This is a genomic window from Streptomyces purpurogeneiscleroticus, assembly GCF_020024005.1.
GTDB classification, from domain to species: Bacteria; Actinomycetota; Actinomycetes; order Streptomycetales; family Streptomycetaceae; genus Streptomyces; species Streptomyces purpurogeneiscleroticus.
The window spans coordinates 1-40,654 of record NZ_NHSG01000338.1; the positions used below are offsets into that span (position 1 = coordinate 1).

Consider the following 40,654-nt stretch of genomic DNA (forward strand, 5'->3'; position numbering starts at 1 on the left):
GGGGCCCGCCCCCGCCTCCGCCTCCCCCCGCGTCGGCCGGCGGCTGGGGCGCCGACTGGCAGCGGAAGAAGGGGCGCTGACGATGGCATTGGCCTCCCAGGTCCTCACCTCGGAATGGACCAAGATCAGGTCGGTGCGCTCCACGGTGTGGACGCTGGGCATCGCCGTGGTCGTCACGGTCGTCATGGGCGCGGCGCTCTGTCTGCTCGTCAAGAACGACTTCGAGTCCATGCCGGTCCGCGAGCGGATCACCTTCGACGCCACCAGCACGGCCTTCGCCGGGATGGGCCTGGGCCAGCTCGCGATGATCGTCTTCGGGGTGCTGGTGGTCTCCAACGAGTACAGCACCGGCATGATCCGCACTTCGCTGGCCGCCGTGCCGCAGCGCGGCGCCTTCCTCTTCAGCAAGATCGCGGTGGCCACCCTGCTCGCGTTCGTCGTGTCCCTGGTGACCAGCTTCGTCGCCTTCTCCGTCGGCCAGGCCATGCTGGGCCCCGACCTCCGCGTGGGGCTGGGCGACCCGGGCGTGCTGCGCGCGGTCTTCGGCGGCGCGCTCTACATGACGCTGATCGCGCTGTTCTCCATGGGCGTGGCCGCGGCGCTGCGCAGTCCGATGCTCTCGCTGGGCATCCTGATGCCGTTCTTCTTCCTGATCTCCAACATCCTCGGCGCCGTCTCGGCCACCCGGAAGCTCGGCCGGTACCTCCCCGACCAGGCGGGCCAGAAGGTCATGAAGGTGGTGACCACCGGCGACGACGTCCCGTACGGCCCGTGGGGGGGGCTCGGCATCATGGCTCTGTGGGTCATCGCCGCGCTGATCGCCGGGTATCTCTTCCTGAAGAAGCGGGACGCGTAGTGCTGCCCGCGGGAGCGCCGGGGCTCGGGCCCGTCCCGGCCCTGGAGCCGCTGACGTATCCGGGGCGGCCGGTGACGGCGCCCGCGCTGCTGGACGGCGGGACGCTGCTGCCGCTCACCGCGGTCCCCGGCCCGCACCGGGTCGGCGGCTGGCGGCTCGGCCCGGACCCGGACCGCACCCTCGACGACGTACTGCGCGCCCGCGGCCTGCCGCCCGCCGGGCAGCGCCACCCCGTCCTCGCCGTCGGCTCCAACGCCTGCCCCGCGCAGGTCTCGTACAAGCTCACCCGGCGCGAAGTCCCCGCTGCCGTTCCGATGGTCCCGGTACGCCTGCGCGGCATCGGTGTGGGCAGCTCGGCGCACATCGGTACGCCGGGTTACGTGGCCGCCGCGCCGTTCACCGACCCGCACTCCGAAGTGACGCTCGTGGCGGGGTGGCTGGACGCCGCGCAACTGGCGGTCGTGGACGCCACGGAGGCCAACTACCACCGCGTCCTGCTGCCCGGCGACCGGTTCCCCATGACGCTGCCGTCCGGGGAGCGGCTGAGCGGCGCGTACCTGTACGTCAGCCGGCACGGCGTACTGGCGGGGCCGGACGGCGGGCCGCGCCCCGCCGGGCCGCAGCCGGCGCTGCTCGCCGCGCTGCTGGCCGGGTCGGCCGCGCTGCGGCGGATCCTCGGGCCCGACCCGGAGGCGTGGGTGGCGCGGGCCTCCGCGGACGGCGCGGTGCGGTCGGAGGCGCGGCAGATCTTCCGCGCGGAGGGCCGGGTGCTGCCGCAGGAGGAGTTCGCCCCGTATATGGACGAGGCGGCGGAGGTCCGGACGTACGACGACCTGCCGCCCATCGGGGGCGAAGCAGGTCTTCGCCGGTCACCGACACGCGGGGATTGAGCGGAACCGTCAATGGCTCGATAGCCTCCTAACCCTCACGGGGGCATGAGGTGATTTCGGCATGCCGTGCCCCGACACCATCTCGCGAGGGGCGGAGAATGATCGAGGCAGTCGGCCTGACGAAGCGCTACGGCGCCAAGACGGCCGTGCACAACCTGTCGTTCCAAGTACGGCCGGGGACCGTCACCGGCTTCCTGGGACCCAACGGGTCCGGGAAGTCCACCACGATGCGGATGATCCTGGGGCTGGACACCCCGACCTCGGGGCATGTGACGATCGGCGGCCACCCCTTCCGCAAGCTCCCGAACGCGCCGCGCCAGGTGGGCGCGCTGCTCGACGCGAAGGCCGTGCACGGCGGCCGCAGCGCCCGCCAGCACCTGCTGTCGCTGGCGCAGCTCTCCGGGATCCCGGCGAGCCGGGTGGACGAGGTGCTGGGCCTGGTCGGCCTGCAGGACGTGGCGAGAAAGCGGTCCAAGGGCTTCTCGCTGGGCATGGGACAGCGGCTCGGCATCGCCGCCGCGATGCTCGGCGACCCGCAGGTGCTGCTCTTCGACGAGCCGGTCAACGGCCTGGACCCGGAGGGCATCCTGTGGGTCCGCAACCTCATGAAGCAGCTCGCTTCGGAGGGCCGTACGGTCTTCGTCTCCTCGCACCTGATGAGCGAGATGGCGCTGACGGCCGAGCACCTGATCGTGATCGGCCGCGGGCAGCTGCTCGCCGACATGAACGTCAAGGACTTCATCGCCGCCAACTCGGCCGGCTTCGCGCGTGTCCGCACGCCCGACACCGAGCCCGCGCAGGGCGAGAAGCTGACCTCCGCGCTGAGCGAGGCGGGCGGCCAGGTCACGCCGGAGCCGGACGGGGCGCTGCGCGTCACCGGGCTGGCGCTGCCGCGGATCAGCGACCTGGCGCACGAGGCCGGGGTCCGGCTGTGGGAGCTGTCGCCGCACCAGGCGTCCCTGGAAGAGGCGTACATGCAGCTGACGCAGGGCGCGGTGGACTACCGCTCGGCGGTCCCGCCGCAGGCGGTGCCGGGCGTCGTGCCCGGTGGGGTACCTGGCGTCGTGCCTGGTGGGGTGCCCGGTGGGCTGCCGCCGCAGGGGTACGCGGGTGATCCGTACGCGGGCGCGTACGGGCCGCAGGGCGGGGCGCCCGGTCCGTACGCCGGACAGCCCGGCCCGTACGGAGCGCAGCCGCAGGGCGCGCCGGTCCCCGGTCCGTACGGAGCGCCCCCGGCGCCGCCCCAGCAGCCGCAGACACAGCCCCAGCAGCACGCCGCCCCCGCCGACCCGACCCAGCAGCACAGCGAGGACGCCCGATGACCAGCCCCGACCAGCCGCAGCAGCCACAGCAGCCGCAGCCGCCCCGCCAGGACGAGGGCACGATGATGCTGAACGCCGTCGGACCGCGGGCCGGCGGGCCGCAGCCGGGCGCACAGCCGCAGCAGCAGGCACAGCCCCAGTCGCAGCAGGCGCCCGCTCAGCAGCCCCAGCAGCAGCCCGCGTACGCCACCGCTCCCCCGCAGGCGCAGTACTCCGGGGGCGGTTATGTCTCGCCCATACCGGTGCGGCGGACGCACCTGGGGCATGCGCTGGCCTCGGAGTGGACGAAGATCAAGTCGGTCCGCTCCACCGTGTGGACGCTCGGCGTGATGATCGTCCTCGTGCTCGGCGTCGGCACGCTCACCGGCTTCGGCATCTCCGCGAGCGGCACCGACCTGCGCGGCGCCTCACCGCTGGGCTTCGGCATGTTCGGCATGCTGCTCGGCCTGATGTGCGTGATCACGCTGGGCGTGCTGTGCGTCTCCTCCGAGTACGGCACCGGCATGATCCGTACGACGCTGACCGCCTGCCCCAGCCGGGCGCGGGTGCTCGCCGCGAAGGCGATCGTCTTCTTCGTGCTGTCCTTCGTGGTCACCGCGGTCACCACGACGCTGGTCGCGCTGATCGAGACCGGCCTGCTCAGCGGCCAGGGCGGCGCCACACCGAGCGGCTCGGAGTGGTTCAAGGCGACGGTCGGCGTGAGCCTCTACGTCGCGATGCTCGGCCTGCTCGCGCTGTCCGTCGGCGCGCTGCTCCGGCACTCGGCGGGCGCCATCACGATCATGATCGGCCTGGTGCTGCTGCCGCTGGTGCTGGCGCTGTTCATGATGGCGGAGAGCCTGCAGGATCTGCGGGACTTCCTGTTCGAGTATTCCATCCCGAGCCAGCTCGGTGTGATGTACAGCAATGCCGTCGCCGCGTCCGGACCCTCGGGCTGGGACCCGCTGTGGATCGTGACGGGGCTGACGGCCGTCGTCCTCGGCGGCGCCTTCGTGGCGCTGCACCAGCGGGACGTCTAGTAGCCGCAGGGAGTCCGAAAAGCGCGCGTCCCGGGGTCAGTATCGGGGCGCGTTCCGGGACCGCTGGAGCCGGGCGCTCCGGCGGTCCCGTGCGTTCCAGCACGCCTTGTGCCAGTGCCGCCGGTCGTCGCCGTCGCTGTGCTGCGGCCAGGCCACCACGTGCGGCACGCCGGGCGGGATCTCCTGGTCACAGCCCGGGCAGCGGTAGTGCTTGGCCGCCGCGCCGCCGCCGATCTGCCGTACGTACCACTCCTCGCCGCGCCACTCCTCCGTACGCTCCAGTCCGTAGCGCGGGCCACCCACGCGATCCGAAGGGTTCTCACCGCCGCGCGGACGGTTTCGACGGGGGGACACTGGGCACCTCGGGACTTCTCGGGGGGAGTAACGGGCTGTCACCAGACTACGACGACCGGCCGGAGTCCCGGACCCTCCGTCGCAATGCTGCGATCATCAGGAAACTTCGGCGGGAGCCGTGCCCTTGGCACGTGTCAGCCGTTGTTGCCTGTAAGGGGGATGTCGCGTCGGCTGCGAGGAGGCAGAAGAGCGATGCGCGTTGGGGCTTTTATCCTGGCCGCCCAGTTTCCGGGCCAGGGCGAGGGGGAGACACTGCACCGGGCCGTCCGGTCGGCCGAGGTGGCCGAGGAGGCCGGTCTCGACGACGTCTGGGTGGCCGAGCACCATTTCGTGCCGTACGGCATCTGCCCGTCGGCCGTGACCCTGGCAGCACAGCTGCTGGGGCGTACGCACCGCATCGGAGTCGGCACGGCCGTGACCGTCCTGCCGTCCGCGCATCCGGTCGCGGTCGGTGAGCAGGCGGCGCTGCTGCATCTGACGTCCGGCGGGCGGTTCACGCTCGGCGTCGGGCGGGGCGGGCCCTGGGTGGACCTGGAGGTCTTCGGGTGCGGCCTCGCGGCGTTCGAGGAAGGGTTTCCGGAGTCCCTGGACCTGCTGCTGCGCTGGCTGCGCGAGCCGCGCGTCGGGGCGTCCGGTGCGCGGTACGCCTTCCGGGACGTGGCGGTGGTGCCACGGCCCGCCGAGGAGCCGGCCGGGCGGGACGGCCCACCGGTGGTGGTGGCCTGCACTTCCACCCGCTCCGTGCGGCTGGCGGCCGAGCGCGGCCTGCCCATGCTGCTCGGGATGCACTCGGGGGACGAGGAAAAGGCCGAGATGGTCGCCTGCTGGCGGCGCACGGCGCTGGCCGCGGGGCGGGATCCGGACGAGGTCGCGGCGGTCGGCCATGTCTCGGCGGGCGTGCTGCAGATCGCCGACGCCCGGCAGGACGCCAGAGAGACGCTGCTGAAGTCGATGCCCGGCTGGCTGCGCCAGGGGCTCGCGGCCCATGTCACGGTCGACGGCCGGCGCCGTGCCATGCGGGACCCGCTGGCCTATACCGAGCTGCTCTGCGGGCTGCACCCGGTCGGGACGCCGGAGGACTGCGCGGACCGGATCGCCGCGACGGCGGAAAAGACAGGCATCAGGCGCCACGCGCTGTTGGTGGAGGGGTCCGGCGACCTCGCCACGACGGAGGAGAACATCCGCCGGCTGGGCAAAGAGGTACTGCCGATGCTGCTCTGAAAGCCGCTGTCATGAGTGCGGCGAGTACGACTGCCCTTGAGTGCCGCTGTCCCGATGCCGCTGGGCCGATGGCCCGGGCGAGAGGACCCCGGGGGCCGGGGGGTCCGGAGAGAACCTTCATGTGCCCGACGGGCGGTCCGTCCGCCGACGGGGCCCGAGAGCCCCGCCGGCGGACCGTTGCCGATGCCGCCGCTCGCGTGCTGACGCCGCTCCGGCATCACATCCCGAGCACGTCGGCGGCGGCAACTCCGATCAGCAGTCGCGCAGTTCGGGCGACTGGTTCAGCAGCTGGCCGCGCACGGAGGTGAAGCGGGCCAGGCGATCGTCCGCCGACGGGTCGAGCGGGAAGACCGCGACCCGGTGACAGTTCTGGAACGCCAGCCGCACACCGAAGTACCGTTCGAGCGACCCGCGTATCGCGTCACTCGCCAGTGCTCGCAGCAGCTGGCCGCGCGCCTGCTCATCGGGCGGCGGGGTCAGGTTGTCGGCGAACTCCCCGCCGTCCACCTTCAGGCGGGCCACCAGCGAGCTGATCATCTCCCATGCATAGGGCAGAGAGGTCCGGACGCAGTCGACAAATGCGGCTTCGTCGACCTCGCCTCGCTCGGCCTGTTCGAGGAGGGCCGGTGAGACGTCGAGCGACATGAGGTTCTCCTCTCGCGGCTCCATAAGGGGCGGAGCCTCAGGGACAGTACGAGGGATCGCCACGCAGCGTGTCCGCGTCACGACCCCCCGCGTCAACGGTATTCCGCCTTTCTTGCCCGCACCAGGAGATTGCGCACACAACCGGCCACGCGAACCCGCCGGAGCTGCGGGGGTTTCCCCCGCAACGTCGCCCCGCCCCGGATCCGGCGTTCGTACGAGTACACCGCGTACGCCCATGGGCGAATCGCGTGGACCACCCGGCGTCGAGTAGCGTGGCGCACCATGCGTCTCGTCATCGCCCGCTGCTCCGTGGACTACGCCGGCCGGCTCACCGCCCACCTGCCCTCCGCTCCCCGTCTGATCCTGGTCAAGGCAGACGGCAGCGTCTCCATCCACGCTGACGACAGGGCCTACAAACCGCTCAACTGGATGTCCCCGCCGTGCACCCTCAAGGGCGGCGACGGCGACGTGTGGACCGTGGAGAACAAGGGCGGCGAGAAGCTCATCATCACGATGGAGGAGATCATGCACGACTCCTCCCACGAGCTCGGCGTGGACCCGGGTCTCATCAAGGACGGCGTGGAGGCGCACCTCCAGGAGCTGCTCGCCGACCGGATCGACACGCTCGGTGAGGGGTACTCCCTGATTCGGCGTGAATACCCCACCGCGATCGGCCCGGTGGACATCCTGTGCCGGGATGCGGACGGTGCGACGGTCGCCGTGGAGATCAAGCGGCGCGGTGAGATCGACGGCGTCGAGCAGCTCACCCGTTACCTCGAACTCCTCAACCGTGACCCGCACTTGGCCCCGGTGAAGGGCGTGTTCGCGGCCCAGGACATCAAGCCGCAGGCCCGGGTGCTGGCCACCGACCGCGGCATCGGCTGTGTCGTCCTGGACTACGACGCGCTGCGCGGCATCGAGGACGACAAGCTGCGGCTGTTCTGAGGCGCCCCACCGCCCGTGCGTAGGCACCGGCCCGCCCGCGAGACGTTCCGCGGGCGGGCCGGTGCTACATGTACGGCGGTACGGGCCGGTCAGGCGGTCGGCTCAGACGGGTCGGACGCGGTCCCGCTGCCCGTTCCGTCGCTCATCGGGCTGCTCGCGGACGGGTCGCCCTCGGACTGCGACGGGGAGTCCGAGGTACCGGGCGTCGGCTCGGACGTGGTCGGGTCCGGGTCCTGGGTCGGCGTGCTCGGCTCGTCCGTCGGCTCGGGCGGTGTCGTCGGCGTCGTGGGCCTGCTCGTCGGCGGCTTGGTCGAGCCGGTCGGCTTGCCGGACGGCGTCGTCGGATTGCCCGAGTCCGTCGGCCGGCCGGTCGGCTGCGTGGAGCCGGGGCTGCCGGGCTGCGGACCGGTGGCCGGATCGTCGGGGCGTGCGCTGCCGGACGTGGCGGGCACGCCGGTCCGCGCGCCCGTACTGCTGTCCCAGGCCCCCGGGCCGGTCGCGTCCTGGGTCGGCTCGTCGGCGGTCAGGCCGTCGCTGTCCTTGCTCTCCTCGGCGGACTGGCCGGACTTGACCTTGTCCGCCGGGGCGTCGCCGCCGGAGGTGGCGCCGAGCGTGACGATCGTGCCGAGAACGGCGGCCAGCAGCGCGCCCGCGCCGGCCGCGGCCATCTTGCGGCGCGCGCCGGTGAGCCCCGCGGCGCGCTTCTTCTTCGCGCCCGCCGGGCCCGCCGCGGTGCTCACCACGGGGGTCACCACGGTCGCCGCGCTCTCGTCCACCTGCGGCATCGGCGTGGTGATCGCGGTCGGCGACCCGGGCGGCGAGGCGGACTCGTCGGTCCCCGTGTGCGGGATCTCCTCGCCCGCGGCCGTCACCCCGGCCCCGGTGATCTCCGGGGACACGGGGACGCCGGTGCGGTCGGCGACCAGGGCGAGGGCGCGCCGCCCCGCGACGGCGCCGCGCCGGTCGGCGAGCGCGCCGCGCAGCCCTATGGACGCCTCCAGCTCGGCGCGCGCCTTGTCCAGGTGGCCCAGGCAGAGCGCGAGGACGCCCAACTCGTGGTGGAAGTACGCCTCTTCGCCGACCTCGCCGGCGACCCTGGCGGCCTCCTGGCCGTACCGCAGGCTGCGCTCCCAGGCGTTCCACTGCAGGGCAGCGGCGAACGCGGGGGCGGCCGTACGGGCGAGCAGCACGGCGGCGCTGGCGTGCCCGGACTCCCGGCTCGCGGTGAGCCGGGCCATCACGGCGAGCAGCGCGTCGGCCTCGGCCGCGGCCCGCTCGGGAGTGACCGAGTGGTGCCCGGCCCACCAGGAGTAGTGCTGGGCCGCCGCGTGCGCGTGGCCGGCCCCGCCCTCGGCGTACCCGGCGGCGGTGAGCTGGTCCAGGACGGTCGCCGCGAGGCGGTAGTGGGTACCGGCCGGGCTGATCAGCCCGCAGGCCAGCAGATCGCCGAGGGCGGCGTCCGCGCGGGCGTCCTTGAAGAGCGCGGGCAGGTGGGTGGGGTGCGGGAGGTCGCCGCCGAGGGCGACGGCCAGCCGCAGCGCGTCCTGCGCGGCCGGCGAGAGCCGCTCCGCGATCATCGCGGCGAAGGAGGCGGCCTGGGGGATGCCGGGGAGCGGCGGCTGAGTCCCGGCCGCGTCATCGGCACCGTCCGTGCCTTCGGACGCGGCGCCGCCCTCGGACGCGGCGCCATCCTCGGAAGCGGCGCCGTCCGGAGTGCCGTCACCCGCCGCGCCGTCCCCCGCGGCCTCGGCGGCCGCCGCGTCGGCGGCCGCGTCCGCGCTGCTCCGGTCGCGCTGCCGCAGGACCGCGCCGGCCTGCAGGAAGCGCAGCGGCAGCCCCTCGGACTCGAACCACAGGTCGCCCGCCCAGGCGGCCTCCTCGTCGGTCAGCGGCCGGCCCGCAGCGCGCTCCAGCAGCTCCTGGCAGGCGGCGCGGCCGAGGCCCGCGACGAAGACCTCTTCGATGTGCGAGGCGGCCGAGGGCGCGGGCACGTCGGGGGTGGCCGAGAGCAGGAAGGCGCACTCGGGGGTGGCGGCCAGCAGCTCCTCCAGCGCGTCGCCGCCGAACTCCAGGTCGTCCACGACCACCACGGCGCCGACGCCGGCCAGCGCGGCGAGCAGCTCGGGGCGGCCGGGGCGGTAGTGCGGCGCGCGGTACACGGCGCCGAACAGGTCGTACATCAGGTCGGTGGCCGTGCGGCGGTATCCGGAGAGCCGGACGACGCCGTCGGGCGCGAGACCGGCGCAGCCTGCGGCGACGGCGTCCAGGAGCCGGGAGCGGCCCGCGCCGGAGGGGCCGGTGAGGCGTACGGAGCGGCCGCGGGTGAGCAGCCGGGTCAGCCGCTCGGTCTCCTCCTGGCGCTCCAGCAGCGGGAGCCGGTCCACGGGGTGGCCGAGGCCGCCGGGCGGCACCGGCGGGGCGCTCAGCGCGCGGGCCCGCTCGGCGCGCTCCTTGGGCGAGTGCTTCTGCGGCGTGCCCGGCTCCTCGCCCGGCGGCGTCGGCTCGATCTCGCTGCCGTCGACGGGATTGACGGTGAGCAGATAGTCGCCGGTGACCAGCCGCGCGGTACGGACCGGGCCGTCCGGCACGAACTGCGGGCTGTCGGCGCCGGACGGCAGCGGGTCGGCAGGATGGTCCTGCGCGCTGTGCTCCTCCGGCCGCCGGCCGTTGTGCGGATCCATGGACTCAAGCCCCCCAGATGCGTGGCGTGCCGACTGCTCCTCCGGCCGTCCGCACTCCCCGACCGGGCCGGGGCGGGGGCCCCGGCCGCCGCTTCTGGTCCGGTGTCCACCGCCGCCGCTCGGGGCGCGACGAGAACCGAACATTAAGCCTTCCGACAGTATCTACGATGCGCCGGGGCCCTGCCCTGCCCGGTACGTCACGGATTCGCGAGGATCAGCGCCATATGTACCGCTTGCGCCTCTCAGTTACCGGCGGCCGCGCGGTCCCCCGCAGGTCACGCGGGCCTCAGACGCGGGGCAGCGACTCCGCTTCAAGGCCGCCCTCAATGGCCAGAATACGGTGCAACCGTGTGGCCACCAGCAGGCGCTGCATCTGGGGCGGCACTCCGCGCAGCACGAGCCGGCGGTTCACCCGGCCCGCGCGGCGGTGCGCTCCCATGATCACGCCGAGCCCGGTGGCGTCCCAGGAATCCAGCTCGGTCAGGTCCAGCACGAGATCGCCGCAACCGGAGTCGACGGCGACGTGCAGGGCCGTACGGGCGTCCGCCGCGCTGCGGACGTCGAGGCGGCCCCCGACGACCAGCTCGGCGTGGTCGCCCTTGATGTGCATATGCGCTCCCCGTGGTGATGCGAGAAATGTTTTTGCGTCTACAGAACTGACTGCCCCTCACGCGACGAAGTTGCCGCCTGTAAGCGAACCGATACCGAAATCACTCCCGGGAGTGACGCCTGAACGGGTGTGCCGCGAACCGGTTCCTCAGTGCTCGTAGAATCCCTGCCCGCTCTTGCGGCCGATATCGCCGGCGTCCACCATGCGGCGCATGAGCTCCGGCGGCGCGAACTTCTCGTCCTGCGATTCGGTGTAGATGTTCTCGGTGGCGTGCAGGAGGATGTCGACGCCGGTGAGGTCGGCGGTGGCCAGGGGGCCCATCGCGTGACCGAAGCCCAGCTTGCAGGCGGTGTCGATGTCCTCGGCGGTGGCCACGCCCGACTCGTACAGCTTCGCGGCCTCGACGACCAGCGCGGAGATCAGGCGCGTGGTGACAAAACCGGCCACATCGCGATTGACGACGATGCAGGTCTTACCGACCGATTCGGCGAACTCCCGCGCGGCGGCGAGCGTTTCGTCGCTGGTCTTGTAACCGCGCACCAGCTCGCACAGCTGCATCATCGGCACCGGCGAGAAGAAATGCGTGCCCACGACCCGCTCGGGGCGGGCGGTGGCCGCCGCGATCTTGGTGATCGGGATGGCGGAGGTGTTGGAGGCCAGTACCGCGTCCTCGCCGACCAGCTTGTCCAGCGTCTGGAAGATCTCCCGCTTGACCTCGATCTTCTCGAAGACGGCCTCGACGACGATGTCGGCGTCGGCCGCCGCCTCCAGATCGGTGGTGGTGATGATGCGGGCCAGCGCCTGCTCGGCGGCGGCCGCGTCCAGCTTGCCCTTGGCGACGAACTTCTCGTACGACGCCTCGATACCGGCCTTGCCGCGGGCCAGCGCGCCGTCGGTGACGTCCCGGAGGGTCACGTCCCAGCCCGCCTGGGCGGAGACCTGCGCGATACCGGACCCCATGAGTCCGGCCCCGATGACGGCGAGCTTCTTTGCCACTGAATGACCCCTCACACCTGTGCACTTCACGGCTTCTTCCGAGCGACGTTAGCGCTCGTTCGCCGCCTTTTGGAGACTTGGAGATGCGCGTCACGTCTCACATGACGGACATCACACGAGCCCAGCCCCCAAGGGCCTCATTCGGCGCTTCATACCGAGTAATTGAGGACCCGTCCGCTCACCGGGTCCTCGGTCCATTACTTGCATCGTAGGGGGCTCGCCGTGACGGTCGGCACACGTGGCTCCCGCGAGGCCGGGGCATAACTACGCTGACGGAATGGTCAATCTGACGCGCATCTACACCCGCACCGGCGACCAGGGCACCACCGCCCTGGGCGACATGAGCCGGACCGCCAAGACCGATCTGCGGATCGCGGCCTACGCCGACGCCAACGAGGCCAACGCCGTCATCGGCAGCGCCATCGCCCTCGGCGACCTCTCCGAGGAGGTCGTCAAGGTCCTCGTCCGCGTCCAGAACGACCTCTTCGACGTGGGCGCCGACCTCTCGACGCCGGTCGTGGAGAACCCGGAGTTCCCGCCGCTGCGGGTCGAGCAGAGCTACATCGACAAGCTGGAGGAGGACTGCGACCGCTTCCTGGAGCCGCTGGAGAAGCTGCGCAGCTTCATCCTGCCCGGCGGCACGCCCGGCGCGGCCCTGCTCCACCAGGCGTGCACGGTCGTACGCCGCGCCGAGCGGTCCACGTGGGCGGCCCTGGAGGCGCACGGCGAGACCATGAACCCCCTCACCGCCACCTACCTGAACCGCCTCTCCGACCTGCTCTTCATCCTCGCGCGAACGGCGAACAAGGAGCTCGGCGACGTGCTGTGGGTACCGGGCGGCGAGCGCTGAGCGTCGGGGATCGGCGCTGATCAGGGCTTGGTCAGGGTCCGGGGCCGCTCCCCCGTGACGGTCCCGGACGGGTCCTGCCCGGTCTTCTTCGGCTGCTTGGGCCAGATCGTGTACGTGAGCGCGATCAGCCCGTGGATCCCCACGGCGCGGGCCACGCCGGTCTGCCACATCCGCAGGGACGCGGTGTCGCCGTCCCCCACGTACCAGACCGCGGCCTGCAGCAGTCCGGCCGCCACCGCCGCCGCCACGACCGTACGCAGCCACAGCTTCCACTCATGGACCGCGCGCGCCCGGCCGTAGCCGGGCCCCGGCGGCTTCGGCCCGCCCGCGAAGCGGTACGCGAACTGCCCGTCCGCCCACCGGATCGTGTAATGGCCGTAGGCCACCGTGAAGCCGATGTAGACCGCGGCCAGCCCGTGTTTCCAGTCCGCCTGCGCACCGTTGCGCAGGTCGAGCACCGTCACGACGAGCAGGACCAGCTCCAGCAGCGGCTCCATCAGCAGTACGGCCGCCCCGGTGCGCGGCAGCCGCGCCAGATAGCGCAGCGCCAGCCCCACGGCCAGCAGCACCCAGAACCCGACCTCGCACAGCACGACCAGCGTCACGATCACGGCGCGCTCCCTTCGCTCCCCTCCAGCCTCACCGCCGCGTACGTCCCTTTCGTCGTCGCGCATGACGATCCCGTACTGCATCCTTCGATGTACCCGGCGCCCGCGGCGGATCGTCGCCGATGGGGAGGTCCGGGGCGCGGCGGCGTTGTTGGATGGCCTGGTGAGCCCCTTCAGCGCCCCCGGCCGCCCGCACCGCGACGACGTCCTCATCGCGGCCTCCGGCCTGCTCGGCGGCGTCCTGCTGTGGTTCCTCGGACTGCACGGCGGCCCGCCGCTGTTCGGCCTGTCCGCGCGGCTCGCGTTGCTCGCCCTCGCCGCGATGGCCGGCGCCGAGCTGCTGCGCCGCACCGCGCCCGGTACCGCACTGGCCGTCGCCGTCGCCGCGCTCACCCTCGACGTGCTCACCGGCACGGTGATCGCCACCGTCCTGATGTTCACCGACGTGGTCTACGCGGCCGTCATGTACGGCTCCCCCGCCGCGGCCCGCCGCATCCCGCGCGCCTGCGTGCTGGCCACCGTCCTCGCCACGCTGCTGCCCGTCGCCCTGCTCCGCGATCCGCAGGCGCTGCTCATCGGCGTCGCCGTGGGCGTCGGCACGATCGGCCCGGCCTGGACCGCGGTCATCATCCGCAACCACCGCGAGGCCGCCCGGGCCGCCCGGCTGCGCGCCGAACAGACCGCGCTGCTGGCCGAGCTGGACCGCCGCGAGGCGGTACTCGCCGAACGCGCCCGGATGGCCCGCGAGCTGCACGACATGGTCGCGAACCACCTCTCCGCCATCGCCCTGCACGCCACCGCCGCGCAGGCTCTCGACGAGCCCGCCGCCACCCGCGAGGCGCTCGGCGTCATCCGCGAGAACAGCGTGCAGGGCCTGGCGGAGATGCGCCGCCTCATCGGCCTGCTGCGGAACGCCGGCGGCCAGGAGACCTCCGCCGCCACGCCCCGTCTCGACGCCCTGGACGCCCTCCTGGAGCGGGCCCGGGCCCACGGCGCCGGCAGCGGCCTCACGTTCGCCCTCACGGACAACCGGCCGCCCGGCGGGCCGCCGCTCGCCGCGCCGGTGGAGCTCGCCGCGTACCGCATCGTCCAGGAGTCCGTGACCAACGCGCTCAAGCACGCGGTGCCCGGTGAGGTGACCGTACGCCTGAGCCGGACCGACGGCGCCCTGTCGCTCGCCGTCACCAGCCCCTACGGCCGCCGCCCCGGCCCGCGCGCGCCCGGCTCCGGCTCCGGACTGGTCGGGATGGGCGAACGGGCGGCGCTGCTGGGCGGCACGTTCGAGGCGGCACCCGACGGAGACGTATGGCGCGTACGGGCAACGCTGCCCGCCGACGAGAAGGAGGACACTTCATGACCGACCGCACCCGCCGCCCCGTCCGGGTCCTGGTCGCCGAGGATCAGTCGGCCGTCCGCGCCGGCCTGGTGCTCATCCTGCGCTCGGCGCCCGACATCGAGGTGGCGGGCGAGGCGGCCGACGGCGAGGAGGCGGTACGGCTGGCCGCCGCGCTCCGCCCCGACCTGGTCCTCATGGACGTACAGATGCCCCGGCTCGACGGCGTCTCGGCCACCCGGGAGATCACCGGGCAGGGGCTGGCCGACGTGCTGGTGCTGACCACCTTCGACCTGGACGAGTACGTCTTCGGGGCGCTGCGCGCGGGCGCCGCCGGGTTCCTGCTCAAGACCAGCGACGCGGCGACGCTGCTGGCGGCGATCCGTACGGTCGCGGCCGGGGAGGGAATCATCGCGCCCGCCGTCACCCGGCGGCTGATCGCGGAGTTCGCGGCGCCGCGTACCGCCGGCCCGGCCCCGGACACCGCCGCGCTCGACGTGCTCACGCCCCGGGAGCGCGAGGTGCTGGGCTGCCTCGGGGAAGGGCTGTCCAACGCGGACATCGCGGGGCGCCTGGAGATGGCGGAGGCCACGGTGAAGACACACGTCAGCCGGCTGCTGAACAAGCTGGAGCTGCGCAGCCGGGTGCAGGCCGCCGTGCTCGCCCAGGAGCTGGGCCTCGGCGCGGCCCGCCGCGGCACCCACTGAAGCGCGCCGGACCCCGCTCCTGAAAAGCCCTCCGAAAGCTCTCCGGAAACACAAAACCCGGACAGTCGTCAGGCCACGTTGACCCTCTGTCCGGGCGGTGCCGCCTCCAGCCACGCGAGGAAGCCGGTGAGCGCATCCTCGCTCATCGCCAGCTCCAGGCGCGTTCCGCGATGCCGGCAGGCGAGGACGAGGGAGTCGGAGAGCAGGGCGAGCTCTTCCTCGCCCTCCGGGCTGCGCCGCTCCAGTACCTCGATGGAGGCCCGCTCCAGGACGCGCCGCGGGCGTGGCGCATAGGAGAAGACCCGGAACCACTCGATACGGTCGCCGCTGTACCGGGCCACACCGTAGATCCAGCCTTTGCCACTGGGCTCGCCGTCCGCCGCCGTGACGGCCGCCGCGGCGGGCACGTCCCAGCGCAGGCTGCAGTCGAACGTGCCGCCGGACCGCTGGATCAGCCGCCGCCGCAGTCCGAACACGAAGAGCCCCAGTAGTACCAGGACGACGACCGCGGCGCTCACACACAGAGCGAGGACCATCTCCACCGACCTCCTCGCCTCGAATACGGGAAACGCACCTGCATCGGCTCAGCCGCGGACCGCTCTGGAGAATTCCAGCGCAGCCCGCGGCTGAGGGTAAAGCTCGTCTGTGACAGGGTTCAGTGAACGCCTGCCACCGCACGCAGCCGGACATCGGCGCGGCGCTCGGCGGCCGCGTCGGCCTCCGACTTCGCCCGCTCCAAGGCCCGCTCCGCGCGCTGGACATCAATCTCGTCCGACAGCTCGGCGATCTCCGCGAGCAGAGAAAGCTTGTTGTCGGCGAACGAGATGAAGCCGCCGTGCACCGCGGCGACGACCGTGCCGTCCCCGCCTTCGCCGGTCGTACGAATCGTCACCGGACCGGACTCCAGCACGCCGAGCAGCGGCTGGTGACCGGGCATGACGCCGATGTCGCCCGACGAGGTGCGCGCGACGACCAGGCTGGCCTCGCCGGACCAGACCTGACGGTCCGCGGCGACCAACTCGACGTGCAGCTCAGCCACGATGGCTCCTCGGGTCTTCACCTGCCGGTTACAGCAGATGTCGGGTCAAATACTAGTGGGCGTCGGGCCCGGGGGCGGCCACGGCCGCCCCCGGATCCGGAAGCCGGGGTCAGGAGACGCCCAGCTCCTTGGCGTTGGCCTTGAGGTCCTCCAGGCCACCGCACATGAAGAACGCCTGCTCGGGGAAGTGGTCGTACTCACCGTCGGCGATGGCGTTGAACGCGGCGATGGACTCGTCCAGCGACACGTCGGAGCCGTCGACACCGGTGAACTGCTTCGCCACGTGGGTGTTCTGCGACAGGAAGCGCTCGATACGACGGGCACGGTGGACGGTGAGCTTGTCCTCCTCGCCCAGCTCGTCGATACCGAGAATCGCGATGATGTCCTGCAGGTCCTTGTACTTCTGCAGGATCGTCTTCACACGCGACGCGCAGTCGTAGTGCTCCTGCGTGATGTAGCGCGGGTCCAGGATGCGGGACGTCGAGTCCAGCGGGTCCACCGCCGGGTAGATGCCCTTCTCCGAGATCGGACGCGACAGAACGGTCGTGGCGTCCAGGTGCGCGAAGGTGGTGGCCGGCGCCGGGTCGGTCAGGTCGTCCGCGGGGACGTAGATCGCCTGCATCGAGGTGATCGAGTGACCACGGGTCGAGGTGATGCGCTCCTGGAGGAGGCCCATCTCGTCCGCCAGGTTCGGCTGGTAACCCACCGCGGAGGGCATGCGGCCCAGCAGGGTGGACACCTCGGAACCCGCCTGGGTGTACCGGAAGATGTTGTCGATGAAGAAGAGGACGTCCTGCTTCTGGACGTCACGGAAGTACTCCGCCATCGTCAGACCGGCCAGCGCGACCCGCAGACGGGTGCCCGGGGGCTCGTCCATCTGACCGAAGACCAGCGCGGTCTTGTCGATGACGCCGGACTCCGTCATCTCCTCGATGAGGTCGTTGCCCTCACGGGTACGCTCACCGACGCCCGCGAACACCGACACACCGTCGTGGTTGTTGGCGACGCGGTAGATCATTTCCTGGATCAGAACGGTCTTGCCGACACCGGCACCACCGAACAGACCGATCTTGCCGCCCTTGACGTACGGGGTCAGCAGGTCGATGACCTTGACGCCGGTCTCGAACATCTCGGTCTTGGACTCGAGCTGGTCGAAGCCGGGGGCCTTGCGGTGGATGGGCCAGCGCTCGGTGACCTCGGCAGCCGCCTCGGGCTTGTTGAGGATCTCGCCGAGGGTGTTGAAGACCTTGCCCTTGGTGACCTCACCGACGGGGACGGTGATGCCCTCGCCCGTGTTGGTCACCGCGGCCTGGCGGACCAGACCGTCGGTGGGCTGCATCGAGATCGCGCGGACCAGGCCGTCACCCAGGTGCTGGGCGACCTCGAGGGTCAGCGTCTTCTTGGCGCCGGCCTCGGCCGGGTCGGCGACCTCGACGGTCAGCGCGTTGTAGATGTCCGGCATCGCGTCGACGGGGAACTCCACGTCGACGACCGGGCCGATCACCCGGGCGACGCGGCCCGTGGCGGCGGCCGTCTCAACAGTGGTCGTCATTACTTGTCACTCCCCGCGGTCGCGTCGGCCAGGGCGCTGGCGCCACCGACGATCTCGCTGATTTCCTGGGTGATTTCGGCCTGTCGGGCCGCGTTGGCAAGCCGCGAGAGCGACTTGATGAGCTCTTCCGCGTTGTCGGTCGCCGACTTCATCGCACGCCGGGTGGCGGCGTGCTTGGAGGCGGCGGCCTGCAGCAGCGCGTTGTAGATGCGCGACTCGACGTACCGCGGCAGCAGGGCGTCCAGGACGTCCTCCGCCGACGGCTCGAAGTCGAACAGCGGCAGCAGCTCGGTCTTGGACGACGCAGCGTCCTCGGCGTCTTCGCCGCTCTTCGCGTCGAGGCTGAGCGGCAGCAGCCGGTCGTCGACCGGCGTCTGCGTCATCATCGACACGAACTCGGTGAAGACGATGTGGAGCTCGTCCACGCCGCCCTCGGCCGTGTCCTTCTGTACGGCCTCGATCAGCGGCCCCGCGACCGCCTTGGCGTCCGCGTACGTCGGGCTGTCGGTGAAGCCGGTCCACGAATCCACGACCTTGCGCTCGCGGAAGGCGTAGTACGACACACCCTTGCGGCCGACGATGTAGGCGTCGACCTCCTTGCCCTCGGCCTTGAGCCGCTCGGTGAGCTGCTCGGCGGCCTTGATGGCGTTGGAGGAGTAGCCGCCCGCGAGGCCGCGGTCGCTCGTGATGAGCAGGATCGCGGCCCGGGTCGGGTTCTCCACCTCGGTCGTCAGGGCGTGGTTGGTGTTCGAGCCGGTCGCAACCGCCGTCACCGCGCGGGTCAGTTCACTCGCGTACGGCGTCGATGCCGCCACCTGGCGCTGCGCCTTGACGATGCGCGAGGCGGCGATCATCTCCATCGCCTTGGTGATCTTCTTGGTCGCGGTGACGGAGCGGATGCGACGCTTGTAGACCCGGAGCTTGGCTCCCATGGATCAGGTCCCTTCCGTCGTCACTTGCCGGCGCCCGGAGCGTCCTCACCGAGCAGCTTGCCGTCCGAGGTCTCGAACTGCTGCTTGAAGGTGGCGACCGAGTCGGTGAGGGCCTGGATGGTGTCGTCGGACATCTTCCCGCCCTCGACGATGCCGGTGAGCAGTTCCTTCTTCTCGCGGCCCATCCAGTCGAGCAGCTCGCGCTCGAAGCGGCGGATGTCCTCCACCGGGACGTCGTCCATCTTGCCGGTGGTACCGGCCCAGATGGAGACGACCTGCTCCTCGACGGGCATCGGCTGGTACTGACCCTGCTTGAGCAGCTCGGTCATGCGCTGACCGCGGGCCAGCTGCGCCTTGGAGGCCGCGTCCAGGTCGGAACCGAAGGCGGCGAACGCCTCCAGCTCACGGAACTGGGCGAGGTCCACACGCAGTCGGCCGGAGACCTGCTTCATGGCCTTGTGCTGGGCGGAGCCACCGACTCGGGAGACCGAGATACCGACGTTCAGCGCCGGGCGCTGGCCCGCGTTGAACAGGTCGGACTCCAGGAAGCACTGGCCGTCGGTGATGGAGATGACGTTGGTCGGAATGAACGCCGACACGTCGTTCGCCTTGGTCTCGACGATCGGCAGACCGGTCATCGAGCCGGCGCCCATGTCGTCCGACAGCTTCGCGCAGCGCTCGAGCAGACGCGAGTGCAGGTAGAAGACGTCGCCCGGGTAGGCCTCACGGCCCGGCGGACGGCGCAGCAGCAGCGACACGGCACGGTAGGCGTCGGCCTGCTTCGACAGGTCGTCGAAGATGATCAGGACGTGCTTGCCCTGGTACATCCAGTGCTGGCCGATGGCCGAGCCGGTGTACGGGGCGAGGTACTTGAAGCCGGCCGGGTCGGACGCCGGAGCCGCGACGATCGTCGTGTACTCCAGGGCGCCGGCCTCCTCCAGGGCGCCGCGCACGGACGCGATGGTGGAGCCCTTCTGGCCGACCGCGACGTAGATGCAGCGGACCTGCTTCTTCGGGTCGCCCGAGCGCCAGTTGTCGCGCTGGTTGATGATGGTGTCGACGGCCAGCGCGGTCTTACCGGTCTGGCGGTCGCCGATGATCAGCTGACGCTGACCGCGGCCGATCGGCACCATCGAGTCGACGGCCTTGTAGCCGGTCTGCATCGGCTCGTGCACCGACTTACGGACCATGACGCCCGGAGCCTGCAGCTCCAGGGCGCGGCGGCCCTCGGACTCGATCTCGCCGAGGCCGTCGATCGGGTTGCCCAGCGGGTCGACGACGCGGCCGAGGTAGCCCTCGCCCACGGCGACCGAGAGCACCTCACCGGTGCGCTGCACCGGCTGGCCCTCCTCGATACCGCTGAACTCACCGAGGACAACCGCACCGATCTCGCGCTCTTCGAGGTTCAGCGCGAGGCCGAGGGTGCCGTCCTCGAACTTCAGCAGTTCGTTCGCCATCGCCGAGGGAAGTCCCTCGACCTTCGCGATGCCGTCACCGGCCTCGCTGACCGTCCCGACCTCCTCGCGCGAGGCCGCGTCCGGCTTGTACGCCTGGACAAAGTTCTCCAGCGCGTCCCGGATCTCCTCCGGCCGGATCGTGAGCTCCGCCATCTGGGTTCCCTGCTCTCCTTGTTGGGCCCGAAGTCTTGTTGCGGGGCATGGGCTCCCCCGCCGCAGGCAGAGGGCGGGTTCGCCCCCTGTTGCTGTTCCCTGCGTTACGGCCCAACTCGGGCCGCTGCTCATGCTGTTGAGTTGGTTGGCTGCCTCAGCCGGCCATCCGCCGCGACGCCTCGTCCAGGCGCTCGGAGATGGTCCCGTTGATGACCTCGTCACCGATGCGTACCTGCACGCCGCCGAGGACCTCGGGGTCCACGTCGAGGTTGAGGTGGACCCGCCGGCCGTACAGCGAGGTGAGCGCAGCGCCCAGGCGCTGCTTCTGCGTCTCGCTGATCGGCACCGCGGAGGTGACCACCGCGACCAGCCGGTCCCGGCGGTGCGCGGCGAGCTTGGACAGGGCGTCGAGCCCTGCTTCCAGGCTACGGCCCCGCGGCTGTGCGACGAGTCGGACGACCAGCCGCTCGGTGACCGCGTTGGCGCGGCCGCCCAGCAGCGAGCGGATCAGCTCGGCCTTGGCCGCGTTGTCCGCCCGGCGGTCGACCAGTGCGGAGCGCAGCTCGGGCGAGGAGGACACGATCCGGCCGAACCGGAACAGCTCGTCCTCCACGTCGTCGAGCGCACCGGACCGCTGCGCGGCGACGAGGTCGGCGCTGTACGCCAGCTCCTCGATGCCGTCCACCAGGTCACGCGACTGCGACCAGCGGGAGCGGACCATGCCGGAGACCAGATCGACGGTCTCGCCGCCGACCTGGCTGCCCAGCAGGCGCCCGGCCAGCTCGGCCTTGGCCTCGCCGGACTGCGCCGGGTCGGTGAGGACCCGACGCAGCGACACCTCGCGGTCGAGCAGCGCGGTAACGGCAGCCAGCTCCTCGGCGAGCTTCGCCGCGTCGACGGTCGCGTTGTCCGTCAGCGCGTCGAGACGCTCGCGTGCGGAGGCCAGTGCCTCGCGGCTCGCTCCATTCATCGGCCGGCCTCGGCCTTCGCCGTGTCGGTCGCCGCCTTCGTCTCGAGCTCGTCGAGGAAGCGGTCGATCGTGCGGCTCTGCCGGGCGTGGTCCTCGAGGGACTCACCGACGAGCTTGCCGGCCAGGTCGGTGGCGAGCTTGCCCACGTCCTGACGCAGCGCCTGCGCGGCCTGCTTCCGGTCCGCCTCGATCTGGGCGTGACCGGCGGCGATGATCTCCTCACGCTGCCGCTGGCCTTCCGCGCGCATCTCGGCGATGAGCGCGGCACCCTGCTCCTGCGCCTCCTGGCGCAGACGCGCGGCCTCGTGGCGGGCGTCGGCGAGCTGGGCCCGGTAGTCCTCCAGGACCTGCTGGGCCTCGGCCTGCGCGGCCTCCGCCTTCTCCATCCCGCCTTCGATCGCCGCGCGGCGCTCGTCCAGAACCTTGTTGATGTTCGGGAGGAGCTTCTTGGCGAGGAAGCCGAAGACGATGAAGAAGGCGACCAGGCCGATGACGAGCTCTGGGATCGGCGGAATGAGGGGGTTCTGGGGAACCTCCACCTCACTCGCCAGGGTGACCAGGGCGTTCACATCAATGCCTTCCGTCTAAGGGGTTCGTCGATGTGGCTCGGTTTACTTGTAAACGAAGCCCATGACGATGCCGATCAGGGCGAGCGCCTCACAGAAGGCGAAACCCATGATCTGGTTGGTGCGGATCAGGCCGGCGGCCTCGGGCTGACGGGCCAGCGCCTGGGTGCCGTTACCGAAGATGATGCCGACGCCGACGCCGGGGCCGATGGCGGCCAGGCCGTAACCGATCGCGCTGGCGCTGCCGGTGAACGCTTCGGCGGAGGCGAGGGTCTGGAGAGCGGACATGCCGGTTCTTCCTTCTCTTTCAAGGACCGGTGGGGGTTGGCCACCGGACGTCTGGTGTATCGGGGGAAGCGGGGTGCTCAGTGGTGCTCGGCGAGCGCGCCCTGGACGTAGTTGCAGGCCAGCAGCACGAAGACGTACGCCTGGACGGCCTGGATGAACAGCTCGAAGGCGGTCATCACGATGGTCATCACGAAGGAGGCGCCCGCGTAGACGAAGCCGACGCCGTTCGCCAGGTAGAAGCTGGCGATGGTGAACATCACGATCAGCATGTGGCCCGCGAACATGTTCGCGAAGAGCCGGACCGCGTGGGTGAAGGGCCGGATGATCAGGTTCGAGAAGAACTCGATGATCATCAGCAGCGGCAGCACCGCACCGAGCGACTTGTCGTAGCCGGTGATGTTCTTCCAGCCGCCAACGAAGCCCTGCTTCTTGAAGGTGAGGTACACCCACAGGACCCAGACCATGATGGCGAGTCCGGCGGGGAAGGCGATGACCGATGTCACCGGGAACTGGGCGAGCGGAATGATCGACCAGATGTTCATGACCCACACGAAGAAGAAGAGCGACACCATGAAGGGGACGTACTTCTCGCCCTCCTTCTTGCCGAGCGCGTCGTACACGAGCCCGCGGCGCACGAAGTCGTAACCCGCTTCGGCGATCATCTGCATCTTGCCCGGCACGACCTTCGCCCGGCCGAAAGCAGCCCAGAAGAACCACACCACGACGACGGTGCTGACCAGGGCCAGCAGCATCGGCTTGTTGAAGTTGAAGCTGCCGATCGAGAAGAGCGGCTCGAAGACGAACGAGTGCAGGCCGGGAGCCTCGAAGCCACACCCTGGAATGAAGAGGTGACACTCGGTGTTAAAGGCGAGCGTATTCATGTCAGCACTCACCGCGAGCTCCTTCAGCGTGGCGCATAGGTACGGCAACCTCGTTGTGTCGGCGCGGCGTTGATCCGCGGAACGGCACTGGACTGGTCTTACGGATTTGGGGGCGGCACTTCGGCACTGGGCCGGTTCGCGTCACAGGCGGGGGCCGCAGGAGAGGGTCGTCCTGCCCCGGGGGACTCGGGAGCCGCGCCGCCTGCGCCAACTGTGCCGCAGATGGCACCGGACGATAGCAGGCTTGCGTGACTGCGTTTATCCCGGCCCTACGTCTCACGTCGCGGACCCCACCGTTTCCGCGCGCTTCGCTTCGGCGGAGTCGGGGTCGACGTAGAGAATCTTCGCCTTCATGTACGCACGGGCCTGTGCGGCAATCCACACAAGGGTCGACGCGAGCAGCGTGAACGCGAATGCCTTGGTGTCGAAAAGGGAGGTGTCCTTGAACGCCATCAGGAAGACCGCGACGAACAGGATCTGCACGGCGTACAGCATGAGCCCCATCATCTGGAACAGCCCGGGGTACTTCCTGGCGGTCTGCTGCAGGACGACGAGGCTGACACCCATCACGAAGAGCACCAGCACCACACCGACCACGGCACCGATAGCGCCCTTTCCGCCGGCGACCAGCGCACTGACGACGACAGCGAGGGCGCCGACGACAAGCGTAGGGACGAGGGCACGAAGAAACAGGCGAGCGTCATGTGACTGCATGGCGGCGCTCCGGCGGGGTGGGGGCAGGTGTGCTCGCGGACGAGCGTAGACCCGGCACGACGGCGAGCTGACGAGCCGACTGGTCTGTCCGACTCGGGACTTACGGCTCTATCACCGGGTCTCGTGAACGGTATCACAAACTATTTGATGAGGCCTTTACCTACTTCGTGTGCTACCTGTCACACGTGAGCAGTACCCCGCGCGTTGGTGCACTGACAGCAGTGGTTTTGTGTGCTATGCGGCCGGAATAGTCCGATTTTCGGTGTGGCGAACATAATCTCGAAAAAAGATGTGGCAATTATCCGGAAGCAGTGCTTCAGTGCCGGCTGCCGACCCCGCGCCAGTCGCTGAACCGGGACCGGTCCCCGATCGCGGTGGCCCCGTGGATCCCCGCCGGCACCGGCTCCCGCTGCTCCTCCTCCGACGCGGCCGCCGCACCGGACGGACCGGCTTCCGGAGCCGTGCCCTCCGCCGCGGCCGGACCGGCCTGCCGCCGGTAGCGCGGCGGCACCATCCACTGCGCCCAGCGCGGCGCCCGCGGCCGGAACCGCGGAAGCAGCAGGAGGCCGAGGCCCACCGCGCTCAGCACGACGATGCCCAGGACGATCCAGACGCTGGCGTTGTTCACCGAGTACGCGACCGCGCCGAACGCGATCAGCGCCGACCAGAAGTACATGATCAGCACAGCGCGGCTGTGCGAGTGGCCGATCTCCAGGAGCCGGTGGTGCAGGTGGCCGCGGTCGGCCGTGAACGGCGACTGGCCGTTCCAGGTCCGCCGCACGATCGCGAGGACCAGGTCGGCGAAGGGCACCGCGATGATCGTCAGCGGCAGCAGCAGCGGGATGTAGACCGGCACCATCGTGTGCACCGCGAGCCGCTCGGAGCCGGCGAACAGCTGCATCGCGTCCGGGTCCACCTGGCCGGTGACCGAGATCGCGCCCGCGGCCAGCACCAGCCCGATCAGCATCGAGCCCGAGTCGCCCATGAAGATCCGCGCCGGGTGCATGTTGTGCGGCAGGAAGCCCAGGCACATGCCCATCAGGATCGCCGCGAAGAGCGAGGCGGGGGCGGCGGCCTCCAGGCCGTAGCCGTACCAGATGCGGTACGCGTACATGAAGAACGCGGCGGCCGCGATGCACACCATGCCGGAGGCGAGGCCGTCCAGGCCGTCGACGAAGTTCACCGCGTTGATGGTGATGACGACCAGCGCGACGGTGAGCAGGGTGCCCTGCATCGGGGTCAGCGAGACCGTGCCGACGCCGGGCACCGGGATCCACAGGATCGTCAGACCCTGCAGGACCATGACGCCCGCGGCGATCATCTGGCCGCCGAGCTTGATGAGCGCGTCCACGCCCCACTTGTCGTCCAGGACGCCGAGGATCCAGATGAGCGCGGCGCCCGAGAGCAGCGCGCGCGGCTCGTTGGAGAACTCGAAGACGCTCTTGATGTTCGTCAGGTGCGCCGAGACCAGCAGACCCGCGCACAGACCGCCGAACATCGCGATGCCGCCGAGGCGCGGCGTCGGTTCACGGTGCACGTCGCGGGCGCGGATCTCCGGCATCGCGCCGGCCGCGATCGCGAATTTCCGTACCGGCCCGGTCAGCAGGTAAGTGACCGCGGCCGTGACGCACAGCGTCAGCAGGTATTCACGCACGGGCTGCCCCATTGGTATCGCTGGCCATCACAGCCACACACCATATGCGTGTCCGACCCCCAGCCGTGAATGTAGGTATGGACGTTCCTCGCGCGCGAGTGGTTCCCGGATTCAGGCGTGCGGGGGATATGGCGGGAAGTGCCGGACCAGTTCCGTGGTCGCGGCACGGACCGCGCCGTCCTCCCGGAGCGCCGCTCCGATCAGCGCACCGACACGTGCCATCTCGGCTTCCCCCATTCCTTGCGTGGAAACGGCCGCGGTACCCAGGCGGATGCCGGTCCTGCGTACCGAGGCGTCCGCCGGGCAGGGCAGGGCACAGGTGTCCAGGACGATGCCGGCCGCGGCCAGCCGGCCGCGCGCCGTCCGCGCGTCCAGGCCCACCGGCGTGGTGTCGGCGGTGATCAGGTGGGTGTCGGTGCCCCCGGTCGTGACCGTCAGGCCCTCGCCCTCCAGCGCCTCGGCGAGCGCAGTCGCATTGGCCGTGACGCGGTGCGCGTACGCCGTGAACGCGGGCGTCGCGGCCTCCCCGAACGCCACCGCCTTCGCCGCCACCGTGTGCATCTGCGCGCCGCCCTGGGTGAACGGGAACACCGCCCGGTCGATCCGCTCGGCGAGGTCCGCGCCGCACAGGATCATGCCGCCGCGCGGGCCGCGCAGGACCTTGTGGGTGGTCGCGCACACCACGTCCGCGTACGGGACCGGGTTCGGCGCCGCTCCCCCGGCCACCAGCCCGATGGGGTGCGCGGCGTCCGCGATGAGGTACGCGCCCACCTCGTCGGCGATCTCCCGGAAGGCCGCGTAGTCGATGTGGCGCGGATACGAGATCGAGCCGCAGACGATGGCCTTGGGGCGGCGCCGGATCGCCAGCTCCCGGATGCGGTCGTAGTCCAGCAGGCCGGTGTCCGGGTCCACGCCGTACCCGGCGAAGTCGAACCACCGCCCGGAGAAGTTCGCCGGCGAGCCGTGCGTGAGGTGGCCGCCGTGCGGCAGCGACATCGCCAGCACGCTGTCCCCGGGGCGCAGCAGGGCCGCGTAGGCGGCCAGTACGGCCGAAGAGCCGCTGTGGGACTGGACGTTGGCGTGTTCGGCGCCGAAGAGGGCCTTGGCGCGCTCCACGGCCGTCCGCTCGGCGAAGTCCACCATTTCGCAGCCGCCGTGGTGGCGGGCGCCGGGGTACCCCTCGGCGTACTTGTTGGCCAGCGGGGAGCCCAGCGCCGCGAGGACGGCCGGGGACGTGAAGTTCTCCGCGGCGATCAGCTGGAGGCCCGCCGCCTGCCGGGCGCTCTCGCCGAGCAGCGCCTCGGCGATCTGCGGGTCCTGGGCGCGCAGCTGCTCGAAGCCGGGACCGCTCCAGGCGCCCGGCGTGCCGGCCTGCGGCGGCCCGTCGCTCTGCTGCCGGGCCGGCCGGGAGTGCGGGGTGGCGCTGCGGGTGGACGCGGGAGTCGCTGGCATCGCTCGCTCCGGGCCTCGTACGGGGGACGTACGTCCAATGTAGGCGCGGAACGGCGTCCGGGCGCGGTGTACGGCGTGACGGAGCGGCCGGGCGGGTGTCGGGGGCGGCTTACGGCCACGGGGCGGCCACACGGGCCGTGAGGCGGTTCGGGCGCCGTGCGGCGGGTGAGGCGGTTCAGGCGCGCGCGGGGACCCCGGTGAGGGCCGTGACGACCGGATCGAGGGCCTGGTTGATCTCGTCGCCGATGGAGCGGAAGAACGTGATGGGCGCGCCGTAGGGGTCGTGCACCTCGTCGGCCTCGGCGTTCGGCGCGAGCAGCCAGCCGCGCAGCGCGGCGGCCGCGCCGACCAGGGCGCGGGCACGGGTCACCAGGCCACCGTCCGGCAGCGCCGGGTCCGGCCCGGGCAGAGTGGCCGGGTCTATGGCCTTCACCAGCCGGTTGAACTCCTTGAGCGTGAAGGTGCGCAGGCCCGCCGAGTGGCCCATGGAGATGACCTGGGCGCGGTGGTCACGGGTGGCGGTCAGGACCAGGTCGGCTCTGATGACGTGCTCGTCCAGCAGCTCGCGGCCGATGAACCCGTCCGGGTCGGCGCCGTAGTCGGCCAGGACGGTCGCGGCGTGGGTCTCCATCGGGGCGCCCTCGTGGCCCCAGGTGCCGGCGCTCTCCACCACGATCCCGCTGGTCAGCTCGGTACCGAGTCTGCGTTGCAGGCCATGGCGGTGCAGCCGCTCGGTGATCGGCGAGCGGCAGACGTTGCCGGTGCTGACGTGGAGGATGCGGAAGGTGTAGCCGTCCTGCGTTCCCGCTATGCCACGCCCCTGCGGGGCCATCAATTGGCCACCTCGAGCTCGGGTACGACCTTGCGGAGCTCGTCGGCGTCGAGGGCGCCGGCCCGCAGCAGGCGCGGGGTCTTGCCCGTGACGTCGACGATGGAGGACGGCACGGCGGCGGGGGTGGGTCCGCCGTCCAGGTACACGGAGACGGAGTCGCCCAGCATGTCCTGGGCCGCGTCGCAGTCCTGCGGGGACGGGTGTCCCGTGAGGTTGGCGCTGGAGACGGCCATCGGGCCGAACTCGGTCAGCAGCTCGATGGCCACGGGGTGCAGCGGCATCCGCACGGCCACCGTGCCGCCGGTCTCGCCGAGGTCCCAGGTGAGCGAGGGCTGGTGCCGCGCGACCAGGGTCAGCGCACCCGGCCAGAAGGCGTCGACCAGCTCCCACGCCTGCTCGGAGAAGTCCGTGACCAGGCCGTGCAGGGTGTTCGGCGAACCGACCAGGACCGGCGAGGGCATGTTCCGGCCGCGGCCCTTGGCCTCCAGCAGGTCGCCGACGGCCTCGGAGTTGAAGGCGTCGGCGCCGATCCCGTAGACGGTGTCGGTCGGCAGCACGACCAGCTCCCCGCGCCGGACCGCCGAGGCGGCCTCGCGCAGGCCGGTCGCGCGGTCGGTCGCGTCGCTGCAGTCGTATCGCCGTGCCATTAGCGGGCCTCCTGGTGCGGAACGGTGTTGGGGGTGGAACGGCGCCCGGCGGCGGCCGGGGCCCGGTCGGGTACTGCGGTCACGGTCACGGCGTCGCCCTGCGGGCGGTCGCGAACCGCGGCCGGTTGTTCAGGTCGGGGTGGTCGGCCGCGTCCGCCCAGCCGCGCTCCTCGGTGAAGATCCACGGCACCTGGCCGCCCTGGGTGTCGGCGTGCTCGATCACGACGACGCCGCCGGGCCGCAGCAGGCGGTGCGCGGTGCGTTCGATGCCCCGGATCGTGTCCAGGCCGTCCTCGCCGGAGAAGAGCGCGAGCTCGGGGTCGTGGTCGCGGGCCTCCGGTGCGACGTGCTCCCACTCGGTCAGCGGGATGTACGGCGGGTTCGAGACGACCAGGTCGACCTGGCCGTCCAGCTCGGGCAGCGCGGTCAGCGCGTCTCCCTGGTGGAGAACGACGCGGGACCCCTCGACGTTCTTGCGTGTCCACACCAGGGCGTCCTCGGACAGCTCCACGGCGTGCACCCGCGAGCGGGGCACCTCCTGGGCGAGCGCGAGCGCGATGGCGCCGGAGCCCGTGCACAGGTCGACGATGAGCGGCTCGACGACGTCCATCGCGCGTACCGCATCTATTGCCCAGCCCACCACGGACTCGGTCTCCGGCCGCGGCACGAACACCCCGGGGCCGACGTGCAGTTCGAGGTACCGGAAGAAGGCGCGCCCGGTGATGTGCTGGAGCGGCTCGCGGGCCTCGCGGCGGGCGATCGCCTCCCAGTACCGGGCGTCGAAGTCCGCGTCCGCCACCATGTGCAGCTGGGACCGCTTGACGCCGTGCACGTGGGCCGCGAGCTCCTCGGCGTCGAAGCGCGGCGAGGGCACGCCCGCGTCGGCCAGCCGCTGGGTCGCCTGGGCCACCTCGGCGAGCAGCACGGACCGGGCCTTGGGCCCGCGGCCGGGCCGCTGAGGGGTGCCGTGTCCCCCGGGAGACTGCTGCACTGGTCCTCCAGCCGGTACGTACTTCGGTCGTGCGGTGTGTCGGGGCGGGCAGGGCCGCCCGCCGCGGGGCTTACTGGGCGGCGGCGAGCTTGGCCGCCGAGTCGGCGTCCACACACGCCTGGATGACCGGGTCGAGCTCGCCGTCGAGCACCTGGTCCAAGTTGTACGCCTTGAAGCCCACCCGGTGGTCGGAGATCCGGTTTTCCGGGAAGTTGTACGTCCGGATGCGCTCGGAGCGGTCGACCGTACGGACCTGGCTGCGACGCGCGTCCGATGCCTCCCGCTCGGCCTCCTCCTGCGCCGCCGCGAGCAGCCGGGAGCGCAGGATGCGGAGCGCCTGCTCCTTGTTCTGCAGCTGGCTCTTCTCGTTCTGGCAGGAGACGACGATGCCGGTGGGCAGGTGGGTGATGCGCACGGCGGAGTCGGTGGTGTTGACCGACTGGCCGCCGGGGCCCGAGGAGCGGTAGACGTCGATCCGCAGGTCGTTCGGGCCGATCTCGACCTCGACCTCCTCGGCCTCGGGCGTGACGAGCACGCCGGCGGCGGAGGTGTGGATGCGGCCCTGCGACTCGGTCGCGGGCACGCGCTGCACGCGGTGCACGCCGCCCTCGTACTTCAGGCGGGCCCACACGCCCTGGCCCGGCTCGGTCTGCCCCTTGGTCTTCACGGCGACCTGGACGTCCTTGTAGCCGCCGAGGTCGGACTCGTTGGCGTCGAGGATCTCGGTCTTCCAGCCGATCCGCTCGGCGTAGCGCAGGTACATCCGCAGCAGGTCGCCGGCGAACAGCGCGGACTCCTCGCCGCCCTCACCGGCCTTGACCTCAAGGATCACGTCCTTGTCGTCGCTGGGGTCGCGCGGCACGAGCAGCAGCCGGAGCTTGTCCGTGAGCTCCTCGCGGCGGACCTCGCCCTCCTTCACCTCGTCGGCGAAGTCGGGGTCATCGGCGGCCAGTTCCCGGGCCGTCTCGATGTCGTCGCCGGTCTGCTTCCAGGCGCGGTACGTGGCGATGATCGGGGTCAGTTCGGCGTAACGCTTGTTGAGCCGCATCGCCTCGCGCTGGTCTGCGTGGACCGCGGGGTCGGCGAGCCGCTTCTCGAGGTCGGCATGCTCGCCGATCAGTTCCTCGACCGCCTCGAACATCGTGGTGTTCCTCTGCTGGCTTGGGTGTACCGGGGGTGCCCGCGGCCGGCGGACCGGCGGGCCAAGGACGGCAAAACGCCGGTCCGGTCGCCCCTGCGCAGGGGCGACCGAGAACCGGCGCCTTGTGGGTCGCTACTTCTTGCCGGACCCGGCGGCCTTGCCGAAGCGGGCCTCGAAGCGGGCCACGCGGCCACCGGTGTCGAGGATCTTCTGCTTGCCCGTGTAGAACGGGTGGCACTCGGAGCAGACGTCGGCGCGGATGGCGCCGCCGGCAACGGTGCTACGGGTGGTGAACGAGGCGCCACAGGTGCAGCTGACCTGGGTCTCGACGTACTCCGGGTGGATGTCGCGCTTCAAGGGATTCTCCTATGTATCGGGAGGGCACCGGGTCGTGCTCGCGGGATGCGTCACGTGAACCGGGGCCGACGGTCCAGTTTGCCAGTACTGGCCGCATCTCCCCAAACCGGGGGGCGGCTCCCGATATTCCCGGCCCTCGCGCGGGCCGGGCTCCGGAGCCGCCTCCTTCACCGTACGTAGTTGCTCGTGCCGCCCTTGTCGCCGGCCGAGTCCTTCAGGGCCGACTTCGGGATGGCCCTGTCCTGCCGCAGCGCCTTCCAGACCTGCTTGTTCGCGGCCTCCAGCGGCAGTACCCGGTTCGGGTCCTGCGGGTCGTACGTCACCGGCAGCGTGGCCATGTTGATGTGGTCCGAGCCGATGCCGCCCACGCTCTTGGCCAGGCCGACCAGCGCGTTCACCGAGTTCAGCTTGGTATCGGTGGTGATCGCCCGGGTGGCGGTGTTCCCGATGTCGTAGAGCTTCGCCGGGTTCGACAGCACCCCGAGCTGCTTGAACTGGTCCATCAGTGCCTTGATGAAGGTCTGCTGCAGCTGGATGCGGCCCAGGTCGCTGCCGTCGCCGCCGGGCACGCCGTGCCGGGTGCGGACCAGGCCGAGGGCCTGCTCGCCGTCCAGCTTGTGCGTACCGGGTTCCAGGTCGAGGTGGCTGTCCGGGTCATGGATGGGCTTCGTCGTGGTGATGTCGACGCCGCCGAGGGCGGTGATCAGCTTCTTGAAGCCGCTGAAGTCGACCTCGACGAAATGGTCCATACGGATGCCGCTCATGGACTCGACCGTCTTGACGGCACAGGCCGGGCCGCCGACCTCGTACGCGGTGTTGAACATGACGTGCTGCGCCGGCGGGGTCTGCTGCCCGCCCTTGGTGCACGAGGGCCGCGAGATCAGGGTGTCCCGCGGGATGCTCACCACGCTGGCCTTCTTGTGGCCCTTGTAGACGTGCACCACCATCGCGGTGTCGGAGCGGGCGCCGCCGCCGTCCGAGCCGTACTTGGCGTTGTCCCCGGCCCGGGAGTCCGAGCCGAGCACCAGGATGTCCATCGAGCCGTTGTCGACGTCGTCCGGACGGTCGGCGCCCAGCGCCGCGTCGATGTCGACGCCCTTGAGGTTGCCGTTGAGCTGGTAGTAGACGAATCCGAGCCCCGCGCCGGCCAGCAGCACACAGCTCACCAGTGCGCACAGCGTGATCGTCAGCGCCCTGCGGCGCCTCGTGGGTCCCTTGCGCCGGCGGCCGGTGGCGCGTATGCCGTGGGAACGGCTCGCGGCCGTCCGCGCGGCCCTGCTGCTGTCCGCCATCTGCTCCTCAGTCCTCTTGCTCGGCCGGCCTCGCCGTCCCCGGCTGTCACGTCCTCTCACCGGTGGTGGTCTCGCACCCCTTCAGACGGGAGGCATCCGGGAAGGGTTGCACAGACGGCGGGGCGGGGACGGCTGCGCCGGCCGGGCGTGCCGGAGGCGCCGTACGGCCGTTCGCACCTCGCTCACCAGGGCTTTTGTCCGGCTCGTCGGTCGCGCAACGGGACGTTTACGGACTTTATGTCTGTGCGGAAGGTCTCAAGAGGGCGCCTTCGAGTGCCTCCATGGCGCGGAATGCGTCACACCATTTTCACGGGCCGCCCGCACGGCCCCGGTACGACGAAGCCCTCCCCGTCACCGGAGTGACAGGGAGGGCTCGCGGACGTGCCGGCGGGCGTCAGTCGTTGCCGTTGCCCGGGGTCGGCGTCGTCTTCTGGATCTGCAGCAGGAACTCCGCGTTGGACTTCGTCTGCTTCATCTTGTCCAGCAGCAGCTCGATGGCCTGCTGCTGGTCCAGGGCGTGCAGCACCCGGCGCAGCTTCCACACGACCGCCAGCTCGTCGCCGGACATCAGGATCTCTTCCTTACGAGTGCTGGACGCGTCCACGTCCACCGCCGGGAAGATGCGCTTGTCCGAGAGCTTCCGGTCGAGCTTGAGCTCCATGTTGCCGGTGCCCTTGAACTCCTCGAAGATCACCTCGTCCATCCGCGAGCCGGTCTCGACCAGCGCGGTGGCCAGGATGGTCAGCGAGCCGCCGTCCTCGATGTTGCGCGCGGCGCCGAAGAACTTCTTCGGCGGGTACAGCGCGGTCGAGTCGACACCACCGGACAGAATGCGGCCGGAGGCGGGCGCCGCGAGGTTGTACGCGCGGCCCAGACGGGTGATGGAGTCCAGCAGGACGACGACGTCGTGGCCCAGCTCCACCAGGCGCTTCGCGCGCTCGATGGCGAGCTCGGCGACGGTGGTGTGGTCCTCGGCCGGGCGGTCGAAGGTCGAGGAGATGACCTCGCCCTTGACCGACCGCTGCATGTCGGTGACCTCTTCCGGACGCTCGTCGACGAGGACGACCATCAGGTGGCACTCGGGGTTGTTGCGGGTGATCGAGTTGGCGATCGCCTGCATGATCATGGTCTTACCGGTCTTCGGCGGGGCCACGATCAGACCGCGCTGGCCCTTGCCGATCGGCGACACGAGGTCGATGATCCGCGTGGTCAGCTGGCCGGCCTCGCCCTCCAGGCGCAGCCGCTCCTGCGGGTACAGGGGCGTCAGCTTGCCGAACTCCGGGCGGCCGCGGCCCTGTTCGGGGGCGACGGAGTTGACGGAGTCCAGGCGCACCAGCGCGTTGAACTTCTCGCGGCGCTCGCCCTCGCGGGGCTGGCGGACCGCGCCGGTGACGTGGTCGCCCTTGCGGAGGCCGTTCTTGCGGACCTGGGCGAGCGAGACGTACACATCGTTCGGACCGGGCAGGTAGCCGGAGGTCCGGATGAACGCGTAGTTGTCCAGGATGTCCAGGATGCCGGCGACGGGGATCAGGACGTCGTCCTCGGCGACCTGCGGCTCGGCACCGAAGTCGTCGCGGCCGCGACGGCCACGGCGGTCCCGGTAACGGCCCCGGCGGCCGCGACGGCCGCCGCTCTCGTCGTCGAAGTCGTCCTGACGGCCGCCCTGCTGGCGGTTGCCGCCGCCCTGCTGGCCCTGGCCCTGGCCCTGCTGGCCACCGTCGTTGCCGTCGTTGCCCTTGCGGCGGTCGCGGCCGCCGCGGCGGTCACCCTTCTGGCCACGGTCCTGACGGTCGCCGCGGTCCTGCCGGTCACCGCGGTCCTGGCGGCCCTCGCCGCCCTTGCGGCCCTCGCCCTCCTGCCCGGGCCCGTCCTTCTGACCGTCCTTGACCTCGGCCTTCGGCTCGCCCTTGGCCTCGCCGGCGGCGGACTCGGGGCTCCCGGCGGCGGCGGTGGCGCGGCGCCGGCGGCGCTCGCCGGCCGGCTGCTCGTCGCCGGCGCCCTGGCCGGGGATCTCGATCTGCTGCTGGCCGGCGGTGTCCGCGGCCTGCCCCGCCTTGTCGGTCTTGTCGGCCTTGGCGGGCTTCTCGGCGGTCTTCTCGGCCGCCGCGTCGCCGGTGCGGGCCTTGGAGGTGGCCCGGCGCTTGGGCTTGGTGGTCTCTGCGGGCGCGTCGGCAGGGGCCTCGGCGGTCTTGGCCGCACCGGCTCCGCCGGCGGCCTGCTTCTCCTTGATGACCTCGATGAGCTGGCTCTTGCGCATCCGCGCGGTGCCCTTGATGCCGAGGCCGGAGGCTACCTGCTGCAGCTCGGCCAGGACCATGCCCTCGAGGCCGGTGCCGGAACGGCGTCGCCGCGAGGCACCAGTGGCGGCCCCGGTGGCAGGCGCGGCGGGAGCGTCCGTGGCGGGCGCTGCGGCACTGCCATCGGTGCGTACGCCCATCAGATCGGTGGTGTCGCTCACGAAGGGTCCTTCCCTGGAGCGGGCGTCGGCCTGTCTGGCTCGGCGACCGGTTGTGCTGTCCGACCGCGGTCCCTCGACGTTCACGGACCGGGCCGGGGCGGTGGTCCCGCCGAATTCGGCGGAGAGATCAGTTCATGATTCCGACGCGAAAGATGCTGCGCATTCATGCAGGTCACGCTTCATGCACATCACGCCGATTTCCGGAGCGTGCTCGCTTCTGCTTTAGGTCGTAACTCCAAGCAGGTTGGGAGGCTCCCGGAAGAAAAGTGGTCCCGACTGGGGACACGAAGCACCACGCCGCTGCGGCGTCGGGTACTCACTTGAGGTTAACACTACCGGATCCAACAAACATTCCCCCTCTCTCAGACCGGCAATCCGTCGGTCACCCCGCGAGCGGCAGGACGCTCGTCCCCGCCGCGTCGAGGGACAGCCGGTTGGCCGCCCATCCCTCGCCCGCCAGGCGCGCGACCTTGTCGGCCGCTCCCTCCTCGACCAGCGCGAGCACCGTCGGGCCCGCACCGGAGACGACCGCGGGGACACCGTCCGCACGCAGTCGGTTCACCAGGGCGAGGCTCTCCGGCATGGCCGGCGCGCGGTACTCCTGGTGAAGTCGGTCCTCGGTCGCCGCCAGCAGCAGCTCGGGGCGCCTGGTCAGGGCCTCGACGAGCAGCGCTGCGCGACCGGCGTTCGCCGCCGCGTCCCCGTGCGGCACGGTGCGCGGCAGCAGGCCGCGCGCGGTCTCGGTGAGCACCGGCTTGCCGGGCACGAAAACCACCGGAACGACGGAACGGGCGGGCTCCATCCTGATGGCACGCGCCGCACCGGCGTCCATCCAGGAAAGCGTGAATCCGCCGAGCAGACAGGCGGCGACGTTGTCGGGGTGGCCCTCGATCTCGGTGGCCAGTTCCAGCAGCGCGGCGTCGTCGAGCCTCTGCTCGCCGCCTATCGTCACCGCCCGGGCGGCGACGATGCCGGCGCAGATGGCCGCCGAGGAGGAGCCGAGGCCCCGGCCGTGCGGGATGCGGTTGGCGCACACGACCTCGAGGCCGCGCGGCTGCCCGCCCAGCAGGTCGAACGCGGTACGCAGGGACCGTACGAGCAGGTGGCTCTCGTCGCGCGGCAGGGTGTCGGCCCCCTCACCCGCGATGTCGACGTGCAGTCCGGAGTCGGCGACGCGTACTACGACGTCGTCGTACAGACCCAGGGACAGGCCGAGGGCGTCGAAGCCGGGACCGAGATTGGCGCTGGTGGCGGGGGTGCGCACCCGGACGGCGGCGGCGCGGAACGCTGGACCGGCCATCGCTCGATGACTCTCCTTGATGTGAAACTGCGGTACTGCCCCTGAGCGCCGCGGTACCGAGGCACCTGATCGGCTCATGGGGTCCGTTCTGACCTGCCCTGCACACCACTGCACTATGCCGCGGGGAGGGGAGTTGGCTGCCAGCCTATCGAAGGAAGGTTCAGTGGCGACATAGGGCGCACGGGAGGCGCACGATGCGTGTCGCGCGCCCTCTCATGCCACACCACTCACTTTGCAGCCTTTGCAGGGTTTGCCCTGTGGGGCGGAACGGGACCGGTGCGACAGTCGCGCCGGTCCCGCGGAACCCCTTCCGACCGGCTCTTTCCGGCCGAATTTTTGTCCTGGACCCGGTGGGCCCGGACGCCCGGCCTACGCCAGGCCGAGGCGCTCCGCCGCGGCGTCCGCGTCGACCGGAACCGTCACCGGCTGCGGCGCGCCGGCCACCGCCCAGTCCGGGTCCTTCAGGCCGTTGCCGGTCACCGTGCAGACGATCTTCTGGCCCGGGTCGACCTTGCCCTCCTCGGCGGCCTTGAGCAGACCGGCCACCGAAGCGGCCGAGGCCGGCTCCACGAAGACGCCCTCCTGCGAGGCCAGCAGGCGGTAGGCGGCGAGGATCTGACGGTCGGTCACCTCGTCGATGGCGCCGCCCGACTCGTCCCGCGCGGCCTCCGCGAAGGACCAGGAGGCCGGGTTGCCGATCCGGATCGCGGTGGCGATCGTGCTCGGGTCCTTGACCACCTCGCCGCGCACGATCGGCGCACTGCCGGACGCCTGGAAGCCCCACATCCGCGGGGTACGCGAGGCGATGCTGTCCGCCGCGTACTCCTTGTAGCCCTTCCAGTAAGCGGTGATGTTGCCGGCGTTGCCGACCGGCAGCACGTGGATGTCGGGCGCGTCGCCCAGCATGTCCACGATCTCGAACGCCGCGGTCTTCTGGCCCTCGATGCGCACCGGGTTCACGGAGTTCACAAGTGCGACCGGGTACTTCTCCGAGAGCCCGCGGGCGAGCGTCAGACAGTCGTCGAAATTCCCGTCGACCTGGAGAATCTTCGCCCCGTGCACCAGGGCCTGGCCCATCTTGCCCAGCGCGATCTTGCCCTGCGGGACGAGAACGGCGCTGACCATCTGGGCCCGTACGGCATACGCGGCGGCGGAGGCCGAAGTGTTGCCCGTGGAAGCGCAGATGACCGCCTTGGCACCCTCTTCCTTGGCCCGCGTGATGGCCATCGTCATGCCGCGGTCCTTGAAGGAACCGGTGGGGTTGGCACCCTCGACCTTGAGGTGCACCTCACAGCCGGTGCGCTCGGAGAGCACCTGCGCCGGCACGAGAGGCGTACCGCCCTCGCGCAGGGTGACGACCTCGGTCGTGTCCTTGACCGGCAGGCGGTCGCGGTACTCCTCGATGATGCCGCGCCACTGATGAGTGGTACCGGCGCTCGTATTGGCAGACATGGGTTCCTTTACTCCCCTTCGACCCGCATGATGCTGGCGACGCCCCGGACGGTGTCCAGCTTGCGCAGCGCCTCGACGGTCGAGGACAGCGCGGCGTCGGCGGCGCGGTGGGTGACGACGACGAGGGACGCCTCGCCGTCCTTGCCCTGCTGGCGCACCGTATCGATCGATACGCCATGCTCAGCGAAGACCATGGCGACCTGGGCCAGGACGCCGGGTTTGTCGGCCACATCGAGGCTGATGTGGTAGCGGGTGACGACCTCGCCCATGGGGCTGACCGGCAGCTGCGTGTACGCGGACTCGCCGGGCCCGGTGGCCTCGGCCAGCTTGTTGCGGCACACGGCGACCAGGTCGCCCAGGACGGCCGAGGCGGTCGGCGAGCCGCCCGCGCCGGGCCCGTAGAACATGAGCTGCCCCGCCGCGTCCGACTCCACGAAGACCGCGTTGTACGCCTCACGCACGGACGCCAGCGGATGCGTGAGCGGGATCATCGCCGGGTGGACCCGCGCGGTGACCGACTCGCCGTCCGCGGCGCGCTCGCAGATCGCGAGCAGCTTGACCGTGCAGCCCATGCGCTTGGCGGAGGCGATGTCGGCGGCGGTGACCTCGGTGATGCCCTCGCGGTGCACGTCGTCGATGGTCACCCGGGTGTGGAAGGCGATACCGGCGAGGATCGCGGCCTTGGCGGCGGCGTCAAAACCCTCGACGTCGGCGGTCGGGTCGGCCTCGGCGTACCCGAGGGCCGTGGCCTCATCGAGCGCCTCGCTGTACCCGGCCCCACTCGTGTCCATCTTGTCGAGGATGAAGTTCGTCGTGCCGTTGACGATGCCGAGCACCCGGTTGACCTTGTCGCCGGCCATCGACTCACGCAGCGGCCTGACCAGCGGAATCGCGCCGGCCACCGCGGCCTCGTAGTACAGGTCGGCGCCGTGCTCCTCGGCGGCCGCGTGCAGCGCGGCGCCGTCCGCGGCGACCAGCGCCTTGTTCGCGGAGACGACGCTCGCGCCGTGCTCGAAGGCGGTCGTGATCAGCTTCCGGGCGGGCTCGATCCCACCGATGACCTCGATGACGACATCAATGTCACCGCGCTTGACCAGCGCGGTCGCGTCGGTGGTGATCAGCTCGGCCGGCACGCCCTCGCGCACCTTGTCGGGACGGCGCACCGCGATGCCCGCGAGCTCCACGGGCGCGCCGATGCGCGCGGCGAGGTCGTCCGCGTGCGTCGTCATGATGCGCGTCACCTCTGAGCCGACCACACCACAGCCCAGGAGCGCCACCTTCAGCGGACGCGTACGCATCATTCGACCTCTGCTCTTCCTCGATATGGCCACGTCGGCCATTTCCGTGTTCGCAATGGACCAGTCTCATGCACCGGACGGGAATTCCTATCCCTCGTCCAGATGCCGAGACATCTATTTCACTTATCCGACATCGAGCCGCAGGAGATCTTCCTCCGTCTCACGGCGGACGATCACCCGGGCCTCGCCCTGGCTCACCGCCACGACCGGCGGCCGCAGCGCGTGGTTGTAATTGCTGGCCATCGACCGGCAGTACGCACCGGTCGCGGGCACCGCCAGCAGGTCACCCGGCGCGACGTCCGACGGCAGGAACGCGTCCCGCACGACGATGTCGCCGCTCTCGCAGTGCTTGCCGACCACCCGCGAGAGCATCGGCGCGGCGTCCGAAGCCCGCGAGACCAGCGCCACGCTGTACTCCGCGTCGTACAGCGCCGTACGGATATTGTCCGACATCCCGCCGTCGACGCTCACATAGGTCCGCAGGCCCTCCAGCTCCTTGACCGTGCCGACCTCGTACAGCGTGAACGCCGTCGGCCCCACGATGGCGCGCCCGGGCTCGACGGACAGCCGCGGCACGCGCAGCCCCGCGGCCTCGCACTCATGGCGGACGATCTCGCCCAGCGCCTTGGCGATCTCGTGCGGCTCCCGCGGGTCGTCGTCCGGCGTGTACGCGATGCCGAGCCCGCCGCCCAGGTCGATCTCCGGCAGCTCGACCCCGTGCTCCTCACGCACGTCGGCCAGCAACTGCACGACACGCCGCGCGGAGACCTCGAACCCGGCCATGTCGAAGATCTGCGACCCGATGTGCGAGTGGATCCCAATGAGCTCCAGCCCGTCGAGCTTCAGCGCCCGGCGCACGGCCTCGGCGGCCTGCCCGTCGGCCAGCGCGATCCCGAACTTCTGGTCCTCGTGCGCGGTCGCGATGAACTCGTGGGTGTGCGCCTCCACGCCCACGGTCACCCGGATCTGCACCGGCTGCCGCTTGCCGAGCTCATCGGCGATGTGCGCAACCCGCGCGATCTCCTGGAACGAATCCAGCACGATCCGCCCGACCCCGGCCTCCACGGCCCGCCGGATCTCCGCCTCGCTCTTGTTGTTCCCGTGCAGCGCGATCCGCTCGGCGGGCATCCCGGCCGCCAGCGCGGTGGCCAGCTCGCCCCCGGAACAGACGTCGAGGTTCAGCCCCTCCTCGTACAGCCACCGCACGATGGCCCGCGACAGGAACGCCTTCCCGGCATAGAAGACATCGGCCTCGTCCCCGAACGCGTCCTTCCAGGCCCGGCACCGAGCCCGGAAGTCATCCTCATCGAGGAAGTAAGCAGGAGTACCGAACTCCTCCTTCAGATCAGCGACGGAGATGCCGCCGACGGAGACGACACCGTCTTCGCCGCGGCGCACCGTACGGGACCAGACCCGGGGGTCGAGGCTGTTCAGGTCGGCGGGCGGTGCGGTGTAGTGGCCCTCGGGCAGCACGTCGGCGTGACGGGGCCCTGCGGGGTGCGCGGAACGGCTCATGGCGGTGGGAGATCCCCTCGGAAGTTCACAGATGTTCGGGTGCGGAGATGCCCAGCAGGGTCAGGCCGTTCGCGAGCACCGTACCGGCGGCCTGGGCGACGGCCAGCCGGGCGCGGTGAACGGCCATGGGTTTCTGCTCTCCGGCGGGCAGCGGCGGACAGGTGGCGAGGAAGGTCAGGCACGCCTCGGCCGTCACTTCCAGATGCCGCGCCAGCCGATCGGGCGCCCGCAGCCGCGCGGCGGCTTCGAGCACCGCGGGATACGCGGCGAGTGCGGCGTGGAGGGGGGTGTGGGGGACGTCTTGGAACTGTCCCGTACCGGGCTCCTCGGCATGGCCGAAGCCCAGGTCACGGGCGTTGCGCGACACTGCGCACGTACGAGCGTACGCGTACTGCACCAGGAACCGCGGATTGCCCTCCCGCTGCACCGGCCGCTCCGGCACCCGCACATGATCGTGCGCGGCGGGGTACAACAACACCCACCGCATCTCATCGACCCCGAGCCGCGCGACCAGCTCCTCAGCGGTCACATACCGCCCCGCCGCATCCTTCACGGGAACGGGCCGGACCTCCTCCCCCGCGGACTCTCCCTCGGAGCCGGTCCCCTCCCCCACGGCTTCCATGATCGCCCGCAAGGCTTCGGCGACGACGGCGGCCCGGGGGCCGGAGGTGGGGCG

The 40,654-nt window shown here is 71.1% G+C and carries 39 protein-coding genes; 9 read left to right on the plus strand and 30 right to left on the minus strand.

Going from position 1 to position 40,654, the window contains the following annotated elements; genetic code table 11:
* The first annotated feature begins 82 nt into the window (after positions 1-82).
* From CCS38_RS22430 to CCS38_RS22445, 4 genes are all read left to right on the plus strand, one after another.
* Positions 83-856 (plus strand): ABC transporter permease, encoded by a 774-nt coding sequence (locus CCS38_RS22430; RefSeq protein ID WP_223735144.1) that lies wholly within the window; start codon positions 83-85, stop codon positions 854-856.
* Positions 856-1,746: a hypothetical protein gene (locus CCS38_RS22435; protein WP_223735111.1), complete on the plus strand. Its 891-nt coding sequence runs from the start codon at positions 856-858 to the stop codon at positions 1,744-1,746. The genes CCS38_RS22430 and CCS38_RS22435 overlap by 1 nt, the downstream gene beginning before the upstream one ends.
* Before the next feature lie 98 nt (positions 1,747-1,844).
* Positions 1,845-3,068, plus strand: a complete 1,224-nt coding sequence (locus CCS38_RS22440; protein WP_223735112.1) for an ABC transporter ATP-binding protein — start codon at positions 1,845-1,847, stop codon at positions 3,066-3,068.
* Positions 3,065-4,087 (plus strand): ABC transporter permease subunit, encoded by a 1,023-nt coding sequence (locus CCS38_RS22445; RefSeq protein WP_223735113.1) that lies wholly within the window; start codon positions 3,065-3,067, stop codon positions 4,085-4,087. Before CCS38_RS22440 ends, CCS38_RS22445 begins: the two co-directional genes overlap by 4 nt.
* Before the next feature lie 36 nt (positions 4,088-4,123).
* Here the strand turns inward: CCS38_RS22445 and CCS38_RS22450 are convergent, their stop codons facing one another.
* Positions 4,124-4,441 (minus strand): Rv1322 family protein, encoded by a 318-nt coding sequence (locus tag CCS38_RS22450; RefSeq protein WP_223735114.1) that lies wholly within the window; start codon positions 4,439-4,441, stop codon positions 4,124-4,126.
* Positions 4,442-4,633: 192 nt separating this feature from the next.
* Here CCS38_RS22450 and CCS38_RS22455 point away from each other — a divergent pair, with 192 nt between their 5' ends.
* Positions 4,634-5,662, plus strand: a complete 1,029-nt coding sequence (locus CCS38_RS22455; RefSeq protein ID WP_223735115.1) for an LLM class flavin-dependent oxidoreductase — start codon at positions 4,634-4,636, stop codon at positions 5,660-5,662.
* A 252-nt stretch (positions 5,663-5,914) separates the two neighbouring features.
* Here the strand turns inward: CCS38_RS22455 and CCS38_RS22460 are convergent, their stop codons facing one another.
* Positions 5,915-6,307 carry an SCO5389 family protein gene (locus tag CCS38_RS22460; RefSeq protein WP_223735116.1) on the minus strand — a complete coding sequence of 131 codons (393 nt, stop codon included), beginning with the start codon at positions 6,305-6,307 and terminating at the stop codon, positions 5,915-5,917.
* Positions 6,308-6,589: 282 nt separating this feature from the next.
* Here CCS38_RS22460 and nucS point away from each other — a divergent pair, with 282 nt between their 5' ends.
* Positions 6,590-7,252 carry an endonuclease NucS gene (gene nucS / locus CCS38_RS22465; RefSeq protein WP_223735117.1) on the plus strand — a complete coding sequence of 221 codons (663 nt, stop codon included), beginning with the start codon at positions 6,590-6,592 and terminating at the stop codon, positions 7,250-7,252.
* Positions 7,253-7,341: 89 nt separating this feature from the next.
* Here the strand turns inward: nucS and CCS38_RS22470 are convergent, their stop codons facing one another.
* The 3 genes from CCS38_RS22470 to CCS38_RS22480 all read right to left on the minus strand — a co-directional run bounded on the left by CCS38_RS22470 (position 7,342) and on the right by CCS38_RS22480 (position 11,539).
* Positions 7,342-9,933 carry an ATP-binding protein gene (locus CCS38_RS22470; RefSeq protein ID WP_223735118.1) on the minus strand — a complete coding sequence of 864 codons (2,592 nt, stop codon included), beginning with the start codon at positions 9,931-9,933 and terminating at the stop codon, positions 7,342-7,344.
* Between the two features lie 286 nt (positions 9,934-10,219).
* On the minus strand, positions 10,220-10,543 hold the full coding sequence (locus CCS38_RS22475) for an STAS domain-containing protein (RefSeq protein ID WP_223735119.1): 324 nt from the start codon (positions 10,541-10,543) through the stop codon (positions 10,220-10,222).
* Positions 10,544-10,690: 147 nt separating this feature from the next.
* Entirely contained in the window at positions 10,691-11,539 is an 849-nt protein-coding gene (locus tag CCS38_RS22480) for a 3-hydroxyacyl-CoA dehydrogenase family protein (RefSeq protein ID WP_223735120.1), read from the minus strand.
* Between the two features lie 277 nt (positions 11,540-11,816).
* Here CCS38_RS22480 and CCS38_RS22485 point away from each other — a divergent pair, with 277 nt between their 5' ends.
* Positions 11,817-12,389, plus strand: coding sequence for a cob(I)yrinic acid a,c-diamide adenosyltransferase (locus CCS38_RS22485; protein ID WP_223735121.1), 573 nt, complete (start codon positions 11,817-11,819; stop codon positions 12,387-12,389).
* 20 nt (positions 12,390-12,409) lie between these two features.
* Here CCS38_RS22485 and CCS38_RS22490 read toward each other — a convergent pair whose 3' ends face one another.
* Complete coding sequence (locus CCS38_RS22490; RefSeq protein WP_223735122.1) at positions 12,410-13,000, minus strand: hypothetical protein; 591 nt, start codon at positions 12,998-13,000, stop codon at positions 12,410-12,412.
* A gap of 160 nt (positions 13,001-13,160) precedes the next feature.
* On the opposite strand from CCS38_RS22490, the gene CCS38_RS22495 reads away from it, so the two are divergent.
* Both CCS38_RS22495 and CCS38_RS22500 read left to right on the plus strand, forming a co-directional pair.
* Positions 13,161-14,354 carry a sensor histidine kinase gene (locus tag CCS38_RS22495; protein WP_223735123.1) on the plus strand — a complete coding sequence of 398 codons (1,194 nt, stop codon included), beginning with the start codon at positions 13,161-13,163 and terminating at the stop codon, positions 14,352-14,354.
* Positions 14,351-15,037, plus strand: a complete 687-nt coding sequence (locus tag CCS38_RS22500; RefSeq protein ID WP_223735124.1) for a response regulator — start codon at positions 14,351-14,353, stop codon at positions 15,035-15,037. The genes CCS38_RS22495 and CCS38_RS22500 overlap by 4 nt, the downstream gene beginning before the upstream one ends.
* A 68-nt stretch (positions 15,038-15,105) precedes the next feature.
* Here CCS38_RS22500 and CCS38_RS22505 read toward each other — a convergent pair whose 3' ends face one another.
* The 24 genes from CCS38_RS22505 to CCS38_RS22620 form a co-directional block, all read right to left on the minus strand.
* A complete protein-coding gene (locus tag CCS38_RS22505; RefSeq protein WP_223735125.1) occupies positions 15,106-15,573 on the minus strand; it encodes a DUF2550 domain-containing protein in 468 nt (155 codons plus the stop codon).
* Positions 15,574-15,692: 119 nt separating this feature from the next.
* Entirely contained in the window at positions 15,693-16,076 is a 384-nt protein-coding gene (locus tag CCS38_RS22510) for a F0F1 ATP synthase subunit epsilon (RefSeq protein WP_223735126.1), read from the minus strand.
* A gap of 109 nt (positions 16,077-16,185) precedes the next feature.
* Positions 16,186-17,628, minus strand: a complete 1,443-nt coding sequence (gene atpD / locus CCS38_RS22515) for a F0F1 ATP synthase subunit beta (protein WP_223735127.1) — start codon at positions 17,626-17,628, stop codon at positions 16,186-16,188.
* Positions 17,628-18,560: a F0F1 ATP synthase subunit gamma gene (locus CCS38_RS22520; RefSeq protein WP_223735128.1), complete on the minus strand. Its 933-nt coding sequence runs from the start codon at positions 18,558-18,560 to the stop codon at positions 17,628-17,630. Before CCS38_RS22520 ends, atpD begins: the two co-directional genes overlap by 1 nt.
* Before the next feature lie 20 nt (positions 18,561-18,580).
* A complete protein-coding gene (gene atpA / locus CCS38_RS22525; protein WP_030258522.1) occupies positions 18,581-20,170 on the minus strand; it encodes a F0F1 ATP synthase subunit alpha in 1,590 nt (529 codons plus the stop codon).
* Positions 20,171-20,324: 154 nt separating this feature from the next.
* A complete protein-coding gene (locus tag CCS38_RS22530) occupies positions 20,325-21,140 on the minus strand; it encodes a F0F1 ATP synthase subunit delta (protein WP_223735129.1) in 816 nt (271 codons plus the stop codon).
* Positions 21,137-21,709: a F0F1 ATP synthase subunit B gene (locus CCS38_RS22535; RefSeq protein ID WP_223735130.1), complete on the minus strand. Its 573-nt coding sequence runs from the start codon at positions 21,707-21,709 to the stop codon at positions 21,137-21,139. Before CCS38_RS22535 ends, CCS38_RS22530 begins: the two co-directional genes overlap by 4 nt.
* Before the next feature lie 42 nt (positions 21,710-21,751).
* Entirely contained in the window at positions 21,752-21,994 is a 243-nt protein-coding gene (gene atpE, locus CCS38_RS22540) for an ATP synthase F0 subunit C (RefSeq protein WP_030258535.1), read from the minus strand.
* Positions 21,995-22,071: 77 nt separating this feature from the next.
* Entirely contained in the window at positions 22,072-22,887 is an 816-nt protein-coding gene (gene atpB / locus CCS38_RS22545; protein ID WP_223735131.1) for a F0F1 ATP synthase subunit A, read from the minus strand.
* 264 nt (positions 22,888-23,151) lie between these two features.
* Positions 23,152-23,589, minus strand: coding sequence for a Cg1360 family ATP-synthase-associated protein (locus CCS38_RS22550; RefSeq protein ID WP_223735132.1), 438 nt, complete (start codon positions 23,587-23,589; stop codon positions 23,152-23,154).
* A 316-nt stretch (positions 23,590-23,905) separates the two neighbouring features.
* Entirely contained in the window at positions 23,906-25,255 is a 1,350-nt protein-coding gene (locus CCS38_RS22555) for an MraY family glycosyltransferase (RefSeq protein ID WP_223735133.1), read from the minus strand.
* A 99-nt stretch (positions 25,256-25,354) separates the two neighbouring features.
* The gene (glyA, locus tag CCS38_RS22560) at positions 25,355-26,695 is read right to left on the minus strand and encodes a serine hydroxymethyltransferase (RefSeq protein WP_223735134.1); all 1,341 of its coding nucleotides are present in this window, start codon (positions 26,693-26,695) and stop codon (positions 25,355-25,357) included.
* 175 nt (positions 26,696-26,870) lie between these two features.
* Positions 26,871-27,530 (minus strand): arsenate reductase/protein-tyrosine-phosphatase family protein, encoded by a 660-nt coding sequence (locus CCS38_RS22565; RefSeq protein ID WP_372457131.1) that lies wholly within the window; start codon positions 27,528-27,530, stop codon positions 26,871-26,873.
* Positions 27,527-28,174: an L-threonylcarbamoyladenylate synthase gene (locus tag CCS38_RS22570; RefSeq protein ID WP_223735136.1), complete on the minus strand. Its 648-nt coding sequence runs from the start codon at positions 28,172-28,174 to the stop codon at positions 27,527-27,529. The genes CCS38_RS22565 and CCS38_RS22570 overlap by 4 nt, the downstream gene beginning before the upstream one ends.
* Before the next feature lie 85 nt (positions 28,175-28,259).
* Positions 28,260-29,099, minus strand: a complete 840-nt coding sequence (prmC, locus tag CCS38_RS22575; RefSeq protein WP_030621168.1) for a peptide chain release factor N(5)-glutamine methyltransferase — start codon at positions 29,097-29,099, stop codon at positions 28,260-28,262.
* 136 nt (positions 29,100-29,235) lie between these two features.
* Positions 29,236-30,306, minus strand: a complete 1,071-nt coding sequence (gene prfA, locus CCS38_RS22580) for a peptide chain release factor 1 (RefSeq protein ID WP_030258566.1) — start codon at positions 30,304-30,306, stop codon at positions 29,236-29,238.
* A 132-nt stretch (positions 30,307-30,438) separates the two neighbouring features.
* Complete coding sequence (gene rpmE / locus CCS38_RS22585; protein ID WP_223735137.1) at positions 30,439-30,663, minus strand: 50S ribosomal protein L31; 225 nt, start codon at positions 30,661-30,663, stop codon at positions 30,439-30,441.
* Positions 30,664-30,830: 167 nt separating this feature from the next.
* Positions 30,831-31,955 carry an LCP family protein gene (locus CCS38_RS22590; protein WP_223735138.1) on the minus strand — a complete coding sequence of 375 codons (1,125 nt, stop codon included), beginning with the start codon at positions 31,953-31,955 and terminating at the stop codon, positions 30,831-30,833.
* Between the two features lie 394 nt (positions 31,956-32,349).
* Positions 32,350-34,413 carry a transcription termination factor Rho gene (gene rho, locus CCS38_RS22595; RefSeq protein WP_223735139.1) on the minus strand — a complete coding sequence of 688 codons (2,064 nt, stop codon included), beginning with the start codon at positions 34,411-34,413 and terminating at the stop codon, positions 32,350-32,352.
* Positions 34,414-34,795: 382 nt separating this feature from the next.
* Positions 34,796-35,713, minus strand: a complete 918-nt coding sequence (gene thrB, locus CCS38_RS22600) for a homoserine kinase (RefSeq protein ID WP_223735140.1) — start codon at positions 35,711-35,713, stop codon at positions 34,796-34,798.
* Positions 35,714-36,082: 369 nt separating this feature from the next.
* Positions 36,083-37,165, minus strand: coding sequence for a threonine synthase (thrC, locus tag CCS38_RS22605; RefSeq protein WP_223735141.1), 1,083 nt, complete (start codon positions 37,163-37,165; stop codon positions 36,083-36,085).
* Positions 37,166-37,173: 8 nt separating this feature from the next.
* Positions 37,174-38,466, minus strand: a complete 1,293-nt coding sequence (locus CCS38_RS22610) for a homoserine dehydrogenase (protein WP_223735142.1) — start codon at positions 38,464-38,466, stop codon at positions 37,174-37,176.
* 120 nt (positions 38,467-38,586) lie between these two features.
* The gene (lysA, locus tag CCS38_RS22615; RefSeq protein ID WP_223735143.1) at positions 38,587-39,978 is read right to left on the minus strand and encodes a diaminopimelate decarboxylase; all 1,392 of its coding nucleotides are present in this window, start codon (positions 39,976-39,978) and stop codon (positions 38,587-38,589) included.
* A gap of 25 nt (positions 39,979-40,003) precedes the next feature.
* On the minus strand, positions 40,004-40,654 hold a 651-nt coding region (locus tag CCS38_RS22620; RefSeq protein ID WP_263302441.1), incomplete at its 5' end, for a DALR anticodon-binding domain-containing protein.

Coding starts and splice junctions, on each gene's coding strand:
- prfA (WP_030258566.1), bottom strand. CDS start 30,306: ATGTTCGAGGCGGTCGAGGAACTGATCGGCGAGCATGCCGACCTCGAG.
- CCS38_RS22550 (WP_223735132.1), bottom strand. CDS start 23,589: ATGCAGTCACATGACGCTCGCCTGTTTCTTCGTGCCCTCGTCCCTACG.
- glyA (WP_223735134.1), bottom strand. CDS start 26,695: ATGCCAGCGACTCCCGCGTCCACCCGCAGCGCCACCCCGCACTCCCGG.
- atpE (WP_030258535.1), bottom strand. CDS start 21,994: ATGTCCGCTCTCCAGACCCTCGCCTCCGCCGAAGCGTTCACCGGCAGC.
- atpD (WP_223735127.1), bottom strand. CDS start 17,628: ATGACGACCACTGTTGAGACGGCCGCCGCCACGGGCCGCGTCGCCCGG.
- lysA (WP_223735143.1), bottom strand. CDS start 39,978: ATGAGCCGTTCCGCGCACCCCGCAGGGCCCCGTCACGCCGACGTGCTG.
- CCS38_RS22500 (WP_223735124.1), top strand. CDS start 14,351: ATGACCGACCGCACCCGCCGCCCCGTCCGGGTCCTGGTCGCCGAGGAT.
- CCS38_RS22610 (WP_223735142.1), bottom strand. CDS start 38,466: ATGATGCGTACGCGTCCGCTGAAGGTGGCGCTCCTGGGCTGTGGTGTG.
- CCS38_RS22530 (WP_223735129.1), bottom strand. CDS start 21,140: ATGAATGGAGCGAGCCGCGAGGCACTGGCCTCCGCACGCGAGCGTCTC.
- nucS (WP_223735117.1), top strand. CDS start 6,590: ATGCGTCTCGTCATCGCCCGCTGCTCCGTGGACTACGCCGGCCGGCTC.
- CCS38_RS22470 (WP_223735118.1), bottom strand. CDS start 9,933: ATGGATCCGCACAACGGCCGGCGGCCGGAGGAGCACAGCGCGCAGGAC.
- CCS38_RS22520 (WP_223735128.1), bottom strand. CDS start 18,560: ATGGGAGCCAAGCTCCGGGTCTACAAGCGTCGCATCCGCTCCGTCACC.
- atpA (WP_030258522.1), bottom strand. CDS start 20,170: ATGGCGGAGCTCACGATCCGGCCGGAGGAGATCCGGGACGCGCTGGAG.
- CCS38_RS22455 (WP_223735115.1), top strand. CDS start 4,634: ATGCGCGTTGGGGCTTTTATCCTGGCCGCCCAGTTTCCGGGCCAGGGC.
- CCS38_RS22485 (WP_223735121.1), top strand. CDS start 11,817: ATGGTCAATCTGACGCGCATCTACACCCGCACCGGCGACCAGGGCACC.
- CCS38_RS22570 (WP_223735136.1), bottom strand. CDS start 28,174: ATGGCACGGCGATACGACTGCAGCGACGCGACCGACCGCGCGACCGGC.
- CCS38_RS22555 (WP_223735133.1), bottom strand. CDS start 25,255: ATGGGGCAGCCCGTGCGTGAATACCTGCTGACGCTGTGCGTCACGGCC.
- CCS38_RS22475 (WP_223735119.1), bottom strand. CDS start 10,543: ATGCACATCAAGGGCGACCACGCCGAGCTGGTCGTCGGGGGCCGCCTC.
- CCS38_RS22590 (WP_223735138.1), bottom strand. CDS start 31,955: ATGGCGGACAGCAGCAGGGCCGCGCGGACGGCCGCGAGCCGTTCCCAC.
- CCS38_RS22505 (WP_223735125.1), bottom strand. CDS start 15,573: ATGGTCCTCGCTCTGTGTGTGAGCGCCGCGGTCGTCGTCCTGGTACTA.
- CCS38_RS22430 (WP_223735144.1), top strand. CDS start 83: ATGGCATTGGCCTCCCAGGTCCTCACCTCGGAATGGACCAAGATCAGG.
- CCS38_RS22445 (WP_223735113.1), top strand. CDS start 3,065: ATGACCAGCCCCGACCAGCCGCAGCAGCCACAGCAGCCGCAGCCGCCC.
- CCS38_RS22440 (WP_223735112.1), top strand. CDS start 1,845: ATGATCGAGGCAGTCGGCCTGACGAAGCGCTACGGCGCCAAGACGGCC.
- CCS38_RS22460 (WP_223735116.1), bottom strand. CDS start 6,307: ATGTCGCTCGACGTCTCACCGGCCCTCCTCGAACAGGCCGAGCGAGGC.
- thrB (WP_223735140.1), bottom strand. CDS start 35,713: ATGGCCGGTCCAGCGTTCCGCGCCGCCGCCGTCCGGGTGCGCACCCCC.
- thrC (WP_223735141.1), bottom strand. CDS start 37,165: ATGTCTGCCAATACGAGCGCCGGTACCACTCATCAGTGGCGCGGCATC.